Below are 57671 nucleotides of genomic sequence, written 5' to 3'. Positions count from 1 at the left end.
GAAAACAGGGGAGGAAGGGACTTGTGTTGACGTGCAAGGAAAAATTGATAGCCTATTATGCCAAGTTTGGATTTGTGAATGAGGGGATCTCGGAATCGGTGCATGGAAACGTGATCTGGTATCAGATGCGGTATAAGTTTTAAATTTAAGAAGAAATACGTGATTGCCCGCAAATACTAATAATACTTATTATAGGAATCGAAATGGCGTTTTTAATAGAAGTGTGATAAGATACAAGTATCAGAATTAAAAATGAGACGCCATTTCGATTTTTTGTAATTGTTTGCAACAAGCATTACAAATTCTTTTCCATCTTTCTGCGTGTATCTTTTGCGTGTGTTTTATATGCATAACGGGCATCGGAAGCAGGCTGCACGGGATTGGGTGAAAAAGGGTCAAAAGGGGCGTCCGCAAACAGGAGGGGTTAGAGAAAACATGAAATCATTGCAGGCGCGTTATCTGGATCGACTGGCAGAGCTTTACCCGACGATTGCAGCGGCATCGACGGAGATCATCAATCTGGAATCGATCTTAAATCTGCCGAAAGGAACGGAACATTTCCTGACCGATATCCATGGGGAATACGAGGCATTTTCTCATGTATTGAAAAATGGTTCCGGTTCCGTCAAGCGAAAGATTGACGATGTATTTGGAAATACCCTGAGCCGTCAGGATAAGCAGTCACTGGCAACCCTTATTTACTATCCGGCGGAGAAAATGAGCCGGATTCTGCAGACGGAGAAGAACCCGGATGACTGGTATAAGATCACACTCTATCGTCTGATTGCGGTCTGCCGCCGGGCAGCGAGCAAGTACACGCGTTCGAAGATCCGCAAGGCGCTTCCGAAGGAATTTGCCTATGTGCTGGAAGAACTTCTGACTGAGCGCGGTGATCTGCAGGACAAGGAATCCTACTACGATGCCATCGTCCAGACGATTGTCCGTGTGGGACGGGCGAAAGCCTTTATTATAGCGCTAAGCGAGCTGATTCAGCGCCTGACGGTCGATCATCTTCATATCGTAGGCGATATCTATGACAGGGGTCCGGGACCGCATATCATCATGGACAAGATGATGACCTATCACTCGATTGATGTCCAGTGGGGCAATCACGATGTGCTCTGGATGGGCGCGGCAGCGGGACAGATGGGCTGTATTGCAAACGCAATCCGTATCTGCGCGAGATATGGAAACCTGGATATTTTGGAGGATGGTTACGGCATCAACCTTCTTCCATTGGCAACCTTTGCGATCAATACATATGGGGATGACCCGTGCACCTGCTTCCAGTTAAAGGGCAGTGACTCTTACAGTGCGTCTGAGCGCGAGATGAACCAGAAGATGCACAAGGCGATCTCGATCATCCAGTTCAAGGCGGAAGGGCAGATCATCAAGCGTCATCCGGAATTTGGCCTGGAGAAACGAAATCTTCTGCATCATATTGATTTTGAACGCGGTGTTCTGGAGCTGGGCGGCAAAGAGTACAAGATGCTCGATATGAATTTCCCGACCGTGGATCCGAAAGATCCATATGCATTTACACCGGAAGAAGCGGATATTATGGAACGTCTGGAACGTGCATTCATGAACTGCGAGAAGCTGCAGCAGCATATGAAATTCTTGCTGGCGAAGGGAAGTCTCTATAAAGTATACAACAATAACCTTCTCTACCATGGCTGTGTTCCGTTAAATAAGGACGGTACCTTCAAGGAGGTAGAGATCTACGGCAAGCGATATAAGGGAAAGGCGCTGTACGATATTTTGGACAATTATGTCCGCAAGGGGTTTGTCGCGGTCGATAAGGCAGAGCGGGAAAAAGGCAGGGATATGATGTGGTATATCTGGCTGAATGAAAATTCCCCGCTGTTCGGCAAGGACAAGATGGCAACGTTTGAACGCTATTTTCTGGCAGAAAAAGAGACACATAAAGAAGTAAAAAATCCGTATTACGATATGCTGGAAAATGAGGAAGTGCTTGACCGCATTCTCCGTGAATTCGGTCTGGAACCGGAGGGCGCGCACATCATCAACGGTCACGTCCCGGTCAAATCCAAAGACGGCGAGAGCCCGCTCAAATGCGGCGGTAAGCTTCTCGTCATCGACGGTGGTTTCTCAAGAGCATATCAGAAAGAAACCGGTATCGCGGGGTATACGCTGATATACAACTCCTACGGTCTGATTCTGGCCGCGCACGATCCGTTTGAGTCCACCGAGGCGGCGATCGAAAAGGAGAGTGACATTCACTCCGAGAGCCGTATGGTCAAATGGGTGCCGGAGCGCAAGTGTGTCGGAGATACCGATATCGGACGGGAACTGAAAGAGAAGATCAAGGATCTGGAAAAATTGCTGAATGCGTACTATAGCGGTGCTATAGCAGAAAAATTTACGCGATAGCGATTTGAGAACGAAATTTTAAATAAAGATAAAATGGAAAATCGCTCAACCCGGAAGAGGGAAGAGCGATTTTTTGTGAATGCTATAGTATTTATTTCGTACCAAAAATCCGATCCCCTGCATCTCCCAGACCTGGGCAGATGTAAGCGTTTTCATTCAGGCAGCGATCGACATGACCGACATAGATCTGGACATCCGGATGTGCCTCATGCAGTCTCTTTAATCCTTCCGGAGCAGCGATGATTGCCATGAATTTGATGTTCTTTCCGCCGCGTGCTTTGATAAAGTCGATTGCCTCCACTGCGGAACCGCCGGTTGCCAGCATCGGGTCAGTGACAACGATGGTACGCAGTTCGATCGGGGTTGGCAGCTTGCAGTAGTATTCGTGCGGCTCATGGGTTGTCTCGTCGCGGTAGAGTCCGATGTGACCAACCTTTGCGGACGGAACGAGTGCCAGAATACCATTTACCATACCGAGACCGGCACGTAAGATCGGGACAACGGCAAGTTTTTTACCAGCCAGCATTGGAGTGCTGCAGGTTTCAATCGGAGTTTCTACTTCCTGATCTTCCAGCGGAAGATCGCGAAGCGCTTCATAGCCCATCAGCATCGCAATCTCATCGGTCAGGGAACGGAATTCGTTGGTTCCGGTGTTCTTGTTGCGGAGGAGCGAGATCTTGTGCTGAATCAACGGGTGGTCGAGAATTGTTACATTTTTCATATTCATAACCTGCCTTTTCTTGAATTTTGATGATGAACGTTTTTTCGTAACGGTGCATAGCGCAGACCGCTTGCGAATTTTGTGCTATCTTCATGCCGTCATTTCCCAAAATCTGTATACATATGTGAAATGTATCGCCCTGATGGCATATTTTCTTTAATTATACACCGAATTGTACAGATTGAACAGTCTGTTTTATGATGTATTTTGTTAAAAAGCATCGGTAAAGTTACTGTTCCCGGGTAGGCACTTTTGGAACTGAAAGTGCCGTAAGAAAACGTGGTGGCAGCAGGAATTTGCCGTATTTAAATGCGAAGCCACGGCAAATTCCGTTACTGGGCACGTATGCGTGAACAGTAACTCGGTAAAAGAGCGGTTTGTCATGAAGTAGTGCAGAGCATTTGTAAAAGAATGCAGGTGCTTTTATATGTTTATTAGAATAAAAAATAATACCAGTATTATATATAAGCAATACTTCTGAAAACAAATCAATAAATCTAACTGGAAATGAGAATAGAATGTGGTAAAATATAAAGTAGTGAATTATTGCACAACAATGAAGGAGGAAGCTTTGCCATTATGAAGACTGTATCGATAGCAGAGGAACTGAAAAACAATTCTTATCCGGGACGCGGAATTATCATTGGACGGACGCCGGACGGAAAGAAGGCGGTTACGGCATACTTTATTATGGGAAGAAGCGAGAACAGCCGCAACCGTGTGTTTGTAGAAGAAGGTGAGGGCATCCGCACACAGGCATTTGATCCGGCGAAGCTGGAAGATCCGAGTCTGATTATCTATGCACCGGTCCGTGTGCTGGGAAATAAAACGATCGTGACCAACGGCGATCAGACTGATACGATTTATGAGGGAATGGATCGCCAGATGACCTTTGAGCAGTCCCTCAGAAGCCGCGAGTTTGAGCCGGATGCGCCGAACTACACACCTCGTATTTCCGGTATCCTGCATATCGAGGATGGCGGTTACAACTATGCGCTGTCGATTCTGAAATCCAACGACGGCAATCCGGATTCCTGCCATCGTTATACATATGCGTATGAGAAGCCGGTTGCAGGCGAGGGACATTTCATCCACACCTATATGCACGACGGCAATCCGCTTCCGAGCTTCGAGGGTGAGCCGAAAAAGATCGAGATTCCGGACAGCCTGGATGAGTTTGCAGCGACACTCTGGGAGAATCTGAACCCGGATAATAAGGTATCTCTGTTTGTGCGCTATATTGATATTGCGACCAGAGAGACACAGACGAAGATCATTAACAAAAATAAGTAGGAACAGACTGGAAAATAGTTAAAAAAGTCAAAAACCGTCTGAAAATGAAAACAGGTCAGAAACAAAATTGTTTATCTCAGTCGAGAAGACTCCCACCTCATCAGGTGGTAAGTAATAGCAAGTTTGTCTCAGTGGGAGTCCATTCTCCGACTGAGATAAACGCTCCGCGAGGATGCGCAGTGATTCTGTAAAGAATATGTCAGCTTCGCTGACCAGAATCACGCGCCAAGTCTCACGGACGTTCGACTTGAAACAGCATTTGAATCATGCGTTTAAATGGGTATACAGGAGGAATGAAGATGAACGAACTTGAGTTAAAATATGGATGCAACCCGAACCAGAAACCGTCCCGCATTTTTATGGCGGACGGCAGTGAGCTTCCGATCAAGGTACTTTGCGGCAAACCGGGATATATCAATTTCCTGGATGCGTTCAATGGCTGGCAGCTGGTAAGAGAACTGAAAGAGGCAACTGGGCTTCCGGCGGCAACTTCTTTTAAACATGTTTCGCCGGCAGGTGCAGCGGTAGGACTTCCGTTAGACGAGACGATGCGTAAGATTTACTGGGTCGATGATATGGGAGACTTATCTCCGCTTGCGTGTGCATATGCCAGAGCACGAGGTGCAGACCGCATGTCTTCCTTCGGCGATTTTATTTCTCTGTCGGATGTCTGCGATGCAGATACGGCGCGCATCATCAAGAGAGAAGTATCGGATGGCGTGATTGCTCCGGGATATACCAAGGAGGCTCTGGAGATTCTGGAATCAAAGAAAAATGGCAAGTACAATGTCATTGAAATCGATCCGGATTATGTACCAGCTCCGGTGGAGCGCAAACAGGTATTTGGCGTGACCTTTGAGCAGGGTAGAAATAATCTGGCAATCAACCGTGAGCTACTGGAGAATATCGTGACTGAGAATAAAGAGCTGCCGGATAACGCGAAGATCGACATGATCGTATCTTTGATTACCCTGAAATATACACAGTCCAACTCTGTCTGCTACGTGAAGGATGGACAGGCGATCGGTATCGGCGCAGGTCAGCAGTCCCGTGTACATTGTACCCGTCTGGCAGGTCAGAAAGCCGACAACTGGTATCTGCGCCAATCTCCGCAGGTGTTAAATCTTCAGTTTGTGGATGGAATCAAGCGTGCAGACCGCGACAATGCGATCGATGTTTATATCGGAGAAGAATATATGGATGTGCTGGAAGAGGGCGCATGGCAGAAAATTTTCAAGGTAAAACCGCCGGTATTTACCCGTGAGGAAAAACGCGCATGGCTGGACGGCATGAAGGGTGTAACCATTGGTTCTGATGCATTCTTCCCATTTGGCGACAACATTGAGCGCGCGCACAAGAGCGGCGTTCAGTACATCGCACAGCCGGGCGGATCGGTTCGTGATGACAATGTAATCGAGGTTTGCAATAAATATGGCATTGTAATGGCATTTACGGGAATCCGTCTGTTCCATCATTAATGAAAAAGGGCGTGTGAAAAAACGAGAGTTTTTTCACACGCCCTTTTTATTTCGAAATAAAGTGGCTATGATTTCTTATATTTTGCCTCATAATCCCGCAGGCTTACAAGCGCTTCTTTCGACATCGGAATCAGCGCGATCAGGTTGAAGACGGTCATCAGACCGACACCGACATCACCGAGATCCCAGACAAAGGTGTAGGCGGTCAGTCCGCCGACAAACATCATGATCAGGGCGAGAATCTTGTACGCCGTCTGGGCGGCCCAGGTGTCTCCGAAGAGGTAGCTCACATTGGAGCGGGCGTAGAAGAGGATGCCGATGAAGGTAGTGAAACTGAACAGCCACAGGATTACGGCTATGAAAATGACGCCTAATTCCCCGAAATGCCAGCTCATTGCCGCCTGCAGCAGATCCATGCCCTCCAGACCGGAGATTTTATCAGCCGGGACCAGCAGCATGATCATGGCTGTACAGGTGCAGAGAAGCGTGTCGATGAAAACGCCCATCGCCTGCATCAGTCCGACTTTGGCAGGATGGGAGGTTTCTGCCGTCGCTGCCGCACACGGGGCGGAACCGCTTCCTGCTTCATTGGAGAAAAGTCCCCGTTTGACACCGTTCATCAATACGGCGCCGAAGCCGCCTGCGATTGCCTGGCGCAGACCGAGTGCTTCCTCAAAAACGCGGGCAAAAACGCCTGGAAGCTGGCGGAAGTTCACGATAATTAAAAACAGGGTCAGGATAATGTAAATGCCTGCCATGATCGGAACCAGCAGATCCAGAACCCTGACGGAGGCATTTTTCCGAAGAACGATGACTGCCGCAAGGAGAACTAAAAACAAGCATGAGTAGATCGGCGGGATGCCGAATGCATTCTTAAAAGAAGAGGTCACGGAATTACTGATGACCTGGCTGATACCGCACCAGCAGATCAGACCGGAGAGCGCAAACAGTACGGAGAGAAGATTTTTCTTCGAAACCGGCGTGCCCTGTTTCTGGCGTTTGCTGTTGATCCAGTCGTGAATGTAGTAAGCAGGACCGCCGCGGTAACCGCCGTAGAGCGGATCCGGCTGTTTGTGAAGCTGGGCTAAGGTCGCCTCGATGAAAGCGGTTGCCGAACCGAGCAGCGCGGTTACCCACATCCAGAACAACGCACCGGCGCCTCCGGCGGAGAGAGCGGCAACGATACCGACAAGATTTCCCATACCGACGCGGGTCGCAGTTGACACGATCAGTGCCTGGAGTGCGGAGAGAGAGCCACCTTTGTGTCCGGTTTCGGCCTTTTCCAGCAGCGCGCGCAGCATATCCGGAAGCATTCGGATCTGCAGGAACCGCGTCCGGATAGTACAGAAGATACCGGTCGGGACGAGCAGAAGAACCAGAAGCGGCAGGTTGATGGTTGTTCCGCCAGGAAGCGGCAGATGAATCCAGTCACCCCAGAGGAAATAGTAGGTTTTTTCGATTAAATTGATAATTGTATTCATGTTTTCACCCCAAAATTTTATATAGTAAAGGTGCGCCCGCAGGTGCTTGACGATTGATTGAAAGATAGTTATAATGAGTGGCAGGGAGTTTTCAGACTCTCAGTATCATAAGGAAAAGGAGAATTCATATGCAGTACGCAATTGCACATTTAGATCCGAATGAGGACAATCCTTCCATGGAAGAGAATCCATGCATTAATGTTGATTTTGAAAACGAAGAGGAATCATGTCTGGAAGCTGCAACCATGATGATGGATGAAGGCTACAAGATGGTAACTCCATTTTTCATTGAGGATGGCGGCAAAGCGGGCACATACTCCTGGGAGTATGTCAATGCCCATCTGGTTGTCCGTACCAAATAATGTTTCACGTTGTTGTTTAAAACTGTATTGTTTTAAAGTGTGTGAGACTTAAAATGCCGGAAAGAGAAGATCTTTCCGGTTTTTTATATTTACATGTTAGCTGTCCTTGCACGTTTATAATAACTATTTCTTGAATATGTAATTAAATCTACTTATTTATATTCCGTATTGTACCGCACAGTTGAGGAAAGTGCAAGGGGAAAATGAGGGATTGTTACTGGAATTTTAAATAAAGATAAATAGTAATAAGTTGAAAGTCGGGTGTAAATCTCCTATAATGGACAGAAGAATCTTCAGGCAGAAAATGGCATACAGGGAGGCAGATGGAGACGGAAAAGAAACAGACAGATGAAAAAAAGGAACTTCGAACCGGATTTACGACCGGAACCTGCGCGGCGGCGTGTACGCGGGCGGCGGTGTTGTTTCTCTGCACAGGGGAAGCACCTGCGGCGGCAGAGACAGTGACACCTTCCGGCGTCCGGGCGATTCTGCCGATTGTCCGGGCAGAGCGGGAGGAAGATAGCGCAGTATGCGGTGTACAGAAGGACTCCGGTGACGATCCGGATGTGACGAATGGGACATTGGTTTGTGCACGGGCCGTTCTGGCTTGTCATGATAGCATAACTGAAAGCGGTTACACAGACCCGGCGTATCCGGGAATTGAGGTAACCGGCGGCGAGGGCATCGGCATGGTGACGCGGGACGGTCTTTCGTGTCCAGTGGGGCATTACGCGATCAACCCGGTACCGCGGACGGCTATTTTCCGGGAGGCGGCTCTGGCACGCCGGGAGGCGGGCATGCCGGAGTTACCTTTGCGGATTGAGATTTCTATCCCTTCCGGGCGGGAGCTGGCGGAGAAAACGTTTAACCCGCATCTGGGGATCATCGGTGGTATCTCGGTGCTTGGAACAACTGGGATTGTGAACCCGATGAGTGAGGCAGCATTGGTTGAGACGATCCGGCTGGATATCCGGGTGCACGCCCAGGAGGATGTTTCGCTGCTGGCAGTGGCGCCAGGCAATTATGGAGAACGATTTTTAAAAGAAGAAACCGGGCTTTCGATGGAAAATTTCATCAAGTGCAGTAATTTTATCGGGACCAGCTTTAAAATGCTTTCACAGGAAGGAATTCACCAGGCGCTTTTGGCAGGGCATGTTGGAAAACTGGTCAAAGTGGCAGGTGGTGTGATGAATACACATTCCCGGTATGGTGACAGACGGATGGAGATTTTGTCTGCATGCGCGCGAACCGTTGGATTTCCGGAGGCAGATGCCCTGCTGCCGATGAATACGACTGAGGAAGCGGCAGATTTCCTATATGAACATGGATATCTGAAACAGGTCATGGAGCAGGTGGCGAATCAGGTCAAAGCGGTATTGGAAGAAGAGAGCGGCGTTCAGACGGAGGTAATGCTATTTTCAAGCAATTATGGACTGATGGCGCGGACAGCTGGGGCGGATGCGTATGTGCGGGAGCTGCTGGAGATGGAGAGAGGCATGGAAGTAATGATAGATAGAAGAATCATAAATTACGAAAAGTTGAGATTCGAATATTAAATAAAAAAGGAGAAATCACATATATGGTATATTTCGTCGGAGCAGGTTCGGGAGCGCCAGATTTAATCACAGTGCGGGGAGCACGCCTTTTGAATCAGGCAGACCAGATTATTTACGCAGGTTCTCTGGTCAATCCAGAGCTTTTGGATTATAAAAAAGAATCAGCCGTTGTCTATGACAGTGCGAAAATGACGCTGGAAGAAGTGGTCGAAAAGATCCAAGAAGCGGAATCGACGGGTAAGATGACGGTGCGGCTTCACACGGGCGACCCCTGCGTGTATGGTGCGATCCGGGAACAGATGGACGAGCTGGACAAGTTAAATATCTCTTATAAGGTATGCCCGGGCGTCAGCTCTTTCTGCGGCGCGGCATCTGCATTGAATCTGGAATATACCTTGCCGGGCGTTTCGCAGAGCGTGATTATCACCCGGATGGCGGGGCGGACGCCGGTGCCGGAGAGGGAGAGCATCGCGTCGTTTGCAGCGCATCATGCGACTATGGTTATATTTTTAAGCACGGGAATGCTGAAGAAGCTTTCGGAAGAGCTGATAAAGGGCGGATATGAGGCGGACACGCCGGCGGCGATCGTGTACAAAGCGACCTGGCCGGATGAAAAGCGGGTTGTCTGCACGGTTGCCACGCTTGCAGAGGCGGCAGAGCGGGAAAATATCAAAAAAACAGCTCTGATTATCGTCGGGGATGTGACTGCCCAGGCGGGATACGAGCGTTCACGTTTATATGCGCCAGAATTCACAACTGAATTCCGTCAGGGGACGGATGGTTTTGTATATGAGTAATAGAAAGGGATTGTTATAAATGGAGCAGTTGAAACTTCGGGTCAGGAACGGTATCTGCATTTGCTTTACTGCACAGGGAAAAGAGACGGCGACGCGCCTGCTGGAGAAATTAAGCCAGCAGATGGAAGAGGCGTTTGACTTTTTAGATTATACAGGATCCGAACATTCGAAACCGCTGAAACAGGTGGTCAAGGAAGCATTTCAGGAGAAGGAAGCAATTTTGTTTGTCGGGGCGGCGGGGATTGCAGTCCGTTTGATTGCGCCGTGGGTGCAGGATAAGCTGAAAGATCCGGCGGTGCTGGTGATCGATGAGCAGGGACGTTATGCGATCCCGATTTTGTCTGGACATGTGGGCGGATGCAATGAACTGGCAGAGGCAGCGGCGCAGATTCTGGGGGCAGAACCGGTAATTACGACGGCAACGGATCTGCGGCAGGCATTTGCAGTTGATGTATTTGCAGCGGAAAATGAGCTGGTGATTAGTGATCGGGAACTAGCGAAACAAATCTCCGCGGCGGAGCTGCGCGGTGAAAAAATTGGCTTTTTCAGTGATTATCCAGTAGATGGAATCGTTCCGGCAGAGATTACTCCGGGCGTATGGCAGAAGGAAAACATCTATGTGACGCTGAAACAGGGCGGATGCCCGAAAAATGCCCCAGCGTCTCTGGTGCGCCGGGATATGGTGATTGGGCTGCAGGAGAAGAAGGAACAGCGGGATGCAGTCAAAGCAGCGGCGGTAGTGGCAGTGGAAACCGGCGATTCGGCGAAGGCGGCTGAGATAGATATGTCTGTCGGAAAATCCGATATAGGATCGCCTGGGCAGAAAAGTGAGCAGAAGAAAGAGCAAAGTTATGAGTCGGAAAATGAATCAGGTACGCCGGAACTTCTGCGCCTGTATCCGCGAACGGTTGTTCTTGGAATGGGATGCCGCCGGGATTCGTCCCTGAATGCTGTCCGGGAGATGGCAAGAGTGGCACTTTCTCGGGCGATGATTGATAAAAGTGCGGTGCGGGCGATTGCAACGGTGGATCGGAAGAAAAATGAGATGGCATTTCTGGCGCTTGCGAAGGAGTGGGATGTGGAACTGTGGAGTTTTACCCCGGAAGAGCTGGAAAGTGTCGGTACGAAGTTTGCAGAATCGCCGTTTGTGCGGAAGACAGTAGGGGTAGGAAATGTTTGTGAGCGTGCAGCCGTCATGGGGGTGCGCCGGATTTACCGGGAACGGGAGATGGATGAGAAAAATCTGCCTGCGATCGATCTGAGAGTACAGAAAATGGCGTTTAACGGTGTGACGGCAGCAGTAGCGGTTCCGGCATCGGAGCAAGTAAGGAGGCAGCAGTGGAAGAAAAAAAATTATACGTGATCGGAATTGGACCGGGGGCGAGAGAACAGATGACGGTCCGGGCAGACCGCATTTTACGGGAAAGCCAGGTGATCATCGGTTATACGGTATACGTGGACCTGGTAAAAGAATTTTATCCACAGGCGGAATTTCTGACAACGCCGATGCGCCAGGAAAAGGAACGCTGTGAGATGGCATTAAAAGCGGCGCAGGATGGTCGGAAAACAGCAATGATCTGCAGTGGGGACAGCGGCGTCTATGGCATGGCGGGGCTGGTGCTGCAGATGGCAGAGGCGTACCCGGATGTGAACGTGGAAGTAATTCCAGGAGTGACGGCAGCGCTGGGAGGCGGAGCCATTCTCGGTGCACCGTTGGGACATGATTTTGCGGTGATCAGCCTGAGTGACCTTCTGACGCCGATGGAAGTGATCGAAAAAAGGCTGCGTGCAGCGGCGGAAGCAGATTTTATTATCTGCCTCTACAATCCATCCAGCCGGAAACGCCACGATTATCTGGAGCGTGCCTGCCGGATTCTTTTAGAGTATAAAAGTGGTGAGACTGCCTGCGGATATGTACAGAATATTGGCCGCGAGGGCGAGGCGGTGCACCTTCTGACACTGGCAGAACTGGAAAAGACGCAGGTGGATATGTTTACGACCGTATTTATTGGAAATAAGGAAACGCAGATGTTAAATGGATGTCTGGTGACACCGAGGGGATACCGCGATGTGTAAAATATGGATATTTGGAGGAACGACAGAAGGGCGCCTGCTGGCGGAATATTGCAGCCGGGAAAAGATTGAGGCGTGGGTCAGCGTGGCTTCGGAGTATGGAGAGGAGCTTTTGCAGGAGGAACTGATGGAGTCTGGGAATGCAGGGAATCCAGATTTGAACCATAATACTTGCCTTGCAAAGAAAAACTTGAAAACGGTTCAGGCATCCTCAGTGATAAAAGTCTTACGTGGACGGATGGATCGTTACCAGATGGAAGAATTTATCCGAAACCAGGGGATTCATCTTGTGATCGATGCAACACATCCGCATGCCAGACTTGTTTCAGAAGAAATCCAGGAAGCGTGCGGACGGACCGGTGTCCGCCTGGAACGGTGCCTGCGCGCAGAGGGCGAACAAAACAAAGCACGAGATTGGGTCGAGGTTGATTCCATTCAGGAGGCAGTGTCATTTCTTTCTTCTGTTTCCGGCGTGATTTTTGCCACAACCGGCAGTAAAGAACTGGAAGTCCTGTGCCAGATACCAGATTATCAAAAACGGGTGTATGCGAGAGTGCTTCCAACTTCGAATGTTTTGAAGAAATGTGAAAAATTGGGGATAACTGGCAGCCATCTGATCGCGATGCAGGGACCTTTTTCCACCGAAATGAATACGCTATTTCTCCGACAGACAAAAGCGGAGTGGCTATTGACGAAAGATTCCGGGCGTGCGGGTGGATTTCAGGAAAAGGTGGAAGCGGCGCGTGAAAATGGAACCAGAGTGGTTGTGATCCGCAGACCGGAGGAGGATGGTATTTCGCTGGAAGAGGCGATGGAGGTGCTGAAGAAGGCGGATGAGGGGAAGGTTGGAGAGTTAAAAACACATTTGATTCTGGCGGGAATTGGCATGGGACAGCCGTCCCAGATGACAGGGGAAGTCCTTCGGGCAATTCGAGAGAGTGACGCCTTGATTGGCGCGGGGCGTATGCTGGAATCCGCGGAGAGAGCGCTGCAGAATGATTTGCTGATTAGCAAGGAAGGAAAAACTGAAAACAGACAGGAATCAGCGGCTGCGGTGGAAAAAGAAAGGAAGTGCTATAAAGCATATCTTCCTGACGATGTGATACAGATTGTATCGAAGCATCCGGAATGGAAGCAGGCGGTCATCCTGTATTCGGGTGATACCGGCTTTTTCAGCGGGGCATCCAGGATGGCAGAGCGGTTGCGGGAAGCTGGTTATCCATTTACCGTCTATCCGGGTACATCCTGTGTCAGTTATCTGGCGGCACGCCTGGGGACGCACTGGGAAGATGCGGCGATTTATTCCGCACATGGAAGAGAATTGTCTGTCGATCGGGTGATGAAACGTCTGTGTGATCCAGAAGAACCGGCTAAGCGTGCGTTTATCCTCATGGGCGGCAAAAATGGAGCTGGACAGTTTTGTGAACGTCTGACACAGGCGGGATATGGAAATGTACAGGTGACGGTTGGTGAAAGCTTATCGTACCCGGAAGAGCAGATCCGGAGGGGAACCGCGGAAGAAATGAAAAAATTGGAGTTTGCGGATTTGAGCTTGATGCTGCTGGAAGTCACGGATGAAATAAAGCGTGGGCAGAACGAAGAGGAAAAGATTACAGATGGTAACAATACAGAAACAAAAAATGTAGAGAAGTTGATATATGAACAGAAAATGGTGTCAGAAAAAATGCCATCCGATGTTCGAGTAACAGAATCATATAAAAATGATGCAGATAAACTTTTGCCACATGAGGCTTCTGTCAGAGCATGTCCACGAATCATGCTTGCCGCCCCAAAAAGCGGCAGTGGAAAAACTCTTTTGACCTGCGGACTGCTTGAAATCCTTCGCCGCCGCGGTCTGAATCCGATCGCGTGCAAATGTGGACCGGACTATATCGATCCAATGTTTCACCGCTATGTGCTCGGCATTCCCGGGCGAAATCTCGATAGCTTTTTTCTGCCACCGGAAGGCGTGCGGGAGGTCCTGGCGGATGCAGTGCGGGAAGAACAGGCGGGAATCGCAGTTTTAGAGGGTGTCATGGGCTATTATGACGGCTTGGGCGGAACAGAAACGTCCGCCAGCAGCTGGGAGATTGCAGAGATCACAGACACGCCGGCGATTCTGGTGCTGGACTGTAAGGGCGCATCGTTGTCGGCGGCAGCAATGGCATCTGGATTTTTACATTTCCGGAAAAAAAGCCATATTGCCGGAGTGATTTTGAACCGGGTTTCTTCGATGTATTATGAGCGGCTGGCAGCAGCCGTGGAGGAGGCGTCGGGGCTTCCGGTGCTTGGTTATCTGCCGGAATCCGAGGAATACCGCATGGAAAGCCGCCATCTGGGACTTTTTCTGCCGGGTGAGATCGATCGGCTGCGCGAGCGGATCGGGCGATTGGCAGATCAGATGGAAAAGTCGATCGCGGTGGAGCGGGTGCTGGAAGTGGCAGGGATGCTGCCATTGAGGATAGAAAACAAAGAGAAAGAAAAAGCAGAAAACGAATCAATGGAGGCGGAAAGTATAGCGAAATTTCCAGCATGTCAAGAGCAAAAAGTCATCTCGCGCGTCCGCATCGGTGTTGCCCGTGACGAGGCATTCTGCTTTTACTATCAGGAAAATTTCCGCCTTCTGGAACAGATGGGGGCGGAGCTGGTTTATTTCAGTCCACTGAGGGATAAAAAAATCCCGGACAGAGTGGATGGGCTTTTATTTGGCGGCGGTTATCCGGAGAATTATGCACGGGAGCTGGCAAAGAACGCGGCGATGCGTGAGAGTATCCGGCGGTCGATTGCGGCGGGAATGCCGTTTCTGGCGGAATGCGGTGGATTTTTATATTTACACCGTACGCTTGAAGGAAGCGATGGAAAACACTGGGAAATGGCTGGCGTTTATCCATTTGACGCTTACCGGACGAACCGCCTGCGCCGGTTTGGCTATGTGCGTCTGCTGACCTCATCCGGTCAGGAAATTCACGGGCATGAGTTCCATTACTGGGAGAGCGAAGATCCGGGCACCGACTGGGAGGCAGTCAAACCGACCGGAAACCGAAGCTGGCGCTGCATCCATGAAAAGGGAGGACAGATTGGCGGATTTCCGCATCTCTATTATGCATCCTGTCCAGATTTTTTGCGAAAATGGCTGGATGTATGTGCCAAAGGGAGTCAGAAAAAATATATCAATTGAGTGAATTTATATGAGAATCTAGAAAATGGGGAGTAGCAAATGCGAGATGAATGGTTTATCCGGGGCAAGGTCCCGATGACGAAGAGTGAGGTGCGGACCGTGTCATTGTCCAAGCTGGAATTGTATGAGGACTGTGAGTTCTGGGACATTGGCGCGGGAACGGGTTCTGTCAGTGTGGAAGCGGCGGTAAGCTGTCCGGGGATTCATGTGTGTGCGTTTGAATATAAGGAAGAGGCGGTTGAACTGATCCGGGCAAATTGTGAGAAAGCCAGAACAGAAGCGGTCACGATCGTGCCGGGAAAGGCGCCGGAGACATTTGCACAGGTAAGTGTTCACCGACCGGATCGGGCATTTATCGGGGGAACAACCGGACAGATGCGCGAGATTCTGGATGAATTGTTCCGATTGAATCCAAATATCCGGATTGTGATCAACCTGATTGCGCTGGAGTCTCTGACAGTGCTTATGAGTTACCTGAAAGAGCGCGGGATAGAGGCGGAGATTCTGTCCATGCAGATTGCAAAAGCGGAGAAGATTGGTTCCAGTCATTTGATGAAAGGGCAGAATCCGATCTATATCATATCACTGGGAGGAAATGAAGCGTGAAGAAAATGATTCAGCCAGAGGCATTAAAAGTGGGCGCGAATCGTATAAGCGCGAACGATGCAAGGAGTGTAAAATTAGATTTTGCACCAATGGAGGGAATCACGGGATACGTATTCCGGCAGGCGCATGCAGTCATTTATGGGGGCGTTGACCGGTATTACAGTCCGTTCATTGCACCAGGTTCCAGCCATAAGCTGACATCCAGGGAGAGGAACGATATTCTTCCAGAGCATAATCAGGGATTATGCCTGATCCCGCAGATTCTGACGCATTCGGCGGAAGATTTTCTGTGGGTTTGCGAGGAACTGGCGGAGTATGGATATAGGACGGTTAATCTGAACCTGGGCTGTCCGTCGGGGACGGTGGTTACGAAGAAAAAGGGCGCGGGATTTTTAGCCGAGCCGGAAGATTTGAGCTTGTTTCTGGAGGAAGTCTGCAACGGATTGGAAAAAATCCACGCTGCGGATGGAAAGCCGGTGCGTTTGTCGATCAAAACCCGGATCGGCATGAAAGAAGCGTCTGAATTTCCACGCCTGCTCGCAATCTATAATCACTATCCGCTGGAAGAACTGATTGTACACCCGAGAGTGCGCGAGGACTATTATAAGGGGAAAATACGGATGGAGTCATTTGCGTATGCGCTGGAGCAGAGCCGCTGCTCGGTCAGCTATAATGGAAATCTTCTTTCGGCGGCGGATGCGTCTGCGCTCATGGAAGAAATTGTAGGACAAGATGAACCGTCTGACAAAGGCGAAATGCAGAAAAAAACGAAATTAGCCGCGTTGATGTTTGGGCGAGGGGCGGTTGCAAGTCCGTGGATTTTTGGAGAGGTGTGGAATCTGCCATCCTCGACTCATCTCCAATCCTTCCAGCAATTCCACGATCGCCTCCTGACCGGTTATGCAGAAATCATGTCCGGCGACCGGAATACTTTGTTTAAAATGAAGGAACTCTGGTACTATTTCCAGTGCCATTTTCCGGGATGTGAAAAAGAATTGAAGAGGATTAAGAAGGCACAGAAGCTGTCTGACTACCGGGCTGCTGTTCAGGCGATGTTTGCGAGCGGGCGGTTTGTGGAAGATGGTTTTCGCAACCCGGCACCATAGGAGTGATACCGGGCTGTCCTGTAACCATCCTCTCATTCAGGCAGTACAGTGTTGCGAATATCAGATTTTACACAGATTTTACATTTCCTGCTGGTTATTTTTACATTTATTTGATATAGTGAAGACATACTATGTGTAAAGATCAAAAGATGATGGGAGAATATGTATGTCTATTAGTACTTTGGGAACACTCTTTCAGTTCATTGGAGGACTGGGAATGTTCCTGTATGGAATGGAGTCGATGGCGGATGGTCTGCAGAAGTTTGCGGGCAACCGTTTACAACGTGTGCTTGAGATCCTGACTTCGAACCGCTTGCTGGGCGTGCTGGTGGGCGCGGGCGTTACCGCGATCATCCAGAGTAGTTCCGCGACGACGGTTATGGTCGTTGGTTTCGTAAATGCCGGAATTATCAATCTTCTGCAGGCGACCGGCATCATCATGGGTGCCAACATTGGTACGACTGTGACGAGCTGGATTGTGTCGATGAGTGAGTGGGGCGAGGTGTTAAAGCCAGAGTTCTTTGCACCGGTTCTCTTCGGTATCGGCGCATTCATCACGATGTTTGCTAAGAGCCACAAGAAAAAAGAGGGTGCCGAAGTCCTGATCGGTTTTGCACTCCTGTTTATCGGTCTTTCTTTCATGTCCGGTTCGATTGAGCCGTACCGGGATGCGCCGATCTTCTCCGAGTCCTTCCGGGTACTGGGACAGAATCCGCTTTTAGGTGTTTTAGTCGGTCTGGCAGTTACCGCAATCATCCAGAGTAGTTCCGCGTCCGTCGGTATTTTACAGATGCTGGCGATCAACGGCATGGTAAACTGGCAGTCGGCAGTTTTTATCACATTGGGACAGAATATTGGTACCTGTGCGACTGCGCTGTTATCCTGTATCGGTACGACCCGTACGGCAAAGCGTGCGGCGGTCATTCATCTTCTGTTCAACGTGACAGGTGCAGTTGTATTTGGTGTTGCTTTATACATCGTGTTTATGATGAATCCGGAACTTGCGATGACGCGTGCGGACAGTGTGGGAATCTCGATTTTCCATACGGTATTTAACGTTGTCAACACCTGTATTATGTTCCCGTTTGCCGGTTTCCTGGTAAAGGCATCGGATGTGATTGTTCCGAAACCGAAGGAGACAGAGAAAGAGTGGTCGGCAAACAGTGTCGAGACCGAGATGATCCGTCACTTAGACGACCGTATCCTCGAAACTCCGTCCTTTGCGATTGAGACGGCGTGCAACGAGGTTGTCAACATGGGCAAGGTAGCGGTTGCCAACCTGAAAATAGCGACAGCAGCCTTAGTAGATGCAGATGATAATTTCTGTGAACAGGTATTTGAAAATGAAGAGACGATCGACCGCATGGAGAAAATGCTGACCGAGTATCTCTTAAAGATCAACAACCTCTCCTTGAATGATGAACAGCATCTTCTCGTTAAGAATATGTATTATACAATCGGTGATCTTGAACGTGTCGGTGACCACTGTGAAAACTTAGCAGAGCTTGCCAAGAAACGGATTGAGAATGTGAATATTGATTTCTCGGATCTGGCGCTGAAAGAGCTGCGGACGATTGCAGATGCAACGCTTAAATCGGTCGAGGCGTCCGTGGAGGCGCGTCAGGCGCATGACATGCAGAAAGTACGTCAGACTGCCCGCTGGGAGGAAGAGGTTGACAATATGGAGGAGGAGATGCGCGAGAGCCATATGAACCGTCTTTCCAATGGAGAATGCAAGATTGAGGGCGGTGTTATCTTCCTGGATGCACTGGCAAATTATGAGAGAATCGCGGATCATGCCAAGAATGTAGCTGGCTACGTAAAGGAAGAGATGCAGTAATGAAATATCGGATATATGTGATTGAGGATGATGAAAATATCCGGAATCTGATCTGCGTGGCACTGGAAAACTTTGGTTACTGCGCCAGCGGATTTGAGACGGCAGAGGAAGCGCTTGACAACCTCTCGGCCCTGCTCCGGAGAGGCAGGGAGGCGCAGCGGGAGTATCCGGCGATGTTTGTATTCGACTGGATGCTGCCGGGGATGGACGGCATGGCGGCGATCCGCAAGATCCGGGAGATGCCGGACTTTTCCGCAGCCCCGGTCCTGATGCTGACGGCAAAGGATCGTGAGATGGATATTGTACAGGGACTTGACAACGGTGCTGACGACTACATGACGAAACCGTTTGGTATTCTGGAGCTTTCGGCGCGCGTCAGAAACCTTTTAAAGCGGGTGGAACCTGCAAAAGAGGAGGTTTCCAGCCTGACGATCGGTGAAGTCAGCATCAACCGGGAGACGCGAGAGGTGATTGCCTGCGGCGACCGGACGGAGCTGACGCTCAAAGAATTTGAACTTTTAACATATCTCATGGAACATATCAACCGGGTGGTGACGCGCGACGAGCTTCTCGATCATATCTGGGGCTATGACTATGATGGGGAGACGAGAACGCTGGACATGCACATCAAGACACTCCGGCAGAAGCTGCATGATGCCGGAGCCCAGATCAAGACAGTGCGCGGCGTGGGCTATCGGTTTTTAAAGGAAAAAGAAGCGGGAAAGTGATGAAACGATGCGAAAAGCGATTTTGACGAAATTTATTCATCTGTTATTCCTGGCGCTGGTTCTGAATACATTTATCGCTCTGGTGGTTACCAGCAGTGTATTGCTCAAACGGTCAAGGGAGGACATGCATTTTGCATTGGAATCCGTTGACCGTATGTTGGATTATACGGGGAATGTGGAAGAACAGCTGATGGATTTGAGCGACCTTACGAACGACAATAATAGCCGTTATACGCTGATCCGGATGGATGGCACGGTGGTGGCTGATACGGAAGTAGCGCAGGTGAATCAGATGGAAAATCATCTGGAGCGCAAGGAAGTGAAGGATGCGCTGGCGACGGGCTATGGATATTCGGTGCGCCGTTCCGGAACGTTAGGAATGCAGATGGCGTACGCGGCGATCCGTTCATCGGACGGCAAATACATACTGCGCCTTTCTGCCTGTTCAACCGGTTTGGGTGAATATATCCTGATGTTGATTCCGGCCGCTTTTTTGAGCTTTGGAATAGCTTTTTTTGCATCGGCAATGGAGGCGGAACGGTTTTCCCAGTCAATCACGCGTCCTTTGCAGGAAATTTCCAGCGAAATGGTGCGGATGGATGACGACTACACGCGTTTTCAGTTTGAAAAATGCCCGTATGAGGAGATCAATGTCATCGCGGACACGACGACGCGGATGTCCCGGAATATGAAGAAATATCTGGAGCGCATTGAGAAAGAAAAACAGATCCGGCAGGAGTTTTTCAGCAATGCATCGCATGAGCTGAAAACACCGATCACTTCGATCCGCGGTTATGTCGAGCTTTTGGAAAGCGGCATGGCACAGGATCCGGACACGGCACATGATTTTCTGGGACGCATAAAAAAAGAGGCAATGCGGATGACGAACCTGGTGGATGATATTTTGATGATCTCCCGTCTGGAATCGCGCGGTGCGAAAGCAGATATTGTGACAATCCGCACGGTGGAACTGCTGGAGGACAGCCTGTCTTCGATTGCCGCGCAGGCGGCGTCCCGCGGCATCACAGTCCATAAAGAGTGCGAGAATTTCACAATTCGTGCCGATCTGCGCCAGGTGCAGGAGCTGTTTAACAATCTGTTGACAAACGCGGTCAAGTATAACAACGAGGGCGGCGAAATCTGGGTGCAGGTCAAGCACTGGGGCGCGGATATGATACTGACGGTCCGCGACACCGGCGTCGGCATCCCGGCGGAGAGCCAGAGCCGTATTTTTGAGCGGTTTTACCGGGTGGATAAAGGGCGCAGCCGCAAACAGGGCGGCACCGGGCTTGGTCTTTCGATCGTCAAGCATATCGTGAATTTTTATCATGGAAGCGTGAAGGTAGAGTCGGAAGTCGGAAAAGGTTCAACGTTTACGGTGAAACTGCAGATTGCGGAAGCAAAATAAAAAAGAGTCAACCTGAATTCCCTAAAAAACAGCGGAATTTTAGGTTGACTCTTTTTGGAGTTTGTAGTATGATTGCTTTAAAGCGTAACAGTTCAGCTCTTTAAAGTGAAAAATAAATCATGGTTTGATGCATAAGAGGAAAATCTGTTACATACGTTGAAAAGGTTCAGGAGGATGATATTATGAGAAAGACAAAGAAATTAGCAGCCCTGATGCTGGCTGGCGCGATGGCGGCATCCCTAGCAGCCTGCGGAGGACAGACAGCAAGTACGGACACGACAGCAGCGGAGTCCGCAGACGGAGAAGAAAGCAAAGAGGCAGAGCAGACAGCAGACGGCGAGACTTATAAGATTGGCGTATTACAGCTGACCCAGCATGTGGCACTGGATAAGACCAATGAGGGCTTCGTGGCAGCGCTGGACGATGCAGGCATCAAATACGAGATCGACCAGCAGAATGCAGCTGGCGAGCAGTCTGCATGCCAGACGATCGCAGAGAAACTGGTCAACGATAAAGATGATTTGATTTTTGCAATCGCAACCCCGGCAGCACAGGCAGTTGCAGGTGTGACGGATTCGATTCCGATTCTTGTCAGCGCTGTTACCGATCCGGCGGCTTCCGGTCTGGTAGAGAGCAACGAGGTTCCGGGCGGCAACGTATCGGGTACTTCTGATCTGACTCCGGTTAAAGAGCAGATTGACCTGATGCAGCAGATTATTCCAGATGTAAAGAAGGTCGGACTTCTGTATTGCAGCGCGGAGGCAAACTCCGTTCTTCAGATTGATATGGCGAAAGAAGCACTCGACACAGCCGGTATTGAGTATGAAGATTACACCGTTTCCAATTCCAATGAGATTCCTACCGTTGTAGAATCTATGGTTGGCAATGTAGACTGCGTATACACACCGACCGACAACATGATCGCAGCTGGTATGGCGACCGTAACGATGGTAACAAATGAGAATAAACTTCCGGTTATCTGCGGCGAGAAGGGCATGGTAGATGCAGGCGGTCTTGCTACTTACGGTATTGATTACTACCAGTTAGGCTACATGACCGGTGAGCAGGCCGTTAAAATTCTGACTGAGGGCGCCGATATTTCTAAGATGCCGATCGGCTATCTGGACGCTTCCAAGTGCGAGCTGAGTGTCAATGAAGAGACAGCGCAGACGCTGGGAATCGATGTATCTGGACTCGAGAAATAAAGAGTACCAGAAAGATCTAAACTTCAAATGAGATGGACTGTCAGATCAGAAGCATATAATAAATATGCCGATCTGGCAGTCTTTACAGTTAATCAGGTGAAGAAAATACGAAACACGGGGAGGTAAAAGTTTGAGCGGTTTATTAGTATCCCTGCAGGGCGCGGTCGCACAGGGCGTTCTTTGGGGAATCATGGTATTGGGAGTTTACATTACATTCCGCCTGATGAATATCGCGGATATGACGGTAGACGGAAGTTTCGCGCTGGGTGCCTGCGTTTGTGCAGTCCTGGTAGTCAACAAAGGAGTAAATCCGGTGCTGGCACTTTTAGTTGCAGTGGCAGCCGGTGTCGTGGCTGGTGCGGTAACGGGTATTCTTCATACTGTATTTGAGATACCAGCGATTCTGGCAGGAATTCTGACCCAGATTTCCCTCTGGTCGATCAACCTCCGGATCATGGGAGGAAAGAGCAATCTGCCGCTTCTGAAAGTCAAGACACTTATCAGTGGTCTGGCTACTTCCTTCGGGATGACTCAGGCACAGGCATCGATGATCGTTGGAATTGTGCTGGCGGTGGCGGCTATTCTGTTTCTTTATTGGTTCTTCGGAACCGAGATCGGAAGTGCGATGCGTGCAACCGGTAACAACGAGGATATGGTGCGTGCGCTGGGCGTGGACACTCGTATGGCGAAGCTTTTATCCCTGATGGTTAGCAACGGCCTGGTCGCTCTCTCCGGCGCACTCGTCTGCCAGAGCCAGAAATATGGTGATGTTGGAAGTGGTACGGGTGCGATCGTCATTGGTCTGGCGGCGATCGTCATCGGCGAAGTCCTGATGGGACGATTGACCTCTTTTTATTGGAAACTGACCTCCGTGGTTGTCGGTTCGGTCATTTACTTTGTGATCCGTGCGGTTGTACTCCGCATGGGTATGGATGCAAACGACATGAAGCTGCTCTCTGCTGTCATTGTAGCACTGGCACTCTGTATTCCGGTAGCACTCGCTAAATATCGGCTGAGAAAAGATTATTCAGAAGGGGGCGAGGAGTAATGCTGACGATAACAAATGTAAAGAAAACTTTTAATAAAGGAACTGTTAATGAGAAAAAAGCCTTAAACGGTATCAACTTACACCTGGCACCGGGCGATTTCGTGACGATCATCGGCGGAAACGGTGCTGGAAAATCCACCATGTTAAATATGATCGCAGGCGTATATCCGATCGATTCTGGTAAAATCGAGATCGACGGTGTAAACATATCCAGGGAGCCAGAATACAAACGCGCTAAATATATCGGCAGAGTCTTCCAGGATCCGATGCGCGGCACCGCCGCCAATATGGAGATACAGGAAAACCTTGCCATGGCACTGCGCCGCGGCAAATCCAGAGGACTCGGCTGGGGCATCAAAAAGAATGAAAAGGACTTCTACCGTGAGGCATTGGCACAGCTCGATCTGGGGCTTCAGACCCGTATGACCAGCAAAGTGGGTTTACTCTCTGGCGGACAGCGCCAGGCGCTCACCCTTCTGATGGCAACTCTCCAGAAGCCAAAGCTCCTTCTCTTAGACGAACACACCGCCGCCCTCGATCCTAAAACAGCCCGCAAAGTCCTCGATCTTACCGAAAAGATCGTAGACGAACAAAATCTGACCGCGCTTATGGTTACCCATAACATGAAAGATGCGATTCAGATCGGCAACCGTCTGATTATGATGCACGAAGGTCGGATTATCTACGATGTAGCAGGGGAAGAGAAGAAGAATCTGCAGGTAGAAGACCTGTTAGAGAGATTTGAAAAGGTAAGCGGAGAAGAATTTGCGAATGATCGTATGATGCTTGCCAAATAAGCAGGGGTTATAAGATTTGAAGGCTTTTATCAAAATCATTAACCGATAACAGACAAAAAGTATACGGAATGAAAAGTGGGTCAACAAATTAAAAACCACGACTATAAGTGAGAAAGAATGCCCTCCGGCGGCGCGAGCGGTCGGAGGGCATTCTTTCTCACTTATAGTCGTGCATTCTCCTCTCCCATATTTCCAACTAATTCCACCTTTCACGACTTAACCATTTATCTACAACTTAACACTTCTGTAATAATTCATTTATAGAAAATTCATTTTTTCCTCCATATCCTTCCTTGGCAATTCCCTACGAATATGATAAAATAAAAATTACGTTTAAGATATTAAGTCATAATTTCAAGAAAAATCAGGAGCGATCCATATGTTAGAAGAAGAAAACAAAAAAGAAACGCAGGAGTCAGAACAGGTGCCAGCGACGGAGCGGATTCAAGAGCCGGAAGCAGTTCAGAGTCAGGAATCAGAGCCAGCTCAGGATCAGACACCAAATCCGGTCCGGGAATCCGCGGGACATTCGCGCAGGCGCCAGGGCGAAGATAAGAGTCAGAATCTGCGCTTCGGAGTGATAGCAGCAGGGGTGGTGATTGCTCTTGCAGTTGCAGCATTTGCAGGCAAGTCCCTGCTCAGCCGTCAGGCGGGAGCCGGAATTGCAAAGAATGGGGCGGCGACAGCATCAGAGCTTTCGAAGGACGAGGCATCCGAAGAGTCCAGAGCGGAGGAGATCAAAGAGAAAGAAGCAGTGGTAGCTTCTTATAAAAATCTGGGTATCGTGCAGGTGTCTGGTTATCTGAATATGCGTGAGACGGCGAGCACGGATGGCAACATCATCGGCAAGCTGATGGGCGACAGTGCGTGTGAGATCGTGGATGATTCAACCGAAGGCTGGTATCAGGTCGAATCTGGCGGTATTTCCGGTTATATCAGTTCAGAGTTTGTTCTGACCGGGGATGAGGCGAAGAAAAAAGCCTTGGAACTGGTTGAAAAGCGGGCGCTCATCACGGCAGATTCCCTGAACATCCGAAAAGAGCCGAACACGGAGTCTGAGGTTGTCGGTCAGGCATTGAAAAATGAGCGCTATGTGGTCGAGGGTGAGCCGGAGAATGGCTGGATTCAGATTTCGAGCGGTTATATTTTCACGGATTATGCAGAGATCAAATACGCACTCAATGAGGCGCGGAAGCTGGATATGCGTGCGATGGTGCTGAATTTATACAAAAATCTGGGTATTTCCAGTGTGGATAATTACTTGAATGTGCGCGATCAGCCAAGTGAGGATGGCAATATCATCGGTAAGATGACGAGCAAGTCTGCCGGAGAGATTCTGGAGACGAGCGAGGACGGCGGCTGGTATAAGATCCAGTCGGGTCCCGTCACTGGATATGTGAAGGCGGAGTATATCCTGACAGGAGATGCGGCGAAGCAGGAGGCGATGGAGGTTGCAGAACTGATGGCGATCGTTTCAACCGACCGCCTGAATGCCCGCACGGAGCCGAGCACGGATGCGCCGATCTGGACGCAGATCTCTAACAATGAGCGTTACGATGTTATAAGCCAGCAGGATGGCTGGGTCGAGATTGCGCTCGATACGACGAGTGCGTATGTGGCGACTGATTTCGTAGATGTGCGTTATGCATTGCCGGAGGCGATCCCATTTACCCCATTAAAAGAAAAGGAATCTTTGCGGACCCAGATTGTCAACTATGCGCTTCAGTTTGTCGGAAACCGTTATGTCTGGGGCGGTAATGACCCGCATTCGGGTGTGGACTGTTCTGGTTTTACAAAGTATGTATACAGCCATGTGGCGGGCGTGTCCCTGCCGCGGGTGTCCCGGGAACAGGCGCGGACGGGTACGAAGATTGATTCTTCGAAGATGCGTCCGGGCGATCTGATTTTCTATACGAATCGCAAGGGAACGGTCAACCATGTGGCGATGTACATTGGCAATGGTCAGATCGTCCATGCGGCGAGCCGGAGAAGCGGCATCAAGATTTCTACCTGGAATTACCGGAATCCGTACCGGATTGTCAATATGCTGGGAGACTGATAGGGAGAGGATAAGATGGAAGAGCAAAAGACAGAAGATTATAAAGAACGCCTGCAGAAAGTACGTCAGAGACGAAATGGCAAAGATCCGATGCACTGGTTCATGATCGGAGGCTGTGCTGTCATTGTGGTGCTGGCTCTGGTTATCATCGTGAAGCTGGCACAGGGCGGCACGTTCGGAGGTTCTGGAAACGCCCGGGTGGCATCGGCATCCGAGGCAGAGGTGCAGGAAACCGTGATCGGAGAGACGCTGCCGGAGGATGAGGAACAGGCAAAAGAGGACGAAGAAAAGAAAAATGTAGTCGAGTCCTACCAGAATCTGGGTATTGTGGATGTATCTGGTTATCTTAATATGCGTGAGAGCGCCAGTACAACCTCCGATGTCATTGGCAAACTGATGGGCGGCAGTGCGTGCGAGATTCTGGACGATTCCCAGGAAGGCTGGTATCAGATATCTTCCGGCGGTCTGGAGGGCTACATCAGTTCAGAATTTGTACAGACCGGCGAGGCGGCAAAAACAGAGGCATTTGAGCTGGTCAAGAAGATGGCGGTCATCACGACTGACAAGCTGAATATCCGGAGTGAGCCGAGTGAGGACGCGCAGGTGCTGGAACAGGCGCTGAAAAATGAGCGTTATTCCATTGTCAGCGAGCAGGACGGCTGGATTCAGATCAGCGGGGGCTATATTTCAGCGGATTATGCGGATGTGCGCTATGCGTTAAATGAGGCGCGTAAGCTGGATCTGCGGACGATGGTTCTCAACATGTATGACAATCTGGGTATTTCCAATGTCAATAACTACTTAAATATCCGTGTGGAGCCGAAGGAAGATGCGAAGATCATCGGTAAGATGACAAGCAAGTCCGGTGGTGAGATTTTGGAAACGACAGAGGATGGCGGCTGGTACAAGATCAAGTCCGGTCCGGTTACCGGCTATGTTAAATCTGAATTTATCCTGACAGGAGATGCGGCGAAGCAGGAGGCACTGCAGGTTGCACAGCTGATGGCGATTGTATCGACAGACCGTCTAAATGCCCGTACGGAACCGAACACGGACGCGCCGATCTGGACGCAGATTTCCAACAGCGAGCGGTATACGGTTATGAGCCAGCAGGATGGCTGGGTGCAGATTGCACTGGATGAGACGAGTGCCTATGTAGCGACTGAATTTGTCGATGTGCGGTATGCGTTAAATGAGGCGATCGAGTTTACACCGGTTGAGGAGACACCGGAGCCTGAGACCAAGGCGGCGAGCAGCCAGGGAGGCTCTGGAAGCAAGAGCAGCAGTAAAGGTGGTTCTAGCAGCCAGAAAGCATCTTCAAGCGGCTCCTCCAAGCGTGCGCAGATCGCAAACTACGCGACCCAGTTCCTTGGAAATCCATATGTATGGGGCGGTACAAGCTTGACAAACGGTGCGGACTGTTCTGGATTTACGATGTCGGTTATGGCGCATTTTGGTGTCAGCCTGCCGCATCATTCGGGTTCTCAGGCGGGAGCAGGAAGAAGTATCAGTTCCTCCCAGATGCGTCCGGGCGATCTGATCTTCTATACAAACAGCGGCGGAACAATCAATCATGTAGCACTCTATATTGGCGGCGGACGCGTGTGCCATGCGTCGAATGCAAGGTCCGGTATCAAGATTTCCACCTGGAATTATCGTACCCCGGCGAAGATCGTCAACGTATTGGGCGATTAATTTCATGAAAAGTTAATAAAAATTATTTGAAAGAGAGCAGGGAGAAAAGGCAGCTTTTCCCAGCTCTCTTTTTCTGTTTCATAGGAAATTGTGTCCTATGAAATAAAAAACGCTCCGCGGGGATGCGCACTCGCGCGAAGCAGAAACATGTCGCAAGTGACCGCGCGAGACGCCCGAATGAGCCAAGGTACATCCTTGTTTGTATAAAAAGCGGTTTCAGTGAATAAAGATAATAGGAAGACAGAATACTAAGAATGAATTAGGCAGTTGAGAAAAAACATTGAATCCGCGTGTAAGATGAAAAGAGCGCAGAAAAGAGGAAAATATGATTCGGGCAAATCGTGAAAACAGGGAATGGGAAAATGAAGCGTGGGACAAGCAGGCAGATAAGGCGGGAGAAAGTCGGGAACAGGCGCAGGAGGATCCGATTCAGAAGCGTGAAAATGGACAGACGGATATTACGGGAAAGAATGGCAATCACATTGAATTAATCTCGATCATCGGAGAGATAGAGGGACATGAAAATTTGTCCGGCAATACGAAAACGACGAAATATGAGCATATTCTGCCTAAGCTGGCGGAGATCGAGGAGAGCGGTGAGACGGAGGGAGTTTTAGTCCTGATTAACACGGTGGGCGGCGATGTAAGCTGTGGACTGGCACTGGCGGAGATGATTGCTTCGCTCAGCAAACCGACCGTTTCACTGGTCATCGGGGACAGCCATTCGATCGGTGTGCCGCTCGCAGTGGCGGTCGATCACTCTTTTATTGTCCCGACCGGGACGATGATGGTACATCCGGTACGGATGACGGGGATGGTGATCGGTGCCGTGCAGACGTATGATTATTTTGAAATGATTCAGGATCGTATTTTAAGCTTTGTGTCCGGACACAGTCAGATCTCCTATGAGCGCCTCCGGAGCCTGATGCTCAATACGGAGATGATGACAAAAGATCTGGGAACGGTCCTGGTTGGCGGGGAGGCGGTCCAGGAGGGACTGATCGATGAATGCGGCGGGATCCGGGAAGCGCTTGCATGGCTGAACCGGGCGATCGATGGGAAGAAACAAGAAATAGATGCACACGACCGGATGACGAAGACGGATTTTAGTGAAAATCTGAAAAGAAAGTAGAACATACGTGCGAAAATTTTAGGAAAGCGTTGCTTTTTTCCCTGAATTTGGGTATACTGAATGAGATAATAAGAATGTAAAATGAGAAAAGCAGTCTGCGGGAGGCTGTATTTTGTGAAACAGGAGGAACCGCAGATACATGGGAAATGTTGGAGGCATGAGACAGGTGGCAGATACAAGCAGGAAAAGACAGAGTACAGAGCGTGCCGGGGAGACAGCTGGGACAGAGAAAAAAGCCGGGCGATCCAGAAAGTCCCCTGCGGCGAAGAAAGCGGAGGAGACGCTGAACGAGAAAAAGAGTAGGGGGAAGAAGAAAGCTTCGTCTGGAAAAGGCACCGCGAAAGGAACAGGAAGCCGAAGCCGCGCCAGCCAGGCGCCGGAGCCGGTGGAGAAAAGTGGTACAGGGGCATTTATGGGAACGGAAGTGGCGATTATTGTATCATTTGCAATATCGGTACTTTTGTTTTTGAGCAATTTCGGGCTTTGCGGCTTTGTCGGAAGTTTTCTGCGATCGACTCTGCTTGGCGTATTCGGCGTGATGGGGTATCTGGTGCCATTCCTTTTATTTATGGGAACTTGTTTTTATCTTTCAAACCGAGGCAACCAGAAAGCCGTAGCCAAGTTGGTGGCGGTTGGCGAGGTGCTTCTGGCATTTTGCGGACTTTCCCAGCTTCTCATGGGAGGCGGTCAGCATCTGGACTGGAATCTGGGCGATTATTACGCGCAGGCAGGTGGAGGCGGCTTTATCGGTGGCATTCTGATGCTGCTGTTGTGCGGAACAGTGGGAACGATCGGAGCAGTTCTGATTCTGCTGGTGCTTTTGGCACTCGGTGCTGTGTGCATTACGGAGCGTTCCCTGGTAAACTTCGTTAAACAGGGCAGCGGAAGGGCATATGAGTATGCGAAAGAAGATATGAGCCGCCGCCGTGAGATACATGAGGAGAAAAAGGAAGAAAAACGCCGTCTGCGGGAGGAGCAGCGGGTCCGTGGCGTTGATCTCGAGGGCGCCAAGCTGACCGAGCTGCCAGTGATGCGGAATTTCTCGGAAGGAGTCCCGGAGGGAACCGTGCTGGGACCGGAGGACGCACCGGAGGAATTCCGTGAGATGCATGGAAGACAGGAAAGCTTGCAGGATGAGACAGCGGCTTATGATGATTGGACCGATGTTCCGGCAGAGGGAAAAAATCTGGCACAGGATTCCGGACAGGGAGTAGAGAAGAAGAATCCGGCAGATGTATTTCGCGGTCAGATATTTCACGGCGGCGGAGCGGTAGAACCGGAACCGGTGGAGTATGAAGAAGATCTAGTGGAGTACGAAGAAGAACCAGTGGAATCGGAGCAGGATACATATGCATACGATGGTTCAGAATCCCAGTTTCAGGAAGAATCGGAGCGCGAGACGGCGCGGACAGTAGAGACTGCAGAGGCAGAGGACAGTGCGAGCGACCAGCTCCTGAAACGCCTGTATGTACGCCGTGATACCCGGACGATGGAAGAATTTGCTGGCAGCGAGAGCCGGAAAGGTCCAGGCTATTATCCGGTAGAGACACGGGAGAAACCGGCTGCGGAGGCGGCGTCCGGTTTGACCGCAGAGGAGGTTCATACAGATTTAGGGCATCAGGATGTCTTTGAGCCATCGGAAAACGAGTGGGAAACCGTTTCGATGGGAAATGAGGATGAATGGAACGAACCTATATCTGGGGAAACGGATTCCGAACCAATCGATGGCTATTATAAGACGCTGGAATCAGAGCGGGGCGAGACAAAGGGCAGTTTCTTTGTCCCGGAGGATTCCAAAACGGTCGTGACCGCATCCGGAAAGGTGATCGAGACAGATACAGAGGCGATACAGAAAAAACTGGAGCAGAAACGGGAAGAACGAAAAGCACTTCCAGTTGAGGAACTGACGGTTCCAGAGCAGATCGAGCGCAAGGAAGAGGAAGAAAAGAAGATCCAGAAAGAATACATATTCCCGCCATTGACACTTTTAAAACGCGGTACGGGACAGACCGATTTCTCGGATCAGGAGTACCGGGAGACAGCGATCAAGCTGCAGCAGACGCTCCAGAACTTCGGCGTGGGCGTGACGGTTACAAACATCAGCTGTGGACCGACGGTTACCCGCTATGAGCTTCACCCGGAGCAGGGGGTCAAGGTCAGCAAGATTGTAGCGCTGGCGGATGATATCAAGTTAAATCTGGCAGCGGCGGACATCCGTATCGAGGCACCGATTCCTGGCAAGGCGGCGGTCGGTATCGAGGTTCCGAACAAGGAGAACCATGTGGTTCTGCTGCGCGATCTGCTGGAGTCAGAGGCATTTAAGAAATATCCGTCCCGGCTGGCATTCGCGGTCGGAAAAGATATCGCAGGTCAGACGGTTGTCAGCGACATTGCGAAGATGCCGCATCTTCTGATCGCGGGTGCGACCGGATCAGGTAAATCAGTCTGCATCAATACGCTGATCATGAGTGTGATTTATAAAGCGAAGCCGAGCGAGGTCAAGCTCATCATGATCGACCCCAAGGTGGTTGAGTTAAGTGTATACAACGGTATTCCGCATCTTCTGATTCCGGTTGTGACCGACCCGAAAAAGGCGTCCGGCGCCCTCAACTGGGCGGTGGCAGAGATGACCGACCGTTACCAGAAGTTTGCAAAATACGGCGTGCGCGATCTTAAGGGTTTCAATGCCAAGGTTGAGTCGATCGCGGATATCGACGATCCGAAGAAACCGGAGAAACTGCCGCAGATCATCATTATCGTGGATGAGCTTGCCGATCTGATGATGGTAGCGCCGGGCGAAGTAGAAGATTCGATCTGTCGTCTGGCCCAGCTGGCGCGTGCAGCGGGCATTCATCTGGTGATTGCGACGCAGCGACCATCGGTCAATGTCATCACCGGTGTGATCAAGGCAAATATTCCGTCGAGAATTGCTTTTTCCGTCTCTTCCGGAGTGGATTCCCGTACCATTATTGATATGAACGGCGCGGAGAAACTGCTCGGAAAGGGCGATATGCTGTTCTATCCGTCGGGCTATCAGAAACCGCAGCGTGTACAGGGCGCGTTTGTGTCCGACAATGAGGTTTCGGATGTGGTCGGATTTTTGAAACAGGAGGGGCTGACCGCAGAGTACAGCGCCGAGGTTGAGTCCAAGATCCGTTCGACGGCGATGGATGCGGGCTTTGGCGGCGGTGAGCGCGATGCCTATTTTGCACAGGCAGGTAAATTTATTATTGAGAAAGACAAAGCATCCATCGGCATGCTGCAGCGTATGTTTAAGATTGGCTTCAACCGTGCCGCGCGTATCATGGATCAGCTTGCAGATGCAGGCGTGGTCGGTGAGGAAGAAGGCACGAAGCCGCGTAAGGTGCTGATGAGCATGGAGCAGTTTGAAAACATGATGGAAGAAGGATATTAAAAAGCGGAATCATTATAAAATATCAAAATCAGGAGGTATCCTATGAAGCTTAAAAGCTGGCTGAAAGAATTGCCGTATACATTATTGCAGGGCAGCCTGGAGACGGAGGTTGACGAGGTGGTCTACGATTCAAGAAAGGCGGCGCCGGGGACGGTGTTTGTGTGTATGCGCGGGACAAACGTCGATTCGCACACCTTTATCCCGGATGTGGTTGAAAAGGGCGCGCCGGTTCTGGTGGTCGAGCATCCGGTTGAGGCGCCTGAGAACGTGACGGTCATTCAAGTGGAGAATGGACGGAACGCGCTATCGCTTCTTTCGGCGGCACGTTTTGATTATCCGGCGCGGAAGATGACGGCGATCGGTGTGACCGGCACGAAGGGAAAGACGACTACTACTTATATGATTAAGGCGATTCTGGAGGCAGCCGGACAGAAGACGGGTCTCATCGGAACGAACGGCGCTGTGATCGGTGAGAATCATTATCCGACCAAGAATACGACGCCGGAATCTTATATTTTGCAAGAATATTTTGCAAGAATGGTGGAAGAGGGCTGCCGTTACGTCGTGATGGAGGTTTCTTCCCAAAGCTACCTGATGCACCGGGTAGACGGACTTTTCTTTGATTATGGAATTTTCCTGAATATTTCCAATGATCATATTGGTCCGAATGAACATGCAAGTTTTGAAGAATATCTTTACTATAAAAAGCAGCTTTTGAAAAACTGCCGGACTGCGCTCGTCAACCGCGATGATCCGCACTTTGATGCGATCGTAGAAGGGGCGACAGCAAAGATCCTGACCTTTTCATTGGAACAGGCGGCTGATTTTACAGCGGATGACATTCGCTATGTGCGTGAACATGATTTCGTGGGCATCGAATTTCAGACGCATGGACGATATGAGAGCGATCTGCGCGTTGGCATTCCGGGCAAATTTAACGTGGACAATGCGCTGGCGGCAGCGGGCGTGTGCAGCTTCTTTGACCTGCCGAAGGAGAAAGTCTGCCATGCGCTGGAACATATCCAGGTCGATGGACGGATGGAGATTGTATATAAATCAGCAAAGTGCACCGTGATCGTTGACTACGCCCACAATGCGGTCAGCATGGAAAGTCTTCTTCTGACGCTGCGCGACTACAAGCCGAAGCGTCTCGTCTGCGTCTTCGGATGCGGCGGCAACCGGGCGCGGGATCGCCGGTACTCGATGGGAGAGATTGGCGGAAAGCTGGCAGATCTGTCGATCATCACGGCGGATAATTCCCGCTTTGAGAAAGTGGAAGATATTCTGGCAGATATCAAGGTCGGACTTGCAAAAACCGACGGCAAATACGTTGAAATCCCGGATCGCCGCGAAGCGATTGAGTACAGCTTGTCCCATGCGGAGGATGGCGATATCATCGCGATCATCGGAAAAGGGCATGAGGATTATCAGGAGATCGAGGGCGTGCGCTATCATTTCCTTGACCGGGAAGTAGTGCAGGAGACGGTGAAGAAGCTGCATATGTAATCAATTTGGAGGCAAAATATGGACCATATTACAGTCAGACATATCGTGGAAGCAGTGTCGGGAACACTGCTCTGCGGAGATGCAGATACAGAGTTAAAACACATCAGCATTGATTCCCGGAGTATGCGCGGGGCGGATCTGTTTGTTCCGCTGATCGGGGAGAAATCAGACGCGCATCGTTTCCTGGTTCAGGCGATGGACAATGGGGCGGCAGCCGCACTGACTTCGGAGCATGAGGCGGCACCGGAGGGCTTTCACGGCGCGCTGATCCAGGTGAAAGATACGAAACTGGCATTGCAGACGATCGGACGCTGCCTGCGGGCACGCCTTTCTATCCCGTTAGTTGGTATCACCGGCAGCGTGGGAAAGACGACGACGCGCGAAATGGTGGCGGCGGCGCTTTCAGCGAAATATAAGACATTCAAGACACCGGCAAACCACAACAGCCAGATCGGTGTGCCACTCACGATCTCGGAGATTTCTGAGAATGATGAGATCGGCGTGCTGGAACTGGGAATGAGTGAGCCGGGCGAGATGGCGGTGATCGCGGAGATTGCGGCGGTGGATTCGGCAGTCATGACGAATATCGGTGTGACGCATATTGAGAATCTGGGCTCTCGCGAGAATATCTTAAAAGAAAAGCTGCATATCCAGGACGGTATGAAGGCAGGCGGAATCCTGTTTGTAAATGGAGATAATGATATGCTTTCCACCGTGCATGCAAAAGCAGGCTGCCATACCGTCCGTTATGGACTTGGAGCAGATAACGACTACCGCGCCGAGGATCTTTCATATCCGGATGGATTTCCGTCCTTTACGATGGTACACGGTGAGGTGCGCGTCCCGGTGAAGCTGACTGTTATGGGCGAGCACAATGTCATGAATGCGCTGGCTGCCCTGGCGGTTGCGGATGCCTACGGTGTGCCGCTTGCCGATGCAGCGGAAAAGCTGCTTGAATTTGGCGGGTTCAAGAACCGTCAGCAGATTTATCATAAAAATGGTTATACGATCGTGGACGATACCTACAATGCAAGCCCGGATTCGATGAAAGCGGCGATAGGTGTGCTTTCTTCCCTGCCGGCAGGACGCAGAATTGCGGTTCTGGCGGATATGAAGGAACTGGGAGAGAATACGATTCAGTTCCACCGTGAAGTTGGTGCGTTTCTGGCGGAAAAACCGGTCGATATCCTGGTTGTATATGGCGAACTGGCGCAGGCGATCGCCGAGGGAGCAAAGAAAGTCAAACCGGATCTGCATGTCGTTTCGTTTGAAGAGGACGAAAAAGAAGATATGCTTGACTGGCTGGATGCACAGATCGGTGAGGGAGATGCAGTCCTGTTTAAGGGTTCCAACAGTATGAAGCTGGGGGAGACGGCAGCGAGGTTTATCTCAGTCGAGAAGACTCCCACCTCTTCAGGTGGTAAGTAATAGCAAGTTTGTCTCAGTAGGAGTCCATTCTCCGACTGAGATAAACGCTCCGCGAGGATGCGCAGTGATTCTGTAAAGAATATGTCAGCTTCGCTGACCAGAATCACGCGCCAAATCTCACGGACGTTCGACTTGAATTAGAAATAGAAAGAGAAGGAATCATGGCGTATCAATACGCGGATATTATTATAGATATATCCCATGAGAAGGTGGATCGCCCGTTTCAGTACCGGATTCCGGCGCAGCTGGCGGAGGAGATTACGGCGGGAACGTGCGTGACGGTACCGTTTGGAAAGGGTAATTCACTTCGGACTGGATATGTGGTGGGAATGGGAAATACGGCGGAGTATGACCCATCCCGCATCAAGGAGATAGCTGGGATCGCACCGGGCAGTATGTCGGTGCAATCTCAGCTTATCCGTCTGGCGTGGTGGATGCGGGAACGTTATGGCGCGACGATGAACCAGACGCTCAAAACCGTACTTCCCGTCAAGGAAAAGATAAAACCGCGCGAGAAAAAGACGCTGCATTGTCTTTTAAACCAGGAAGAGCTGGAAGCGGCAATCCTGGCGGCACAGAAGCGGCATTATAAGGCGCGGGTGCGGCTCCTTGAGGCATTCCGGGACAATCTGGATATTCCGATGGAATTTGCCCGACGGGAGCTTGACCTGACCCTGGCGACGATCCGCCCGATGGAGGAACAGGGACAGCTTTCAGTGAAAGTTTCCCGTGAGGAACGCGGGTTAAACCATGCAAAACTGCCGCGTCCAGCCGGACAGACCGTGCATCTCAATGAAGAGCAGCAGGCGGCGGTTGACCGTTTCTGTGAGGATTATGAGACGGGGAAACGTGAAACGTATCTGATTCACGGCGTTACGGGAAGTGGAAAGACCGAAGTCTACATGGAGCTGATGGCGCGTGTCCTGCGGGATGGAAAGCAGGTGATTCTGCTGATCCCGGAAATTTCGCTGACATATCAGACGGTGATGCGGTTTTACCGGCGATTTGGCGATCAGATCGCGATTCTGAATTCCCGTCTCTCTGCAGGAGAACGCTATGATCAGTGGGAACGGGCGGCGCGGGGCGAGGTTTCCGTGATGATCGGACCGCGGTCGGCGCTGTTTGCCCCATTTTCCAATCTGGGACTGATTCTGATCGACGAGGAACATGAGGGCGCCTATAAGAGCGAGACGATGCCGCGCTATCATGCAAGGGAAGTAGCGGCGGAGCGCGCCCGGCTTTCCGGGGCTTCGCTGGTCTTGGGCTCAGCGACTCCTTCCCTGGAATCGTATCTGCGGGCGCAGAATGGCGAATATGTGCTTCTGACTCTGCATCACCGGGCGGTGGCGGGAAGTATCCTGCCGAAGGTACAGATCGCTGATATGCGTGCGGAGATGCAGGCAGGCAATAAATCGGTGTTCAGCCGGTCATTGGATGCAATGTTGACAGAGAGACTCGCACGTGGCGAGCAGACGATGCTTTTTATGAACCGGCGCGGCTATTCCAATTTTGTTTCCTGTCGTTCCTGCGGAAAGGCGGTGACCTGTCCGCATTGTGATGTTTCCCTGACACTACACGGGAAGAACCGTCTGGTCTGTCATTACTGCGGCTATACGATTCCACTGATGAAGCAGTGTCCGTCCTGCGGATCACCGTATATTGCCGGGTTTGGGGCCGGAACGCAGAAGATGGAAGAATTTACGAAAATTCGGTTTCCGGATGCGAGGATCCTGCGGATGGATGCGGATACAACGGCAAAAAAAGGCGGACATGAAGCGATTCTGGAGGCATTTGCAAATCGTGAGGCAGATATCCTGATCGGCACGCAGATGATTGTAAAAGGGCATGATTTTCCGGGAGTGACGCTGGTCGGAATCCTGGCGGCGGATCTTTCCTTAAATACGCCGGATTACCGCAGCGCGGAGCGGACGTTCCAGCTTCTGACGCAGGCGGCTGGCAGAGCGGGACGCGCCGGGAAGCCCGGCGATGTGGTCATCCAGACGTACCGGCCGGAACACTATGCCGTGCAGGCGGCAGCGGCGCAGAATTATGAGCTGTTTTACAGCCATGAGATCAATTACCGGAGGCTGCTTCATTATCCACCAGTCTGCCAGATGGCTGCGGTTTATTTTGCCTGCGGCGATGAGGCGGTGCTGGATGAATGTGCGGAAATGGCGGCGCGGCGGCTGCGCGAAAGTGCCGAGTGTATCGGTCCGGTTCCGGCACCGGTATACAAAGTTAATGACATCTACAGAAAAATTTTATATATAAAGTGTGAAAAATGTGCTATACTGGATCAAATCAGGGGTCAGATTGAAACCCTGGCTGCCGCAGATACAAAATGGCAGGCGGTCCAGATTCAATACGATATATCATAGAGAGGAAGAGTGTATAAAATGGCAATCCGGTCAATTAGAACTATTGGCGATGAGGTACTGAAAAAAGAGTGTAAGGCAGTGACGGAGGTAACCGATCACACACTTGAACTGATAGAGGATATGTTTGACACGATGTATTCAGCCGGCGGCGTAGGTCTGGCAGCACCGCAGGTCGGTATCCGCAAACAGATCGTAGTAATCGACGTGGAGGACGGCAACCAGTATGTCCTGATCAATCCGGTCATCGAGGAAATGTCCGGCAGCCAGACTGGTCAGGAAGGCTGCTTAAGCGTTCCGGGCAAGGCTGGTATGGTAACCCGTCCGAGCCACGTAAAGGTACGCGCGCTGAACGAAAAAATGGAAGAGTTTGTCCTGGAAGCAGATGATTTCCTGGCACGTGCGATCTGCCATGAGTGCGATCATCTGCACGGACATCTGTATGTGGAGTTGGTAGAAGGTCCGTTAGAGGATGTAACGGCAGAGGAAGAATAAAGCACATTGGCAGAATGAGAGAAACAAGAGTGGGGTGACAGGCAGATATGAAGATCGTATTTATGGGAACACCGGATTTTGCGGTTCCGACACTGGAAGCGCTCTATCAGAGCCGGCATGAAGTAGCGGCGGTGGTGACACAGCCAGATAAGCCGAAGGGACGCGGCAAGGCGATGGCAATGCCGCCTGTCAAGGAAAAAGCGCTGGAATATGGAATCCCGGTGTATCAGCCGGTGCGCGTCCGCAAGAATGAGGCATTTTTTGAGGAATTGACGAAGATTCAGCCGGACGTGATCGTCGTGATTGCATTTGGCCAGATTCTGCCGGAGCGGATTCTGAACCTGCCGAAATACGGCTGTATCAACATCCATGCGTCGCTTCTGCCAAAATACCGTGGGGCAGCCCCGATCCAGTGGGCGGTCATCAATGGCGATGAGGTCAGCGGTGTGACGACGATGCAGATGGATGTCGGTCTGGACACCGGAGATATCCTGGATACCGTGGAAGTACGCCTGGATCCGAAAGAGACAGGCGGCAGCCTGTTTGACCGCTTGAGCCTTGCGGGAGGAAAGCTGATTCTCTCCACGCTTGAGAAAGCGGAGGCGGGAATCCTGCATCCGGTTAAACAAGATGAGGCAGAGGCAACCCATGTGACAATGCTCGATAAGTCGATGGGGCAGATCGACTGGTCGATGGATGCGGCAGTGATTGAGCGCCTGATCCGCGGCTTAAATCCATGGCCGAGCGCTTATACAAAATTTGAAGGAAAAACCCTGAAAATCTGGTCGGCGGATGTCGAGGAAGATGCGGCGGGAAGGCCGTCACCGGAGACATTCGGACAGGTGGTACGTGTCGGTAAAGATGCATTCTCTGTCCAGACCGGCAAAGGGCTTCTCACGATCCGGGAACTTCAGCTGGAAGGCAAGAAGCGGATGGATACGGCGGCATTTTTACGCGGATATCCGGTGGAAACAGGAGTAAAGCTCGGATAAAATGAATGCTTCAGCAGGAACTGAACTGCTACAGGCAGCCAGGCGTTTGAAAGGAGTTGGAGTGATATGTACGGATACGGATATGGATATTACAGTATGTTTGATCCGACGATGATTCTGGTATTAATTGGTGTATTTCTGTCATTAGGGGCATCTGCGAAGGTAAAAAGCACCTACGCGCGGTTTTCAAGAGTCCGGAGCATGACCGGCATGACAGGAGCCGAGGCAGCGAGACAGCTTTTAAATTCACAGGGCATCTATGATGTCCAGATCCGCCAGGTGGCAGGCAGTCTGACCGACCACTATGATCCGCGGACCAAGACCGTGAATTTATCTGAGAGTGTATATGGTTCTACTTCGGTCGCGGCGATCGGTGTTGCGGCGCATGAGTGCGGACATGCGATGCAGGATGCATCTGAGTATGTTCCGCTGCGCCTGCGCGGTTCAATGGTGCCGGTGGTCAACATCGGCGCACAGCTTTCCTGGCCTATGATCCTGATTGGTGTCCTGATCGGCGGCATGGGATCTCCGATCGTTTCACTTGGAATTCTTTTATTTTCCTTGTCGGTGCTGTTCCAGCTGGTGACGCTTCCGGTTGAGTTCAATGCATCCGCGCGTGCGGTACGTTTGCTTGATTCAACAGGGATTCTTCGCGGGGAAGAAGTTGGATATACCAAACAGGTGCTTGGTGCGGCGGCACTGACGTATGTGGCAGCGGCGGCTGGTTCGATTTTACAGCTTCTGCGTCTGATTATATTATTTGGAGGACGACGCGATGACTGATGGAACTGCGCTGCGTGAAATAGCGGCAGAAATTTTGACTGAGATTCTGGAAAAGGGACAGTATACACATCTGGCCCTTTTTCAGGCTCTTTCTAAATATCAGTATCTGGAGAAATCAGACCGCTCGTTTTTAAAACGGATTGTGGACGGGACGGTGGAGTATAAAATCCAGATTGATTATATTATCAACGCATATTCCAAAACAAAAGTTCATAAGATGAAACCGTTTATCCGCACACTTCTGCGGATGAGCGTGTACCAGATTTATTATATGGACCGTGTACCGGATTCGGCGGCGTGCAATGAGGCGGTGCGCCTTGCGAAAAAACGCGGATTTTCCGGACTTTCCGGCTTTGTAAATGGTGTGCTGCGTTCTGTGACGCGTGGAAAAGGCAAACTGACCTTCCCGGATGATTCAGTGCGGTATTCAATGCCGGACTGGATTTTATCTCTCTGGAAGGAAAACTATGGGGCAGAGACGACGCACAGGATGGCACAGGCTGGTCTGGAGAAACGTCCGTTTATGGTGCGGTTTGCCGAGAGCCGTGCAGGGAAAGAAGAGATTCTTGCCTCCCTGTCCGCCCAGGGCGTGACGGCAGAGGAGACAGCGGCGGGAAGCGGTGTTTACCGTCTGACGGGAGTGGACTATCCAGAGAGTCTGGATGCGTTCCGCGAAGGACTAATCCGGATTCAGGATCTGAGTTCGTCGCTGGCTGGTGATGCGGCGGGTATCAAAGAGGGTGATTTTGTACTCGATGTCTGTGGGGCACCGGGTGGAAAAGGGCTTCATGCGGCGGATCTGCTGCACGGAACTGGACAGGTTGAGATCCGGGATGTGAGTGATTACAAGGTATCTTTGATCAAGGAGAATATTGCCCGCAGCGGCTGTACAAACGTCTCTGCCTGCGCCTGGAATGCGTGTGAATTCGATGCTTCGATGGAGCAGAAAGCGGATGTGGTCATTGCCGATCTGCCGTGTTCAGGACTTGGCATTATCGGACGCAAGCCGGATATCAAATACAACGCTTCAATGGACGGAATCCGGGACCTGGCTGCATTGCAGCGGCAGATGCTGTCGGTGGTCTGGCAGTACGTGAAGCCGGGTGGAGTGCTGGTTTACAGCACCTGCACGGTCAACCGTCTGGAAAATGATGAAAACCGGGCATGGTTTTTAAACGAATATCCATTTGAGCCGGTTGATATCAGTGGTCGTCTGGGGATTGATTTTCAGGAAGACAGCCTGAAAGAGGGATACATCCAGCTCTATCCGGGCGTTCATCCTTGTGATGGATTTTTCATCTCTGTGATGAAAAGAAAAGGATAACTGGACGGAACAGTGTATGAATACAGGAAAGACTCCGAGAGTGCATATAGGAGAGAGGGAGGCAGTCCGATATGGAAAAGCAGGATATAAAATCAATGACGCAGGAGGAACTGCGTGCCTTTTTGGTGAGTCTGGGCGAAAAACCATTCCGGACCGCCCAGATCTATCAGTGGATGCATGAAAAACTGGCATCTTCCTTTGACGATATGACAAACCTTTCCAAGGTACTCCGGCAGAAGCTGCAGGACGCGTGCGAGTATGTATCACTGGAAAAGGTACGGGTGCAGATTTCGCAGATCGATGGAACCCGCAAGTACCTGTTCCGCCTCGCGGACGGCAATGTCATCGAGAGTGTCCTGATGCGTTATAAGCATGGAAATTCCGTTTGTATTTCCTCGCAGGTGGGGTGTCGGATGGGCTGCCGTTTCTGTGCTTCGACCCTGGACGGCCTGGAACGGAACCTGCGCCCGTCGGAGATGCTGGACCAGATTTATCAGATTCAGCGCGATACAGGCGAACGCGTTTCCAACGTGGTTGTGATGGGATCGGGTGAACCGCTGGACAATTACGATAACCTGATCCGCTTTATCCATCTTTTGACGGAGGAAGGCGGACTGCATATCAGTCAGCGGAATGTGACGGTTTCCACCTGTGGGCTGGTTCCGAAGATCCGGGAGCTGGCAGATCAGGGACTGACCATCACGCTGGCACTTTCTCTGCATGCGCCGAATGACGAGGTGCGGAAGAGCTTGATGCCGATCGCGCGTACATATGCGTTAAAGGATGTATTGGCGGCCTGTCATTACTATTTTGAAAAAACGGGACGCCGCATGACGTTTGAGTACAGTCTGGTGCAGGGAGTCAACGACAATCTGGACGAGGCGCGCGAGCTGGCGGCGCTGATTCAGGATCAGCACGGGCATGTGAATCTGATTCCGGTCAATCCGATCAAGGAGCGCTCTTATGTACAGTCGGGACGGAAAGCGATCGAAGCATTTAAGGGATGTCTGGAATCTAAGGGAATCAATGTGACAATCCGGCGCGAGATGGGGCGCGACATAGACGGTGCCTGCGGACAGCTCCGGAAGAGCTATATGGATAAAGAGCAGGAGAAAGAAGGTGCGGCGGTCAAATGAAAGCATACGCACTGACGGATATTGGAAAAACGCGTAAGGTCAATCAGGACGCCCAGTTTGCCAGCACGGAGCCGGTGGGAGAACTCTCCAACCTGTTTGTCGTGGCGGACGGAATGGGCGGTCATCAGGCGGGAGATTTCGCTTCGCGCTATCTGATCGAGCATATGCCGGAATATATCAAAGAGAGTGGTGAGAATGAGCCGGTCGCGGCGCTTCGAAAGGGGATCGAGGCAGTCAATCAGGAACTTTATTCCCTTTCCTGTGAGCGCGAGGAACTTGCCGGCATGGGAACAACGCTGGTAGCGGCTTCAATTCAGGGAAATACACTCTATGTGGCAAACGTGGGGGACAGCCGTCTCTACCGGATTGAGCGCTCCGGCATTCATCAGATTACCCGGGATCATTCCTACGTGGAGGCGATGGTCTCGCTGGGACAGATGAGCCGCGGCAGCCGGGAATATGAGACGAAGAAAAATATCATTACCCGCGCAGTCGGGATCGGTGGGCATGTGGAGCCGGATTTCTTTGAGGTTTCACTGAACCCGGGCGATTACATACTGCTGTGTTCGGACGGGTTAACTAATATGGTGGATAATTCAGCAATTTACCGGATGGTGCTTCTGCCGGGAACCCTGGACACCAAGGCAAGGGCGCTCACGGCGCTCGCAAACCAGAACGGCGGGAAAGATAATATCGCGATCATATTGATTGACCCGCAGATCAAGGAGGTGAGAGAATCATGATGCTGAAACCGGGAACTTATCTGCAGGATCGCTATGAGATCCTCTCACTGATTGGCACGGGCGGCATGTCAGAGGTGTATCAGGCAAAATGCCACACTCTGAACCGTCTGGTGGCGATCAAGGTTTTAAAGGATGAGTACAGCCAGGATGCGAATTTCGTCAGCAAATTCAAGATGGAGGCGCAGGCGGCGGCAGGGCTTTCCCATCCAAATATTGTGAGTGTTTATGACGTTGTGGATGAGGGCAGTCTTCATTATATCGTCATGGAACTCATCGAGGGAATCACGCTGAAAAGCTACATTCTCAAGAAAGGTCATCTGGGCGTCAAAGAAACGATTGGAATTGCCATCCAGGTAGCGCAGGGGCTGGCAGCGGCACATGACCAGCATATTGTGCACCGGGACATCAAACCGCAGAATATGATTATCTCGCGTGACGGCAAGGTGAAGGTGGCGGATTTCGGTATTGCCAGAGCTGTATCGTCCCAGACGATTGGGGTCAATGCGGTCGGTTCCGTGCATTATATCTCGCCGGAGCAGGCAAAAGGAAATTATAGTGACGGACGAAGCGATCTGTATTCACTGGGAATCACGATGTATGAGATGCTAACAGGAAAACTTCCGTTTGACGGGGATACCCCGGTTTCAGTGGCACTGGCACATCTGGAAGAACCGGTGCAGCCGCCGAGCCGCATCAACCCGGAGGTGTCGGCAAGCCTGGACCGCATTATTTTAAAATGTACCCAGAAAAATCCGGAACGCCGTTACCAGAATGCGTATGAGCTGATCGCGGATCTGCGCCATGCGCTGGTGGATCCAAACGATGATTTTCTGAAAAAAGAACCGGAATTTGATGAAAATTCCCCGACAGTCGTGCGCGGGGCCGAGGAACTGAACCGCCAGATGGATGCACAGAGAAATCGAAATCTGGAACAAACGATGGAACATCCGGCAGTGAGTGAAAAGACCGGACCGGTTCCGACAGAAAATGAACGTGGTGAGGTAGTCTGGAAAGAGCCGGAACAGCCGGAGAAAGAGATAGAAGGTTGGCAGGAAGAAGAGACGGATGTCTATGAGGAAGAAACCTCAAGGCGCCCGGACCGTAGACGGAAGGGACGCCGTATAGAAGAAGACAGCGAGGATGTCAATCCGCAGATGGAGCGCCTGCTTACGATGATTGGAATCGGTGCAGCCGTATTGATTGTGGTGGTTGTGATTGTCATTGCTGCGAAGTTGACAGGCATCTTTAATCTGGGATCTGGTAGTCAGAAGCATCCGAAGACGACCGTTGAAGCTTCTTCGGAGGCGTCTGAGAGCGAGAGTCTGGAATCAACGGAGTGCAGGGTTCCGTCACTGGACGGCATGACGGAGGATGGGGCGAAGACAGCATTGGAAAAGCAGTCGTTGAAAATCCGTTATGAATATGCAAAGTCGGAAACCTCTGAAAAAGGGAAGGTCATCGGTCAGAGTATTGCCAGCGGCACGGTTGTCTCGAAACAGACGGAAGTTATCGTCACGATCGGAGAAGGCAATGAGGCAATAGATTTGACGAAACTTGGACTGGAAGAGATGTCCGGCGAGGATGCGGAGACGCTTCTGGCAGAAGAAAATAAACTGACCGTAGTAGTGCAGAAAGAGAGCAGCGATACGGTTGCCTCCGGTATAGTGATCCGATACAGTCCGTCCAGCGTGGATCCGGGCGGCACGGTGACGCTGTATGTCAGCACAGGTCCGAACGTACCGACGGTACCGATGCCGAGGATTACAGGGCTTTCAGAGGAAAATGCAAAAGTTGTTCTGGAAGCGGTCGGATTAGGGCTTGGCGAGCGCAAGGAAGCGAAGAGTTCAGAAGTGGCAAAGGGCAAGATCATCAGTCAGGATGTCCTGGAGAAAACAGATACACCGGAGGGAAGTGCCATTGGCTATACAGTCAGTCTGGGAAAAGGAACCCGCTATGTGGCGGCGATCAACGATGAATTCCAGATGAGTGAACTGTTTGGACCAAGTTCCGGAGATACGCATATCCGCGTCAGTATTGTGATGAAGCAGACGATTGCCGGCAATACTGTGACTAAGACGGTCATGGAACCGAGGGAGATCGGCGGCGATATCACGCTTCCGATTCATTATAATATCGAGGGAGCGGACGGTGTGCAGACAGGCGAGCTGCAGATCCTCGATCTGACGAACGATCGGGTTCTAAAAACGTATCAGCTTGAATTTGTGGAAGTTTCAGATAATTAATAAGAGGTAGTTGTAAGGTACAGGTATGCAGGGAAAGATAATTAAAGGGATCGGCGGTTTCTATTATGTACACGACGGTATTGGAAAGGTATATGAATGCCGTGCAAAGGGAATTTTCCGAAATCGCGGCATCAAGCCGCTGGTAGGCGATGACGTGGAGATCAGTGTTCTCGATGAGGAGAAGGCGACAGGCAATCTCGATGAGATCCTTCCTCGTAAAAACCGTCTGATCCGCCCGGCGGTTTCAAATGTTGATCAGGCGGTGGTGGTTTTCGCCATCACCGATCCGATGCCAAATTTAAACCTTCTCGACCGCTTCCTCGTCATGATGGAACGGCAGGAAGTTCCGGTCAGCATCTGTTTCAACAAGATCGATCTGGTCGATGCAGCCGAGCAGGAGAAGCTGCGTGCGATCTATGAACCGGCGGGCTATCCGGTGCATTTTATCAGCACCTACGAAAAATCAGGGCTGGAGGAGTTTCATCGGTTGATCATTGGGAAAACAACGGTCTTAGCAGGACCTTCGGGTGTCGGAAAATCGTCGATCACAAACTTTATCCAGCCGGAGGCACAGATGGAGACTGGCGGTATCAGTGAGAAGATCCGCCGGGGCAAACATACGACGCGCCATTCAGAACTGTTTTTCGTGGAAGAGAGCACCTATATGATGGATACGCCGGGATTCAGTTCTCTCTATATCGAGGATCTGGAGCCGGAGGCGCTCAAGGACTTTTTCCCGGAATTTGAGCCATATGAGGATGAATGCCGTTTCTTAGGCTGTGTCCACATTGGCGAGCGCGAATGCGGCGTCAAGACGGCGGTGCAGGAGCATAAGATCGGGCAGAGCCGGTATAACAATTACCGTTTGATGTATCAGGAATTAAAAGAGAAAAAGAAATACGGCAGAAGCAGCCGTTGACAAGAAATTGGGAGGAAAGAACCATGATTATATTATCACCTTCGATTCTGGGGGCAGATTTTACGAAGCTGGGAGAGCAGGTCGCTGAGGTGGACAAGGCAGGCGCGCAGTACATCCATCTGGATGTGATGGATGGCGCGTTTGTGCCGAGTATCTCCTTTGGAATGCCGGTAATTAAGAGCCTGCGCCCGGTGACGGATCGTGTGTTTGACGTACACATGATGGTGGAAGAACCGGGACGTTATGTAGAGGATATCAAAAAAGCGGGGGCGGATCTGATCTGTGTGCATCAGGAAGCCTGTCTTCATCTGGACTGCACGATCGCGCAGATCCGTGAGGCAGGGCTGCAAACAGGTGTAGCGTTAAATCCGGCGACCCCGGTCGAGACACTGGATGTTATTTTGCCGGAGGTGGACATGGTTCTTCTGATGACGGTCAACCCGGGATTTGGCGGTCAGAAATTTATTCCATATACGGTAGAAAAAATCAAGAAGCTGCGCGCAATGTGCAGCGAGAGGGGACTTTCCACCCGCATTGAGGTGGACGGAGGAATCACGCCGGACAATGTGCGGACGGTATTAGAGGCAGGAGCCGATGTGATCGTGGCGGGAAGCGCCGTATTTAAGGGAAACCCGGCTGGGAATGTAAAAACATTTTTAAATATTTTTCAGGAATTTGAACAGGGATGATGAAGATGAAGCGTTGTTTGATTGTGACAGGCGGAACGATTGATATTGCGTTTGCGAAAGATTTTCTCTCACAGCGCTCGTATGACTATGTAATTGCGGCAGATGCGGGGCTGGAGGTTCTGCGCCCGCTGCATATTTCTCCGAATGCGGTGGTCGGCGATCTGGACACGGTGGATAAAAAGGTTCTGGAAGAATATCAGAACCAGCCGGACATCGAATTTGAGATCCATAAACCGGAGAAGGATGAGACGGATACGGAGCTGGCGCTTTTGACGGCGGCGCGCCAGGGCTGTGAGGCAGTTGATATCCTGGGGGCGCTGGGCGGCCGTATGGATCACGCCATCGGCAATATCCAGCTGATGTATCAGTTTTTCTGCCAGGGAATGGAAGTGAATATTTATGATGCCCGCAACCGCCTGTATCTTCTGGGCGGGCATAAGGTATTTCACCGGGAAGAGGTGTATGGAAAATACATTTCGTTCCTGCCGATGACCGAGACTGTCGAGGGACTGACGCTGCGGGGATTTAAATACCCGCTCCAGCGGCGGACGATCGGGCTGGGGACGAGTCTCTGCATCAGCAATGAACTCAAACGGGAAGAGGGCATTCTGGAGCTGGAGAGAGGCGTCCTTTTGTGCGTGGAGGCACATGATTAATCAGGATAAAAAAGTGGCAAGTTATAACTGACCTGCTTAAAATGATAAAAACTGTATGTTTTTCAGGGGACAAGATTGTGCTATGATGAGTCCAATAACAAGGGAGGATGAAACATCATGGCAAACAAATCAAATCAGGCTTACAAGATCGCGATGGTCGGTCTGCTGGCAGCTCTCTCCTATGTCGTATTTACATACGGACAGGTGAAGATCACACTTCCGGGCGGCGATGCAACTTCCATTCATCTGGGAAATGCAGTCTGTGTCATCGGGGCACTCTTAGTCGGCGGCTTTTACGGCGGTTTGGGAGGTGCTATCGGCATGACGATAGGTGACCTTCTCGATCCGGTTTATATTGTATATGCACCGAAGACATTTATCTGCAAACTCTGCATCGGACTGATCGCCGGATTCGTAGCACATCGTCTGGGCAAGATTGACCGGAGCACCGATAAGAACCACATCCTTGGTTTTACGATTGCAGCAGCGGTGGCAGGTCTTTTATTCAACGTCATTGCAGATCCGCTGATCGGATATTATTATAAACTCTGGATCATTGGTAAACCGGCGGCAGAGCTCACACTTGCATGGAATATCGCAGCGACTTCGATCAATGCGGTGACATCTACGATTGCGTCTGTTGTTATATATATGGCAGTTCGTCCGGCACTCCGCAAGGCAGGTTTTCTGGATGCATTGTCTGTAGAAGCGAGAGCATAAGGCAATTTATCTCAGTCGAGAAGAATTAAAATGAAATACATACAGGAGACTGTGGTTGGGCAGAATGGGAAAAACATCTGTCCGGGCGCAGTCTCCTTGTTGCGTCATTGGAGTGTGCGGCTTATGAAACACAAATGTATAGATACACGCTTGTAGAAACCAGAATCATGCTGCAGGCAGTCGTATCTGCCGCGAGAATATGTTAGATTATAAAGTTGCTTAAAATGATGTTGGGGTCAAAAGACGTTTTGACCCCTCTGATACCAGATTGCTCCGCACTATATGCTCCCGCAATCTTCGAAAACATTCGTAATTCGCTCATTTTTCTTTGAAAAATGGCTACTTACTCATGTTTTTGGCGGGTTCCAAGGTCAAAAATTCTCCTGCAAGCAAGCTTGCGTCGAACTTCTGACCTTTTGACCCTGGTATCTTAAAATTAAGAAAATGAGGAAAAATTATACATGGAAGGAATTCAGAAGAAAATAGCGGTTTTAAATGACCTGTCAGGCTACGGGCGCTGTTCGCTGACGGCGGCGATGCCGGTTATCAGCGCCCTCAAGGTACAGTGCTGTCCGGTGGTGACGGCGGTGCTGTCCAATCACGCGGGATATCCGGAATGCTATATGGATGATTATACCGATCGGATGGAGGCATACCTGGAGCCGTGGCGGAAGATGGGATTTGAGATGGACGGAATCATGACTGGATTCTTAGGTTCTGCCAGACAGGCGTCGATCGTGGCAGATTTTATCCGGGATTTCAAACGGGAAAATACGCAGGTTTTGGTAGATCCGACGATGGGCGACCACGGACATCTCTACAGCGTCTGTGACGAGGATCTGATCGAGGCGATGCGGGAGCTGATGCAGTATGCGGACGTTGTCACGCCAAATCTGACGGAAGCCTGTGCCCTGACGGACACGCTGTATCAGGAAAATGGATGGAGTAAGCGCAAGCTCTCAGATCTGACCTGGAAGCTTCACCTTTTGGGCGCGCGGTCAGTCATTTTGACGGGCGTGGTCAAGGGCAAACAGATCCTCAACGTGATCCATGAGCGCGGCAAGGAGCCGGTCTTTCATGCAACTAAATTTGTGGCGGGCAATTACCACGGAACCGGGGATGTCTTTGCAGCAGTCATCGGTGCCAGCATGGTGCGAGGTGTGCCGATGGAGGAAGCCGTCAGACGGGCGGCAGCTTTTACAAAAAAATGTGTGGAAAAGACAGAAGAACTTGGTGCCCCGGAGCAGGACGGACTGTGCCTGGAGGCGTGTCTGTCCTATTTGACGAAGTTGAGTTAAATATAATGGGGCAGTCTATCCTGTTTTGTATAAAGAAGAACAGAGGTTACAGTTCACGGGTAGGCACTTTTGGGACCGAAAGTGCCGTAAGAAAACGTGGTGGCAGCAGGAATTTGCCGTATTTAAATGCGAAGCCACGGCAAATTCCGCTACTGTTCACGTATGCGTGAACAGTAACGAACAGAGGAACTCTTGAAACAGGGCTTTTCATTCGTACAAAGTTGTAGTATAATTATAACTAGTTTTCGTGCAGTTAATTGCATAACAGTAGGAGGAAGATATGTTAGATCTTAAATTCGTCAGAGAAAATCCTGACATTGTAAAGCAGAATATTAAAAATAAGTTCCAGGACAAGAAAATTCCGCTGGTAGATGAGGTAATTGAGCTGGATGCCAAGAACCGTGCAGCGAAGAAGGAAGCAGATGATCTGCGTGCAAACAAGAACAAGATTGCAAAACAGATCGGCGCTCTGATGGGTCAGGGAAAGAAAGAGGAAGCAGAAGAGCTGAAGAAACAGGTAGCAGAGCAGTCTGCCCGCCTGTCTGAGCTGGAAGAGCAGGAGAAGGATCTTGGCGAGCGCATCTTAAAGATTATGATGACCATCCCGAACATCATTGATCCGAGTGTTCCGATCGGTAAAGACGACAGCGAGAACGTAGAGATCGAGCGCTTCGGCGAGCCGGTTGTACCGGATTTCGAGATCCCGTACCACACCGAGATTATGGAGAAATTTAACGGCATCGATCTGGACAGTGCCAGAAAGGTAGCTGGAAATGGTTTCTATTACCTGATGGGCGATATCGCAAGACTTCATTCTGCTGTTATCGCATATGCAAGAGATTTCATGATTGACCGTGGATTTACCTACTGTATCCCGCCGTTCATGATCCGCAGCAATGTTGTAACCGGCGTTATGAGTTTCGATGAGATGGATGCGATGATGTACAAGATCGAGGGCGAGGATCTTTACCTGATCGGTACCAGCGAGCACTCTATGATCGGTAAATTCATTGATACCGTAGTTCCGGAGGAAGAGCTTCCGAAGACACTGACCAGCTATTCTCCGTGTTTCCGTAAAGAGAAGGGCGCTCACGGCATCGAGGAGAGAGGCGTATACCGCATCCACCAGTTTGAGAAACAGGAAATGATCGTAGTCTGCAAACCGGAAGACAGCAAGATGTGGTATGACAAACTGTGGAAGAACACCGTGGATCTGTTCCGTTCCATGGATATTCCGGTTCGTACTCTGGAGTGCTGCTCCGGAGACCTGGCTGATCTGAAAGTAAAATCCGTTGATGTAGAGGCATGGTCCCCGCGTCAGAAGAAATATTTCGAGGTTGGAAGCTGCTCCAACTTAGGTGATGCACAGGCAAGACGTCTGAAGATCCGTGTCAACGGCAAAGACGGCAAATACTTTGCACACACCTTGAACAACACTGTAGTAGCTCCGCCGCGTATGCTGATCGCATTCTTAGAGAACAACCTGCAGGCAGATGGTTCTGTCCGCATTCCGGAGGTTCTGCGTCCGTATATGGGTGGTAAGAGCGAGATTCGCTAAGTTCATTTGAGTCCAGTAAAAAAACGCCATGGGTTGTGTGCCTGTGGCGTTTTTTACTGGACTCATTGTGAATTGCAGAAATATAGACATTGTCTTTTTTCAGGCGGCATTATGATGGCAGTTCTTCCAGCTGATTCGACGGCGTCGCCATCATCGAATAATTCGTATGATAAATCACAAATCCCGGAGCAGCGCCCGCTACTTTTTTGACCTGCTTTTTCTGTACATAATCGATCTCAACTTTTTCATTTTCTCGTCCCTTGGAATAGTAGGCAGCCAGCCCGGCAGCTTCCTCGAAGGTGCGGTCCGGAAGCTCTTTTCCTTCGGATTTCACAATGACATGGGAACCCGGAATTCCTTTTGCGTGAAACCACCAATCATTCCCAGTCGCGATCTTGAAGGTCAGCTCCTCATTCTGGTAGTTGTTTTTGCCGACGTAGATATGGAATCCGTCGGAGGAAAGGTAGTGGAATGGGCGGCTTGTAATTTTCACTTTCTTTCCAGCCGGACCGTGCTTTTTGATGAAGCCATATTCCGTCAGCTCCTGCTTGATCTGGGTCAGATCTTCTTCCTTTAAGGCAATATCGAGGGAGGTACTGATGGATTCGAGGTGCTCGATCTCCTGCTTCGTCTCCTCAATGAGCTGGCTCTGAGCCTCGAAAGTACGTTTGAGTTTTCCATATTTGTCAAAATACTTCTGCGAATTTTCGCGGGCGGTCAGCTGCGGGTCAAGCGGGATCTTGACCTCTTTTCCTGTGTAGTAGTTCGTGCAGACAAGTTCTTTTTCGCCGCCGGTCAGCTCATAACCGTAGGTGTTTAACAGCTCGCCGTAGAGCTTGTATTTATCCCGTTTTTCGGTGTCCTTTAACTGTTTCTGCTGCAAATCGTATTTTTTATAATTGCGCTCCAGGGCAGTCTGGACGATCCGGCGCAGATCCGAGGATTTCTGGCGGATTCGTGTGATGACGTTCTTGGACGCATAGTAGGTCTCCAGCACTTTACTGATCGAATCAAAGTGTTCGACCTGATATTCCGGCGGGAACGAGGTCAATGGGAGAGCGGCAAATTCCATTGGCTCATCTTCACGGTATACGATGCAGGGCGAGAACTGTCCATTTTTAATGGATTCCATTGCCAGTTCCAGCGTGTGACCGAGGTGCGTGCGCTCCAGCTCATTCAGTTCCGATGCGGGGCGGTCGGCATCGATCGATGCCTCATAGCAGAATTCTTCTGCCATGACCGGGCTGATACCGGTGAAATTCGTGTAAATGGCTTTTCCTGCCGGTGCCGGTGACTGTGCCAGAATGGCGGCGTAATCATCGGCAGATGCAGTCAGCGGATCCTGCTTCGCGACCGTCTGCGGGAGGAAATATTGCCGTCCCGGCAGAACCTCGCGCACGGAGCTGACCTGCACGGAGATATGTTTGATACTGTCGAGGATCGTGCCGTCAGGGCTGCAGAAAATGATATTGCTGTATTTTCCCATCAGTTCGACAATAAGCAGCTTGCGGCAGAGGTCACCCATCTCGTCCAGGTGTTCGATCTCAAAATGAATACAGCGTTCCAGACCCGGCTGGCTGACCGACACGATGCGTCCGCTTCCGATGTGCTTGCGAAGCAGCATGCAGAAATTCGGGGCAGTCATCGGTCCCTGCTTGTTGGTATCCGTCAGATATGCCAGCGGGAGACTTGCGTTGACCGAGAGAAGAAGTCGTTTCGTCTCCCGGAAGTTCTTTATGGTAAAAAGAAGTTCATCGCGCTCGGTCTGCGTGATCTTTGCGATCTTGCCGCCGGTAAGCGCGTCACTAAACTCCTTAACCAGGTTTGCGATTACAATTCCGTCAAATGCCATGGTTTTGGTGCTCCTTTATTTGTGTAGTATCTACTATTATAATGAAAGAAGACACGAAAAACAATCACTTTTAAATTCGGTTGACGCTTGCGGCGATTTGCATTATAATACCATTATCTATGGATGAAAGAGAGAGGCGTCACTATGCTTAAAAGTATGACTGGATTTGGCCGATGCGAGATGGCAACGGATGAATATAAGATTTCTGTGGAGATGAAGGCGGTAAACCACCGTTACTTGGATCTCAGCATTAAGATGCCGAAGAAATTTAATTACTTTGAGGCGGCGATTCGCGCGCAGCTCAAGAAATACATTCAGCGGGGAAAGGTAGATGTCTTTATTTCCTATGAAGATTATACGGATGAGAAGATGTCCTTAAAGTACAATCGTTCCCTGGCCGGCGAGTATATGGATTATTTCCGTCAGATGGCGGACGAGCTTGGGATTCCGAATGACGCGACGGTGATGCGTCTTGCACGGTGTCCGGAGGTGTTTACGATGGAACAGGTGCCGGAGGACGAGGAGCATATGTGGCAGATTCTCGAAAAGGCGATCGGCGAGGCGGCAGAGAAATTTGTCGAGACACGCACACGCGAGGGTGAGAATCTGAAGCAGGATCTGCTTGGCAAGCTGGACTATATGGTAACGCTGGTCGATCAGATTGAAGAACGTTCCCCGAAGATCGTGGAAGAATACCGGGCGAAACTGGAAGATAAGGTGAAAGAGCTTCTGGAAGGAAGCAGCGTCGATGAAGGCCGGATTGCGGCAGAGGTTGTGATTTTTGCAGATAAGATCTGCACCGATGAGGAGACGGTCCGCCTGAGAAGCCACATTGAGGCGACCCGCAAGGAGCTGACGGCGGGCGGAAGCGTCGGACGTAAGCTGGATTTCATTGCACAGGAGATGAACCGCGAGGCGAATACGATTCTTTCCAAGGCAAACGATCTGGAGGTTTCCGATTGTGCGATTGCACTCAAGACAGAGATCGAGAAAGTCAGAGAGCAGATTCAGAATATTGAATAGCCGATCATGCTGGAAGAGGTATTCACGGAAAGCTGCCGTTGGCGGTGAAAATACGGAGAATATGAAATATTGTAATAATAGATAGAATTTAGAAAGCAGGCGAAATATATGGATAATCAGGGAGTACTGGCAGTTATATCCGGATTTTCAGGGTCAGGCAAGGGAACATTGATGCGTGCATTGCTGGAGCGGTATGACAATTATGCCCTTTCCATCTCCGCGACCACCCGCGCACCGCGCGAGGGCGAGGTTGATGGAAGAGAGTATTTCTTTAAGACCCGGGAAGAGTTCGAACAGATGATCGAACACGATGAGCTGGTCGAATACGCCCAGTATGTCGGAAACTATTACGGCACACCGAAGGAGTATGTGTTTTCCAACCTGAAAGCGGGCAAGGATGTTCTTTTGGAGATTGAGATTCAGGGTGCCCTGAAAATCAAGAAGAAATTCCCGGAGGCAGTTCTCATTTTTGTCACGCCGCCGAGTGCCGGGGAGCTTAGAAACCGGCTGGCAGGTCGTGGAACCGAGACACCGGAGAAGATTGCCGCACGGCTTTCGAGAGCAGCAGAGGAGTCCAAGCAGATGGATGACTACGATTTCATTCTGGTGAATGATGAGGTAGACCGCTGTGTAGAAGAAATGCACGCACTGATTCAGGCGATGCATGCCAGAACAGAAAATCACAAGACTTTGATTGAAAAAATAAAAGAAGAGATGAAGCAATTCTGAAAGGAGAAAGATGTATTATGATGCTGCGTCCGTCATATCTTGACTTAATTAATGTTGTAAACAAAGAGGCTGAGCCGGGGAAAGAACCGCTGATTCAGAGCCGTTACTCCATCGTAATTGCGACTGCAAAGCGTGCAAGACAGCTGATCGCCGGTGATGAGGCACTGGTCATTGAGAATGGAAGAAAACCGCTTTCGATCGCGATCGACGAGCTGTACCATTCTAAGGTTAAAATTGTAGCAGAGAACGATTCCCCGGAGGAAGAGGTCTAAAAGGCGACAGAAGACCGTCCCGTGTTCATTATGTACATGGAGATGGTCTTTTCTTAGATATAGAGTAACTGTTCAGTAGGTCTGCGCATTTACTGCGCTGACCGTACGAAAACATGGGCCAGCAGGCAAAAATCCCATTGCCGTAGGCAATTTTTAATGGATTTTTGCGCGTGACTGTGAAGATACTGAACAGTTACGATATAGAATTTTTGTGACGGTTCAAATCGATTATGGTTACAGAAATTTTTTAAATATGGTATTAGGAGAGAATTGAATGAAATTACTTTGTATATCCCTTGGCTGCGATAAAAACCTGGTTGATGCAGAGCGTATGCTGGGTTCGCTGAGCCAGGACGGGTACACGTTTACCGATGACGAGCAGGAGGCAGATGTCATTCTGGTCAATACCTGCTGCTTTATCAACGATGCCAAGGAGGAGAGTGTCAACACCATCTTAGAGATGGCAGAGTACAAAAAGAGCGGAACCTGCAAGGCGCTCTTAGTCAGCGGCTGTATGGCACAGCGTTACAAGGAAGAGATCCTGCAGGAGGTGCCGGAGGTGGACGGTATTCTCGGTACGACCAGCTATGATGAGGTCAGCAAGGTGCTGGCGGAGGCGCTGAAGGGCGAGCGGGTATCTGATTTCCACGATTTGTCCGAACTTCCGGAGACGAAGATGCGGAGCAAACGTCTGGTGACGACCGGCGGACATTATGCTTTTTTAAAGATTTCCGAGGGCTGTAACAAACGGTGTACCTATTGTATTATCCCGTCCCTGCGTGGACCGTACCGCAGTGTGCCGATGGAGCAGCTTCTCGCAGAGGCAAAGGAGCTTGCGGATCAGGGTGTGAAGGAACTGATTCTTGTCGCACAGGAGACGACGCTTTACGGCGTGGATTTGTATGGAGAGAAGACCCTGCCGAAACTTTTACATGAACTGGCACAGATCGATGGAATCGAATGGATCCGTATCCAGTACTGTTATCCGGAGGAGATCACCGAGGAGTTGATTCAGGCGATCAAGGCGGAGGAAAAAGTCTGTCATTACCTGGATATTCCGATCCAGCACGCGAGCGATGCCGTTCTCAAGCGGATGGGACGCCGTACGAATCAGGCGGAGCTTCGGGAGCGGATCGCGCATCTGCGGGAAGAGATCCCAGATATTGCACTCCGCACGACCTTAATTTCCGGTTTCCCGGGTGAGACACAGGAGGATCATGAGGAACTGATGCGGTTCGTCGATGAGATGGAATTTGACCGCCTGGGCGTGTTTGCATACTCTGCGGAAGAGGACACACCGGCAGCCGGATATCCGGATCAGGTACCGCAGGAGGTCAAGGAAGACCGCCGCGACGAGATCATGGAGCTGCAGCAGGAGATTGCCTTTGAGAAAGCCGAGAATATGAAAGACCGTGTGCTTGAGGTTATGATCGAGGGAAAAGTGGCAGACGAGAATGCTTTCGTGGGACGTACCTATAAGGACGCGCCGAACGTAGATGGTTTGATTTTTGTCAATGCGGATGTTCCGCTGATGTCCGGCGATTTCTGCCGTGTCCGCGTAACGGGAGCACTCGAATATGATTTGATAGGAGAGTTGGCTGATGAATTTACCGAATAAGCTTACGACGCTTCGCGTCATCATGATTCCGTTTTTTGTGTTTTTTCTTCTCTGGCAGAATGGTGAAAACCGTACCTTCCGTATGATTGCACTGGCACTGTTTATCATAGCCAGCCTGACCGATCTTCTGGATGGAAAGATTGCCAGAAAGTACAATCTGGTTACGAACTTTGGAAAATTTATGGATCCGCTCGCGGACAAGCTCTTAGTGTGCTCGGCGCTCATCTGTCTGATCGAGCTGAACGCGCTTCCAGCCTGGATGGTTATCGTCATCATCAGCCGGGAGTTTATCATCAGCGGATTCCGTCTGATCGCCTCGGACAACGGAGTTGTCATCGCCGCCAGCTATTGGGGCAAATTTAAGACGACGTTTCAGATGGTATCGGTGGTGTTATTGATTCTGGATATTCCGGCGCTTGCGTTTGTCACGACGATCTGTGTCTGGATCGCGCTGCTGCTGACGATTGTGTCACTTGTTGATTATATTTACAAGAATCATAAAATACTGACAGAAGGGAGTATCTGATATGATAGTCGAACTGATCTCGGTAGGAACAGAGCTGCTGCTTGGCAATATCGTCAATACCAATGCGCAGTATTTATCGGAAACGTGTGCAAAGCTGGGGCTTAACGTCTATTACCAGACGACGGTAGGGGACAACCGGGAGCGCATGACAGAAGTCTTCCGGACGGCGCTCTCAAGAGCCGATCTCGTTATCATCGGCGGCGGTCTGGGACCGACGGAGGATGATATCACGAAGGATGTCTGCGCGGAGCTGATGGGAATGCCGTTAGTCGAGGATCCGGAGGTGCGGGCACATCTGGAGGACTGGTACCGGCAGCGCAAGCGCACCGATATTCCGGATAGCAACTGGCGTCAGGCGCTGGTGCCGGAGGGCGCGGTGGTATTTTCCAACACAAACGGCACAGCTCCAGGACT

General features: G+C 50.6%; 47 protein-coding genes (2 of these 47 running past the window's edge). 44 read left to right on the top strand and 3 right to left on the bottom strand.

Translation table 11 applies throughout. The features are described from left to right. Together DW720_RS05270 and DW720_RS05265 are read left to right on the top strand one after the other, a co-directional pair. A protein-coding gene (locus tag DW720_RS05270; protein ID WP_118683745.1) for a GNAT family N-acetyltransferase crosses the window boundary here: on the top strand, nucleotides 1-143 show its final stretch. The gene continues 340 nt to the left of window position 1, outside the view; 143 of the gene's 483 nt are visible here — the last part of the coding sequence; its start codon lies off the left edge, out of view; the stop codon is at nucleotides 141-143. A gap of 292 nt (nucleotides 144-435) precedes the next feature. Further along, the gene (locus tag DW720_RS05265; protein ID WP_118650920.1) at nucleotides 436-2394 is read left to right on the top strand and encodes a fructose-1,6-bisphosphatase; all 1959 of its coding nucleotides are present in this window, start codon (nucleotides 436-438) and stop codon (nucleotides 2392-2394) included. A 91-nt stretch (nucleotides 2395-2485) separates the two neighbouring features. On the opposite strand, the gene upp is transcribed toward DW720_RS05265, so the two are convergent. Then, on the bottom strand, nucleotides 2486-3115 hold the full coding sequence (gene upp, locus DW720_RS05260; protein ID WP_022358719.1) for a uracil phosphoribosyltransferase: 630 nt from the start codon (nucleotides 3113-3115) through the stop codon (nucleotides 2486-2488). A gap of 579 nt (nucleotides 3116-3694) precedes the next feature. Between upp and DW720_RS05255 the strand changes: the two genes are divergently transcribed. Then, nucleotides 3695-4408 carry an IMP cyclohydrolase gene (locus DW720_RS05255; RefSeq protein WP_117795557.1) on the top strand — a complete coding sequence of 238 codons (714 nt, stop codon included), beginning with the start codon at nucleotides 3695-3697 and terminating at the stop codon, nucleotides 4406-4408. 299 nt (nucleotides 4409-4707) lie between these two features. Next, nucleotides 4708-5886 carry a phosphoribosylaminoimidazolecarboxamide formyltransferase gene (locus DW720_RS05250; protein WP_106999982.1) on the top strand — a complete coding sequence of 393 codons (1179 nt, stop codon included), beginning with the start codon at nucleotides 4708-4710 and terminating at the stop codon, nucleotides 5884-5886. 65 nt (nucleotides 5887-5951) lie between these two features. Here the strand turns inward: DW720_RS05250 and DW720_RS05245 are convergent, their stop codons facing one another. Further along, complete coding sequence (locus DW720_RS05245) at nucleotides 5952-7367, bottom strand: alanine/glycine:cation symporter family protein (protein ID WP_118472688.1); 1416 nt, start codon at nucleotides 7365-7367, stop codon at nucleotides 5952-5954. Nucleotides 7368-7495: 128 nt separating this feature from the next. Here DW720_RS05245 and DW720_RS05240 point away from each other — a divergent pair, with 128 nt between their 5' ends. From DW720_RS05240 to serS, 34 genes are all read left to right on the top strand, one after another. After that, on the top strand, nucleotides 7496-7729 hold the full coding sequence (locus DW720_RS05240) for a hypothetical protein (RefSeq protein WP_022358715.1): 234 nt from the start codon (nucleotides 7496-7498) through the stop codon (nucleotides 7727-7729). A 323-nt stretch (nucleotides 7730-8052) separates the two neighbouring features. Next, nucleotides 8053-9285, top strand: a complete 1233-nt coding sequence (cbiD, locus tag DW720_RS05235; protein ID WP_106999980.1) for a cobalt-precorrin-5B (C(1))-methyltransferase CbiD — start codon at nucleotides 8053-8055, stop codon at nucleotides 9283-9285. A gap of 23 nt (nucleotides 9286-9308) precedes the next feature. Then, nucleotides 9309-10082 carry a precorrin-4 C(11)-methyltransferase gene (gene cobM / locus DW720_RS05230; protein WP_022358712.1) on the top strand — a complete coding sequence of 258 codons (774 nt, stop codon included), beginning with the start codon at nucleotides 9309-9311 and terminating at the stop codon, nucleotides 10080-10082. Between the two features lie 19 nt (nucleotides 10083-10101). Next, nucleotides 10102-11445, top strand: coding sequence for a cobalamin biosynthesis protein (locus tag DW720_RS05225; protein WP_118742578.1), 1344 nt, complete (start codon nucleotides 10102-10104; stop codon nucleotides 11443-11445). 29 nt (nucleotides 11446-11474) lie between these two features. Next, nucleotides 11475-12158 (top strand): precorrin-3B C(17)-methyltransferase, encoded by a 684-nt coding sequence (gene cobJ, locus DW720_RS05220; protein ID WP_118742709.1) that lies wholly within the window; start codon nucleotides 11475-11477, stop codon nucleotides 12156-12158. Then, nucleotides 12151-15333: a cobyrinate a,c-diamide synthase gene (locus DW720_RS05215; protein ID WP_118742577.1), complete on the top strand. Its 3183-nt coding sequence runs from the start codon at nucleotides 12151-12153 to the stop codon at nucleotides 15331-15333. Before cobJ ends, DW720_RS05215 begins: the two co-directional genes overlap by 8 nt. Before the next feature lie 39 nt (nucleotides 15334-15372). Next, nucleotides 15373-15939: a precorrin-6Y C5,15-methyltransferase (decarboxylating) subunit CbiT gene (gene cbiT / locus DW720_RS05210; protein ID WP_118570026.1), complete on the top strand. Its 567-nt coding sequence runs from the start codon at nucleotides 15373-15375 to the stop codon at nucleotides 15937-15939. Nucleotides 15940-15944: 5 nt separating this feature from the next. Then, nucleotides 15945-17045: a tRNA-dihydrouridine synthase family protein gene (locus DW720_RS05205; RefSeq protein ID WP_118570044.1), complete on the top strand. Its 1101-nt coding sequence runs from the start codon at nucleotides 15945-15947 to the stop codon at nucleotides 17043-17045. A 166-nt stretch (nucleotides 17046-17211) separates the two neighbouring features. After that, nucleotides 17212-18885 (top strand): Na/Pi cotransporter family protein, encoded by a 1674-nt coding sequence (locus tag DW720_RS05200; protein ID WP_118742576.1) that lies wholly within the window; start codon nucleotides 17212-17214, stop codon nucleotides 18883-18885. Beyond that, nucleotides 18885-19613: a response regulator transcription factor gene (locus DW720_RS05195; protein ID WP_117795548.1), complete on the top strand. Its 729-nt coding sequence runs from the start codon at nucleotides 18885-18887 to the stop codon at nucleotides 19611-19613. The genes DW720_RS05200 and DW720_RS05195 overlap by 1 nt, the downstream gene beginning before the upstream one ends. A gap of 7 nt (nucleotides 19614-19620) precedes the next feature. After that, complete coding sequence (locus tag DW720_RS05190) at nucleotides 19621-21021, top strand: ATP-binding protein (protein WP_118742575.1); 1401 nt, start codon at nucleotides 19621-19623, stop codon at nucleotides 21019-21021. Between the two features lie 182 nt (nucleotides 21022-21203). Continuing rightward, nucleotides 21204-22226, top strand: a complete 1023-nt coding sequence (locus tag DW720_RS05185; RefSeq protein WP_106999973.1) for an ABC transporter substrate-binding protein — start codon at nucleotides 21204-21206, stop codon at nucleotides 22224-22226. Between the two features lie 130 nt (nucleotides 22227-22356). Then, complete coding sequence (locus DW720_RS05180) at nucleotides 22357-23274, top strand: ABC transporter permease (RefSeq protein ID WP_117795544.1); 918 nt, start codon at nucleotides 22357-22359, stop codon at nucleotides 23272-23274. Beyond that, a complete protein-coding gene (locus DW720_RS05175) occupies nucleotides 23274-24071 on the top strand; it encodes an ABC transporter ATP-binding protein (RefSeq protein WP_117795542.1) in 798 nt (265 codons plus the stop codon). Before DW720_RS05180 ends, DW720_RS05175 begins: the two co-directional genes overlap by 1 nt. Before the next feature lie 379 nt (nucleotides 24072-24450). After that, nucleotides 24451-26130, top strand: a complete 1680-nt coding sequence (locus DW720_RS05170) for a C40 family peptidase (protein ID WP_118742574.1) — start codon at nucleotides 24451-24453, stop codon at nucleotides 26128-26130. A gap of 15 nt (nucleotides 26131-26145) precedes the next feature. Then, nucleotides 26146-27825, top strand: a complete 1680-nt coding sequence (locus DW720_RS05165) for an SH3 domain-containing protein (protein WP_118695869.1) — start codon at nucleotides 26146-26148, stop codon at nucleotides 27823-27825. Between the two features lie 325 nt (nucleotides 27826-28150). Then, nucleotides 28151-28957: an ATP-dependent Clp protease proteolytic subunit gene (locus DW720_RS05160; RefSeq protein ID WP_106999969.1), complete on the top strand. Its 807-nt coding sequence runs from the start codon at nucleotides 28151-28153 to the stop codon at nucleotides 28955-28957. 412 nt (nucleotides 28958-29369) lie between these two features. Then, nucleotides 29370-32372 (top strand): DNA translocase FtsK 4TM domain-containing protein, encoded by a 3003-nt coding sequence (locus DW720_RS05155; RefSeq protein WP_347560703.1) that lies wholly within the window; start codon nucleotides 29370-29372, stop codon nucleotides 32370-32372. 42 nt (nucleotides 32373-32414) lie between these two features. Further along, on the top strand, nucleotides 32415-33878 hold the full coding sequence (locus DW720_RS05150) for a UDP-N-acetylmuramoyl-L-alanyl-D-glutamate--2,6-diaminopimelate ligase (RefSeq protein ID WP_106999968.1): 1464 nt from the start codon (nucleotides 32415-32417) through the stop codon (nucleotides 33876-33878). Between the two features lie 18 nt (nucleotides 33879-33896). Further along, nucleotides 33897-35306 (top strand): UDP-N-acetylmuramoyl-tripeptide--D-alanyl-D-alanine ligase, encoded by a 1410-nt coding sequence (gene murF, locus DW720_RS05145; RefSeq protein ID WP_117795534.1) that lies wholly within the window; start codon nucleotides 33897-33899, stop codon nucleotides 35304-35306. 161 nt (nucleotides 35307-35467) lie between these two features. Further along, entirely contained in the window at nucleotides 35468-37684 is a 2217-nt protein-coding gene (priA, locus tag DW720_RS05140; RefSeq protein ID WP_118749320.1) for a primosomal protein N', read from the top strand. An 18-nt stretch (nucleotides 37685-37702) separates the two neighbouring features. Then, nucleotides 37703-38176: a peptide deformylase gene (gene def, locus DW720_RS05135; RefSeq protein WP_118293195.1), complete on the top strand. Its 474-nt coding sequence runs from the start codon at nucleotides 37703-37705 to the stop codon at nucleotides 38174-38176. Nucleotides 38177-38223: 47 nt separating this feature from the next. Further along, nucleotides 38224-39168: a methionyl-tRNA formyltransferase gene (fmt, locus tag DW720_RS05130; RefSeq protein ID WP_118749319.1), complete on the top strand. Its 945-nt coding sequence runs from the start codon at nucleotides 38224-38226 to the stop codon at nucleotides 39166-39168. Nucleotides 39169-39234: 66 nt separating this feature from the next. Then, nucleotides 39235-39951, top strand: coding sequence for a zinc metallopeptidase (locus DW720_RS05125; RefSeq protein ID WP_118482174.1), 717 nt, complete (start codon nucleotides 39235-39237; stop codon nucleotides 39949-39951). Beyond that, nucleotides 39944-41275: a 16S rRNA (cytosine(967)-C(5))-methyltransferase RsmB gene (gene rsmB, locus DW720_RS05120; RefSeq protein ID WP_118672888.1), complete on the top strand. Its 1332-nt coding sequence runs from the start codon at nucleotides 39944-39946 to the stop codon at nucleotides 41273-41275. Before DW720_RS05125 ends, rsmB begins: the two co-directional genes overlap by 8 nt. Nucleotides 41276-41346: 71 nt before the next feature. Next, complete coding sequence (rlmN, locus tag DW720_RS05115) at nucleotides 41347-42411, top strand: 23S rRNA (adenine(2503)-C(2))-methyltransferase RlmN (RefSeq protein WP_022358690.1); 1065 nt, start codon at nucleotides 41347-41349, stop codon at nucleotides 42409-42411. After that, nucleotides 42408-43154, top strand: a complete 747-nt coding sequence (locus DW720_RS05110; RefSeq protein WP_118293193.1) for a Stp1/IreP family PP2C-type Ser/Thr phosphatase — start codon at nucleotides 42408-42410, stop codon at nucleotides 43152-43154. The genes rlmN and DW720_RS05110 overlap by 4 nt, the downstream gene beginning before the upstream one ends. After that, a complete protein-coding gene (gene pknB / locus DW720_RS05105; RefSeq protein ID WP_118749318.1) occupies nucleotides 43151-45397 on the top strand; it encodes a Stk1 family PASTA domain-containing Ser/Thr kinase in 2247 nt (748 codons plus the stop codon). Before DW720_RS05110 ends, pknB begins: the two co-directional genes overlap by 4 nt. Before the next feature lie 25 nt (nucleotides 45398-45422). Then, entirely contained in the window at nucleotides 45423-46316 is an 894-nt protein-coding gene (rsgA, locus tag DW720_RS05100; protein WP_118293191.1) for a ribosome small subunit-dependent GTPase A, read from the top strand. A 23-nt stretch (nucleotides 46317-46339) separates the two neighbouring features. Then, the gene (gene rpe, locus DW720_RS05095) at nucleotides 46340-47005 is read left to right on the top strand and encodes a ribulose-phosphate 3-epimerase (protein WP_118523374.1); all 666 of its coding nucleotides are present in this window, start codon (nucleotides 46340-46342) and stop codon (nucleotides 47003-47005) included. Continuing rightward, nucleotides 47002-47661, top strand: a complete 660-nt coding sequence (locus DW720_RS05090) for a thiamine diphosphokinase (RefSeq protein WP_333491426.1) — start codon at nucleotides 47002-47004, stop codon at nucleotides 47659-47661. Before rpe ends, DW720_RS05090 begins: the two co-directional genes overlap by 4 nt. Before the next feature lie 117 nt (nucleotides 47662-47778). After that, nucleotides 47779-48381 carry an ECF transporter S component gene (locus DW720_RS05085; RefSeq protein WP_022360276.1) on the top strand — a complete coding sequence of 201 codons (603 nt, stop codon included), beginning with the start codon at nucleotides 47779-47781 and terminating at the stop codon, nucleotides 48379-48381. A 461-nt stretch (nucleotides 48382-48842) separates the two neighbouring features. Beyond that, the gene (locus tag DW720_RS05080; protein ID WP_118472671.1) at nucleotides 48843-49679 is read left to right on the top strand and encodes a pyridoxamine kinase; all 837 of its coding nucleotides are present in this window, start codon (nucleotides 48843-48845) and stop codon (nucleotides 49677-49679) included. Between the two features lie 280 nt (nucleotides 49680-49959). Then, a complete protein-coding gene (gene serS / locus DW720_RS05075) occupies nucleotides 49960-51237 on the top strand; it encodes a serine--tRNA ligase (protein WP_022360274.1) in 1278 nt (425 codons plus the stop codon). Nucleotides 51238-51346: 109 nt separating this feature from the next. On the opposite strand, the gene DW720_RS05070 is transcribed toward serS, so the two are convergent. Continuing rightward, on the bottom strand, nucleotides 51347-53089 hold the full coding sequence (locus DW720_RS05070; RefSeq protein WP_118749317.1) for an NFACT RNA binding domain-containing protein: 1743 nt from the start codon (nucleotides 53087-53089) through the stop codon (nucleotides 51347-51349). A gap of 144 nt (nucleotides 53090-53233) precedes the next feature. Here DW720_RS05070 and DW720_RS05065 point away from each other — a divergent pair, with 144 nt between their 5' ends. The 6 genes from DW720_RS05065 to DW720_RS05040 all read left to right on the top strand — a co-directional run. Then, nucleotides 53234-54112, top strand: a complete 879-nt coding sequence (locus tag DW720_RS05065) for a YicC/YloC family endoribonuclease (RefSeq protein WP_106999957.1) — start codon at nucleotides 53234-53236, stop codon at nucleotides 54110-54112. Between the two features lie 108 nt (nucleotides 54113-54220). After that, on the top strand, nucleotides 54221-54841 hold the full coding sequence (gene gmk / locus DW720_RS05060; protein ID WP_118749316.1) for a guanylate kinase: 621 nt from the start codon (nucleotides 54221-54223) through the stop codon (nucleotides 54839-54841). A gap of 17 nt (nucleotides 54842-54858) precedes the next feature. Continuing rightward, on the top strand, nucleotides 54859-55113 hold the full coding sequence (rpoZ, locus tag DW720_RS05055) for a DNA-directed RNA polymerase subunit omega (protein WP_022360270.1): 255 nt from the start codon (nucleotides 54859-54861) through the stop codon (nucleotides 55111-55113). A 274-nt stretch (nucleotides 55114-55387) separates the two neighbouring features. Continuing rightward, complete coding sequence (gene rimO, locus DW720_RS05050; RefSeq protein WP_106999956.1) at nucleotides 55388-56731, top strand: 30S ribosomal protein S12 methylthiotransferase RimO; 1344 nt, start codon at nucleotides 55388-55390, stop codon at nucleotides 56729-56731. Continuing rightward, entirely contained in the window at nucleotides 56715-57257 is a 543-nt protein-coding gene (gene pgsA / locus DW720_RS05045; RefSeq protein ID WP_106999955.1) for a CDP-diacylglycerol--glycerol-3-phosphate 3-phosphatidyltransferase, read from the top strand. The genes rimO and pgsA overlap by 17 nt, the downstream gene beginning before the upstream one ends. 1 nt (nucleotide 57258) lies before the next feature. After that, nucleotides 57259-57671: the 5' end (the start) of a competence/damage-inducible protein A gene (locus tag DW720_RS05040; RefSeq protein WP_106999954.1), read on the top strand. The gene runs 841 nt beyond the window's last position; only the first 413 of its 1254 coding nucleotides appear in the window; the start codon lies at nucleotides 57259-57261; its stop codon lies off the right edge, out of view.

Source organism: Clostridium sp. AM27-28, assembly GCF_003480955.1.
GTDB lineage: Bacteria > Bacillota > Clostridia > Lachnospirales > Lachnospiraceae > Otoolea > Otoolea fessa.
Note: the sequence above shows the minus strand (reverse complement) of the source record. Positions and strands in the feature narration are given on the sequence as shown.

Excerpts from the sequence above, each read along its gene's own strand:
- fmt (WP_118749319.1), top strand. The coding sequence starts at position 38,224 with ATGAAGATCGTATTTATGGGAACACCGGATTTTGCGGTTCCGACACTG.
- pknB (WP_118749318.1), top strand. The coding sequence starts at position 43,151 with ATGATGCTGAAACCGGGAACTTATCTGCAGGATCGCTATGAGATCCTC.
- DW720_RS05110 (WP_118293193.1), top strand. The coding sequence starts at position 42,408 with ATGAAAGCATACGCACTGACGGATATTGGAAAAACGCGTAAGGTCAAT.
- cbiT (WP_118570026.1), top strand. The coding sequence starts at position 15,373 with ATGCGAGATGAATGGTTTATCCGGGGCAAGGTCCCGATGACGAAGAGT.
- cobJ (WP_118742709.1), top strand. The coding sequence starts at position 11,475 with ATGACGGTCCGGGCAGACCGCATTTTACGGGAAAGCCAGGTGATCATC.
- def (WP_118293195.1), top strand. The coding sequence starts at position 37,703 with ATGGCAATCCGGTCAATTAGAACTATTGGCGATGAGGTACTGAAAAAA.
- upp (WP_022358719.1), bottom strand. The coding sequence starts at position 3,115 with ATGAAAAATGTAACAATTCTCGACCACCCGTTGATTCAGCACAAGATC.
- DW720_RS05240 (WP_022358715.1), top strand. The coding sequence starts at position 7,496 with ATGCAGTACGCAATTGCACATTTAGATCCGAATGAGGACAATCCTTCC.
- DW720_RS05225 (WP_118742578.1), top strand. The coding sequence starts at position 10,102 with ATGGAGCAGTTGAAACTTCGGGTCAGGAACGGTATCTGCATTTGCTTT.
- DW720_RS05090 (WP_333491426.1), top strand. The coding sequence starts at position 47,002 with ATGATGAAGATGAAGCGTTGTTTGATTGTGACAGGCGGAACGATTGAT.
- rsmB (WP_118672888.1), top strand. The coding sequence starts at position 39,944 with ATGACTGATGGAACTGCGCTGCGTGAAATAGCGGCAGAAATTTTGACT.
- rimO (WP_106999956.1), top strand. The coding sequence starts at position 55,388 with ATGAAATTACTTTGTATATCCCTTGGCTGCGATAAAAACCTGGTTGAT.
- DW720_RS05265 (WP_118650920.1), top strand. The coding sequence starts at position 436 with ATGAAATCATTGCAGGCGCGTTATCTGGATCGACTGGCAGAGCTTTAC.
- DW720_RS05125 (WP_118482174.1), top strand. The coding sequence starts at position 39,235 with ATGTACGGATACGGATATGGATATTACAGTATGTTTGATCCGACGATG.
- serS (WP_022360274.1), top strand. The coding sequence starts at position 49,960 with ATGTTAGATCTTAAATTCGTCAGAGAAAATCCTGACATTGTAAAGCAG.
- rlmN (WP_022358690.1), top strand. The coding sequence starts at position 41,347 with ATGGAAAAGCAGGATATAAAATCAATGACGCAGGAGGAACTGCGTGCC.
- DW720_RS05085 (WP_022360276.1), top strand. The coding sequence starts at position 47,779 with ATGGCAAACAAATCAAATCAGGCTTACAAGATCGCGATGGTCGGTCTG.
- cbiD (WP_106999980.1), top strand. The coding sequence starts at position 8,053 with ATGGAGACGGAAAAGAAACAGACAGATGAAAAAAAGGAACTTCGAACC.
- DW720_RS05175 (WP_117795542.1), top strand. The coding sequence starts at position 23,274 with ATGCTGACGATAACAAATGTAAAGAAAACTTTTAATAAAGGAACTGTT.
- DW720_RS05195 (WP_117795548.1), top strand. The coding sequence starts at position 18,885 with ATGAAATATCGGATATATGTGATTGAGGATGATGAAAATATCCGGAAT.
- DW720_RS05080 (WP_118472671.1), top strand. The coding sequence starts at position 48,843 with ATGGAAGGAATTCAGAAGAAAATAGCGGTTTTAAATGACCTGTCAGGC.
- DW720_RS05205 (WP_118570044.1), top strand. The coding sequence starts at position 15,945 with ATGATTCAGCCAGAGGCATTAAAAGTGGGCGCGAATCGTATAAGCGCG.
- pgsA (WP_106999955.1), top strand. The coding sequence starts at position 56,715 with ATGAATTTACCGAATAAGCTTACGACGCTTCGCGTCATCATGATTCCG.
- DW720_RS05215 (WP_118742577.1), top strand. The coding sequence starts at position 12,151 with ATGTGTAAAATATGGATATTTGGAGGAACGACAGAAGGGCGCCTGCTG.
- rsgA (WP_118293191.1), top strand. The coding sequence starts at position 45,423 with ATGCAGGGAAAGATAATTAAAGGGATCGGCGGTTTCTATTATGTACAC.
- DW720_RS05245 (WP_118472688.1), bottom strand. The coding sequence starts at position 7,367 with ATGAATACAATTATCAATTTAATCGAAAAAACCTACTATTTCCTCTGG.
- DW720_RS05070 (WP_118749317.1), bottom strand. The coding sequence starts at position 53,089 with ATGGCATTTGACGGAATTGTAATCGCAAACCTGGTTAAGGAGTTTAGT.
- DW720_RS05065 (WP_106999957.1), top strand. The coding sequence starts at position 53,234 with ATGCTTAAAAGTATGACTGGATTTGGCCGATGCGAGATGGCAACGGAT.
- gmk (WP_118749316.1), top strand. The coding sequence starts at position 54,221 with ATGGATAATCAGGGAGTACTGGCAGTTATATCCGGATTTTCAGGGTCA.
- priA (WP_118749320.1), top strand. The coding sequence starts at position 35,468 with ATGGCGTATCAATACGCGGATATTATTATAGATATATCCCATGAGAAG.
- DW720_RS05160 (WP_106999969.1), top strand. The coding sequence starts at position 28,151 with ATGATTCGGGCAAATCGTGAAAACAGGGAATGGGAAAATGAAGCGTGG.
- DW720_RS05150 (WP_106999968.1), top strand. The coding sequence starts at position 32,415 with ATGAAGCTTAAAAGCTGGCTGAAAGAATTGCCGTATACATTATTGCAG.
- cobM (WP_022358712.1), top strand. The coding sequence starts at position 9,309 with ATGGTATATTTCGTCGGAGCAGGTTCGGGAGCGCCAGATTTAATCACA.
- DW720_RS05200 (WP_118742576.1), top strand. The coding sequence starts at position 17,212 with ATGTCTATTAGTACTTTGGGAACACTCTTTCAGTTCATTGGAGGACTG.
- DW720_RS05165 (WP_118695869.1), top strand. The coding sequence starts at position 26,146 with ATGGAAGAGCAAAAGACAGAAGATTATAAAGAACGCCTGCAGAAAGTA.
- DW720_RS05250 (WP_106999982.1), top strand. The coding sequence starts at position 4,708 with ATGAACGAACTTGAGTTAAAATATGGATGCAACCCGAACCAGAAACCG.
- murF (WP_117795534.1), top strand. The coding sequence starts at position 33,897 with ATGGACCATATTACAGTCAGACATATCGTGGAAGCAGTGTCGGGAACA.
- DW720_RS05155 (WP_347560703.1), top strand. The coding sequence starts at position 29,370 with ATGGGAACGGAAGTGGCGATTATTGTATCATTTGCAATATCGGTACTT.
- DW720_RS05190 (WP_118742575.1), top strand. The coding sequence starts at position 19,621 with ATGCGAAAAGCGATTTTGACGAAATTTATTCATCTGTTATTCCTGGCG.
- DW720_RS05170 (WP_118742574.1), top strand. The coding sequence starts at position 24,451 with ATGTTAGAAGAAGAAAACAAAAAAGAAACGCAGGAGTCAGAACAGGTG.
- rpe (WP_118523374.1), top strand. The coding sequence starts at position 46,340 with ATGATTATATTATCACCTTCGATTCTGGGGGCAGATTTTACGAAGCTG.
- DW720_RS05255 (WP_117795557.1), top strand. The coding sequence starts at position 3,695 with ATGAAGACTGTATCGATAGCAGAGGAACTGAAAAACAATTCTTATCCG.
- DW720_RS05185 (WP_106999973.1), top strand. The coding sequence starts at position 21,204 with ATGAGAAAGACAAAGAAATTAGCAGCCCTGATGCTGGCTGGCGCGATG.
- rpoZ (WP_022360270.1), top strand. The coding sequence starts at position 54,859 with ATGATGCTGCGTCCGTCATATCTTGACTTAATTAATGTTGTAAACAAA.